The organism is Nonomuraea salmonea (assembly GCF_042428605.1).
In the GTDB taxonomy this organism is placed as follows: Bacteria; Actinomycetota; Actinomycetes; order Streptosporangiales; family Streptosporangiaceae; genus Nonomuraea; species Nonomuraea salmonea.
Window position 1 is genome coordinate 167161 of sequence record NZ_JBHMCF010000013.1, and the last position, 55284, is coordinate 222444.

The following is a 55284-nucleotide window of genomic DNA, read 5'->3' on the forward strand; positions in this document are numbered from 1 at the left end:
GCGGGGCCGTCGAACTCCCGCACATGAAGCCGCATACCGGGATGCTATCCACCGAAGTGGACCGAAATCGAACGTGAGTACGATGGGCTCATGTACCTGCCGCCGGAGTGGCCGCCCGAGGTCCGTCCGCCCAGCGTCCCCGACTGGGAGACCTCGGCGGTGGCCTGGCTGCTCGACGCGGTGCCGCCCGACTACCGGGCGTACGAGGTGCTCAGGCGGCACCCCGTGGCGCTGGCCGCGATGGCCCGCCACCACGTCAGGTCCGCCGTCGAGGCCGCCCGCGCCGGCTACCGCGCCGCCGCCCTCGATCTCAAGGGCCACCTGCCGCCCCACGCCATCGAGGCCGTGCTCGACACCTACCGCGAGGAGGGGCCCCGGCTGGTGCGGCTGCAGCGCTCGATCGAGGTGGTCGAGCGGGCGCTGCGCGGCGACATCTTCACCGCCACCATGCGCCGCTAGCGGGTGCGCCGGGCCAGGAACGTGATCACGCCGATGGCGAGCACGGCGGCGGCCAGCCAGATGAGGACGTCCGTGCCGGTCAGGCCACCGGAGCCGGCGGCCTGTGCGCTCTCCTCGTTCCCGGTCTCGGTCTCCGAGAGCGTGGGCGTCGGGGTCGGCGTGGGCGTGGGCTGGGCGGCCTCGGGGATCGGCACCCGATAGACCGGGCTGCGCGGCCCCTCGCTGCCGGTGAGCAGCGCCTTGCCGTCGGCCGTGTACGCGATCGACTCCGCCTGCTTGAGGTCCGGCATCGTCACCCTGGTCAGCACCTCGCCCGAGGGCTTGTAGACGGTGGCGGAGAAGTAGGTGCGGACGACGTACGAGGACCCGTTGGGCGCGTACGCGGCGTCCGTCGCCATGATGGGCGCGCCGGTGACCTTGCGCAGCACGTTGACCCGGTCGGTACGGAGCTTCTTGGGGGCCGCGTAGACCGACCCGGCGAACTCCTTGGACACGACGTACAGCCGCCCGGTCCTGGGGTTGACCATGATGCCCTCGGCGTTGCGCGCCCCGTCGGCGTACCGGAAGCGGTAGCGGACGGCGGGCAGGGTGGCGTCGGTGAGGTTGCGCGGCTCCATCACCTTGTAGACGGAGACGTTCGGCCAGGCGCCGTCGAGGTTGTCGCCGATGTCGGCGAACCAGAGCACGCCCCGCCCGGTCGCCGGGTCCTTGGAGGCGGCCATGGCCTCCCAGTCGCGCGCCTCGGCCCCGCGCAGCTGGAAGGTGGCGAGCGTGCGCCCGCCACCGTCCACCGCGTAGAAGACGGGCGCGGCGGCGCTGTCGTTGTGGGTGTAGTAGACGCCGTCGTGGGTGGGCGAGACGGCGAGGCCGCTCGACTCGGTGATGCGCTCGTCCTTGAAGGTGAACAGCTTCTCCATGCCGTCGTCGCCGGGCGCCGCGAGCGCCGGTGCGGCGGGCAGCAGGCACGCGGCCGCCACGACGGCGAGCAGTCTGATCACGAAGTCCCCCACGCCGCCATCATGCCCCACCGGCCGCTCAGGCGGTCGCGACCGCGCCGACGCGGGCGCTGTGCCGGTGGAAGCCCAGCCCCTGCAGCACCACCAGCAGCGCGTTGGCCGCCGTCATGGCCGCCCACAACCCGGTGATGCCCCAGGTCCGCGCCACGGGGACGACGGAGACGAGCAGCAGCCCGTACGCGAGCGCGAAATACCCGAGGCTGGACGACGACCGCTTCAGCGCCGTCAGCCCCATGCCGCGTACCGCCTGCGCCGCGTCGAACGCCGCGGAGACCAGCATCAGCGGCAGCAGCCCGAGCACCCGTTCCCGCACGGCCGGGTCGTCGGTGAACAGCCCGATGAACGGTTGCCCGGCCACCAGCAGCAGCACCGCGACCACGAGCGTCCCCGAGACGGCGAGCAGCGCCGCGACGCGCCCGGCCCGCCGCGCTCCGGCGGTGTCGGGGGCGCGGGCGATCTCGGGCACCGCGGCCTGCGCGATGGACAGCGACACCATCATGATCAGGCCAGTCAGCGTGGTGAGCACGGCGTGGGCGGCGGTGTCGCGGGTGTTGGTGGTGCCCGCCGCGAACGTCACCACGCCCAGCACCGCGAACTTCACCAGCACGGTCGCGGCCAGCGGGAGGCTGACCCTGGCCAGCTTGACGATCTCGCGCGGCCGCGGCCGGCTCTGCCCCACTGGGCGGCCGACGGCCCTGCGCACGTTGAAGACCGCCACTCCCGCCGACGTCACGCCGCCCACCAGCCAGGCGATGCCCACCCCCGTCAGCCCGAGCGACGGCACGAGCAGCGCGGTGAGCCCGCCCAGCGCGACGCCGAAGGTCAGGGTGGGCCAGAGCACGTTACGGTTGCGTCCGAGCGCGACCAGGATGGTGCTGGCGCCGCCGGTGGAGGCGAAGATGAGCACGTATCCGGCGAGGAACCAGGGCAGCAGCCCCATCTCGGCCACCACCTCGTCCGGCACGCCTGTGACGGTGGCGAGCAGCGGCACGCAGACCACCGCGACCGCCCCCAGCGCGCCCGCCGCCAGGCTGAGCCAGCGCGCGTCGCGGATCACCGGCACGGCCGCCGCCGGGTCGTCGCGGAAGGGCGCGACGAACGGCCCCAGCCCGCGCAGCGCCCCCTGCACGGCCGCGGAGGCCGGGTTGAGCACGGCCGTCACCACCGCGAACGCGGCCAGCGTCACCGTGTCGTGCTGCCCCAGCACCGAGGTCACCACCAGCGAGCCGACCATGCCGGCGATCATCGCCAGGCAGAGCGGCACCGCCGCGCGGAGCAGGGTGAGCACGAGCCGATGTCCGGGGGGCGACGCGGCGGAAATCACCCGTCGAGCGTATGGCCTGGAGTGCACTCCAGGTCTTTAGGGTTGGACGTCATGGAATACGTCACACTCGGACGCAGCGGTCTCCTCGTGAGCCCGCTCTGCCTCGGCACCATGAACTTCGGCCCGCGCACGACGGAGGAAGACTCCTTCGCCATCATGGACCGGGCTCACGAGCTGGGGCTGAACTTCTTCGACACGGCCAACGTGTACGGCGGCGTCAAGGGCGAGGGCATCACCGAGACCATCGTGGGCCGGTGGTTCGCTCAGGGCGGGGGCCGCAGGGAGCGTACGGTCATCGCGACCAAGGTCTACGGCGACATGGGCGACTGGCCCAACGAGCGCCGGCTGTCGGCGCTCAACATCCGCCGCGCCGCCGACGCCTCGCTCAAGCGGCTGCAGACCGACTACATCGACATCTACCAGGCCCACCACGTCGACAGGCTCACGCCGTTCGACGAGTTCTGGGAGGCCATGGAGGTCCTGCGCCAGCAGGGCAAGATCATTTACGTGGGTTCGTCCAACTTCGCCGGCTGGCACCTCGCCAAGGCCCAGGAGACCGCGGCCCGCCGCAACTTCATGGGCCTGGTCAGCGAGCAGACCCACTACAACCTCCTGACCCGCGCGCCGGAGCTGGAGGTGCTGCCCGCGGCCGAGGACTACGGGCTCGGCGTGATCCCGTGGAGCCCGCTGGCCGGCGGCCTGCTCGGCGGCGTGCTGCGCAAGATCGACAAGGGCCGCTCGGCCGCCGAGAACATGGTCAAGCAGCTCGACAGGCACCGCGACAAGATCGAGGCGTACGAGAAGTTCTGTGACGAGCTGAACGAGGACCCGGCGAACGTGGCGCTGGCCTGGCTGCTCAAGCAGCGCGCGGTCGCCGCCCCGATCATCGGCCCGCGGACGATGGAGCAGCTGGAGGGCAGCCTGCGGGCGCTGGAGATCGACCTGGACGAGGCCGCCCTGGCCCGCCTCGACGAGATCTTCCCCGGCCACCGCACCGCCCCGGAGGACTACGCCTGGTAGTCCCTGACCGCGTCGCCGGCTGTCACCTCGGCGGCCGGCGGCGAGCAGGGGCAGGCCAGGCCTTGTCAGGCGAGTGCGGCCCCGACGATGACGATCAGCAGGAGCAGGCCCAGCACGACGGGCAGCAACCAGGAGCGAGGACGGTCCACGACGTGGAGCCTAGCTCTGCTCGGCTGGTGCCAGCGCCCATTCGGCGAGTGACTCGTACCTCATCTGGGCCCCGGTGTGGCTGCGGACCAGCTGCACCCGCTCGGCCCGCCACGGCGACCCGCTGAACCCGGAAAGGGCCTCGACCAGCGGCCGGAGATCGGTCTCCGTCTTGGCGCGGGCCAGCGTGAGATGCGGATGGAACCGCTTCTCATCCGTCTGCACGGCCCCGGCCCGCCGCGCCCCCGCCTTGACGGAGTCGGCCAGCCTGACCATGGAGTCGCCGGTGAGGCCGGCCCAGAAGACCCGCGCGCGGCGTACGGAGGAGAAGGCCCCGAACCCGTCGAAGGCCAGCTCAGGGGCGGAATGCCGACGTACGGCGCGGGCCAGCCGCACCTCCAGCTCCGGCAGCACCCGCTCGGGCACCTCACCGAAGAACCCGAGCGTGATGTGCCAGAACGCCCGGTCGGGCCACCGCAGGCCGGGCACCTGCCCGACGAAGGGCTTGATGGCCTCGGCGACCTCATCCAGCACCGCATCGGGCGGCACCACCGCCGCGAACAACCTCATGCCCCTCATCCTGCCGAACGACGCCGAGGCAGGAGAAGCGGACCATGCCGCAGCCGGAGTTACCGGTCGAACTCGCCGAGCTTGACCCCGCCGAGGAAGGCCCGCCACTCATCCGGCGTGAAGACGAGCGCGGAACCGGCCGGATTCTTGCTGTCACGAACGGCGATCATGCCGGGAAGATTGGTGGCGACCTCAACGCAATCGCTCAACGACCTGCAGCTCATCGCGTCCGAACTGGTGGCCAACGCGGTGGAGCACGACGGCGGCCCCTGGGTGCGGATGAGCCTGCTCCCCGTACAGGAGGGGGAACGGAGCTACTGGCGGCTCGCCGTCATCGACCCCGGCAGGCCCGGAGCCGTCCCCCTGCCTCGCACACCGGGCCCGGACGAGCCACGCGGGCGCGGCCTGTGGCTCGTGGACGGCCTGACCGGCGGCTGCTGGGGCACCGACCTCACCCGCGTGGGCGAACGCGTCGTCTGGGCGCTGCTCACCCGCTGACCGCCGCGGCACCTCCGTGGTCGCTCACCCTATGGACGAGGGTTCCGGCCGGAGCGGGTCCTCTCACTTCAGGAGAGATCGAACTCCCCCTTCGACGCGCCGTCCAGGAAGGCCCGCCACTCGTCCCACCGGAACGTCAGGACAGGCCCCTTCCCGTGATCCTTGGTGTCGCGCACGAGGACGCTGTCGTCCGCCCGGCGCATCACCTCGACGCAACTCCCACCGTTTCCGCCCGACGCCTTGGCCTTCGTCCACACGCCAACGGCCAATCCGCCTGTTTCAGACATAGCCCGCCATCACCTCATGAATCGTTTCCCGGCTCCTGTCCAGCGGGTACGCCACGCTGGAAAGGATCTCCCACCGCACGATAAGCGCTTGTACGGTCTCGGCGCGATTGGTCACACGCCCTTCCTCCGCACTTTCCAAGTACGCGTGGTCCGCGCCGCCGTCGAGGAGCGTCGCCACTTCGAACGCGCCGAGACAGCCCGTCGTCAGCCCTGCTGAGAGCGGCACGATCCGCACCGTGACGTACGGGGGCCGCAGGACGTCGAGGATCTTGGCCAGCTGCGCCCGCATGACCTCCCGCCCGCCGACCGGGCGGCGCAGGACGCTCTCGTCGATGAGGGCCGAGTAGAGCGGCGGGCGGGGGCGGGCGAAGACGGTCTGCCGGTGCATACGGAACCGGACGGCCTGCCGCATGCCCGCCTCGGCGACCCCCGGCTCCCCCAGGAACACCTGAGTGGCGTAGTCCTCCGTCTGCAGCAGCCCGGGGATCAGCATCGGCTCCCACGTCCTGATCGTGTGCGCCGACATCTCGACGCGCGGCCACTCCCTGAACCACTTCGGGGCCATGGTGTGGCCCTGAATCACCGGCACCAGCTCCATGAGCTCACCGTCGAGACCGAGCGCCTTCTCCACCGCGCGGGTGTAGTCGCCGGTCGGCTTGCGCATGAGGCGCTCGACATGGCCGACGGCGCTCTCGCTGTAGGGCAGCAGGCTCGCCAGGCGCTCCTGGCTCAGGCCCCGGCCCCTGCGGAACCTGCGCTGCCGCCTGGCGAACTCCTTCCACGCCGCCCGGCCCGGATCGTCCCCCTCAGCTGCCATCTCGCGCTCCTCGGACACGCAGCGTGCTGGCTTACTAACTGTAAGGGAACTGTAGGTCCGCTCCCAGCCCTTGCCGGCCGGCGGAAAGCTCATGCTGGGGAGATTCCGCGTACGAGCCGGATCGGTGGTGTATCCCTGCGACGGGCCGAGGTGACCATGCAAAGAGCGCTAGCGTACACGAGCTTCAAGGTCTGGCTGATCGACGAGCTGGACGACCCGAGACGGCTGCCCGCGCTGGCGCGGCGCGAGGTGCACGCGTGGGTGCGGGACCAACCGGCGCTGGACGACCTGCAGCTCATCGCGTCCGAGCTGGTGGCCAACGCGGTGGAGCACGGCGGCGGCCGCTGGGTGCGGCTGAGCCTGCTCCCCGTCCAGGAGGGCGGAGGCTACTACTGGCGGCTCGCCGTCATCGACCCGGGCGGAAGCGGAGCCGTGCCGCTGCCACAGCGGCCGACTCCGGAGGACACGCGAGGCAGGGGCCTGTGGCTGGTGCACCGCCTCACGGGCGGTTGCTGGGGCACGGACGTCACCCGCGTGGGCGAGCGCGTCGTCTGGGCTCTGCTCCCCCGCACAGAACGAAGCGGGCGTCCGCGTACGGACGCCCGCTTCCCCCACGACGACGGCGGAAATGACTCATGCCATCGCTAGCGCCGACCTCTCCACCCGAGTGGTGATGAGGCGGGTCATCAGGACGGCCGCCCCGGTGCCGACGAGGACCAGGACGCCGGAGAGCAGCACGCCCGTCCGCGGCCCGCCGAGCTCGGACAGCCAGCCGATCAGCGGCGCGCCCACCGGCGCCCCGCCGGTGAAGACGAGCATGTAGATGCCCATCACGCGGCCCCGCATCTCGGGCGAGGTGGCGATCTGCACGCTGGCGTTCGCGGCCGTGTTGATGGTGATCAGCGCGATCCCGGTCGGCACCAGCAGCAGCAGGTAGATCGGGTAGAACGGCGCGACGGCCGTGGCGATCTGGAACAGCCCGAATCCGATCGCCCCCGCGAACAGCACCTTGCGCGACAGCCTGGCCCGCCGCGCGGCCAGCAGGGCGCCGGCGAGCGCGCCGACCGCGAACATGCTGGAGGCCAGCCCGAACGAGGACGCCCCGGCGCCGAACACTTCGCGGGCCATGAGCGCGATCGACATCGAGAACGACTGCGAGAACATCGACACGAACCCGATCAGCAGCACCGGCATGAGGATCTCCTCGTGCTGGAGCACGTAGCGCAGCCCCTCGCGCAGCTGCCCCTTGGCCCTGGGAACGGGCTCGGACAGGTTGAGCTCGGACTTGCGCATGAAGACGAGGCTGGAGATCACGCCGCCGAAGGTCAGCGCGTTGATCAGGAAGATCGGCCCGGTGCCGCCCAGCGCGTAGATCAGGATGCCGGCCAGGGCCGGCCCGACCACGCGCGCCAGGTTGAAGATGGAGCTGTTGAGCGCGATCGCGTTGGGCAGGTCGTTACGGCCGACCATCTCGACCACGAACGCCTGCCGGGTCGGCACCTCCACGCAGGAGATCATGCCGAGCAGGAACGCCATCACGTACACGTGCCACACCTGGGCGCTGCCGGTCATCGTCAGGATGCCGATGGTCAGCGCGAGCCCGGCCATGAGGGTCTGGGCTCCGATGAGGATGGGCCGCTTGGGGTAGCGGTCGGCGAGCACGCCGCCGAACATGCCGAACAGCAGCATCGGCAGGAACTGCAGGGCGGTGGCCGTGCCGAGCGCGGAGGCGCTGCCGTGGGTCAGGTCGAGGACCAGCCAGTCCTGGGCGGTGCGCTGCAGCCAGGTGCCCACGTTGGAGACGGCGCCCCCGGCTGCGAACATGCGGTAGTTGCGAACCTTGAGAGACCGGAACATCCCGGTCCTGGGTTCCTCAGGCTCTAGATCTGGCTGAGCTTCTCCAGAATCGGCGCCGCCTGCCTGAGGATCGACCTCTCCTCCGGCGACAGCTCCTTCAACCGCTGCGCCAGCCACGCCTCCTTGCGGCGGCGTTCCTCCTTCAGCAGCTTCTCGGCGGCCTCGGTCACCGAGACGGTCACCTGGCGCCGATCGGTCGGATGCGGGGTGCGCGAGACCAGCCCGCGTTCCTCGAGCGCGGCGATCACGCGCGTCATCGAGGGCGGCTGCACCTTCTCGAGCTCGGCCAATTCGCCGGGGGTTATCCCGGAATGCCGATGCACCGCGGCGAGGGTCGCGAACTGGGTGGCCGTCAGCGAGTGTGCTGCCGCCTGTCGTCGGAGTCTTCGGTTCAGCCTGGCGAGTGAAACGCGCAGGGCTGAAGCGAGACCTGCGTCGCTGCGCAGGTCCATCTTGGGCTTGGTGTTGGTTAGCATGAGTCATTACCTTTGCTAACTATACGGCATGGCAAGATATTTCCTGAAATCAAGGTCTTCTGTCCCCTTGATACCCGAGAGCCGCCCCGCGTGCGCGGAGCGGCTCCCGAGCCCTCTTTCTACAGGTCCGTACGGCCTCCTCGGGCCGTCAGATGCCGAGCAGCGCCCTGATCGGGCCGATCGCGAAGTAGAGCGCGAACAGCACGGCCACGATCCACAGCAGCGGGTGCAGCTCGCGGCCCTTGCCGCGAACCACCTTGATCAGCACGTACGTGATGAAGCCCGCGCCGATGCCGTTCGACACCGAGTACGTGAACGGCATGATGACGATCGTGAGGAACGCCGGGATGGCGAGCTCGAAGTCGTTCCAGTCGATGTCGCGGACGGCGGTCATCATCATGAAGCCCACCAGCACCAGCGCCGGGGCGGCGGCCTCGTACGGGACGACCGTGACGAGCGGCGCGAAGAAGATGGCGACGAGGAACAGCGCGCCGGTCACCACGCTGGCCAGCCCGGTGCGGGCGCCCTCGGCGACACCCGACGCCGACTCGATGTAGGTGGTGTTCGAGGAGACCGAGCCCGCGCCGCCGGCCGCGGCGCCGATCGAGTCGACGAGCAGGATCTGCTTGGTACGCGGCAGCGTGCCGTCCTCCTGCACCAGCCCCGCCTGGCGGCCGACGCCGACCATCGTGCCCATGGTGTCGAAGAAGTCCGTGATGAGCAGGGTGAACACGAACAGCCCCGCCAGCAGCACGTCGATGCGGACGAAGCCACCGAACGGGTCGAACTCGGTGAACAGCGTGAGCGGGTTGTGGAAGCCGAAGATCTGCTCGGGCACGGAGGGGCGGTTGAGCTGCCAGCCGCCGGGGTTCTCCGGCGAGAAGGCGCCGGCCTTGGCGATCGCCTCCACGATGATCGCGAGGACGGTGGTGCCGACGATGCCGATGAGGATCGCGCCCTTGACCTTGCGGGCCACCAGGGCGGCCGTGGCGAGCAGGCCGATGATGAAGACGAGGATCGGCCACGAGGTGAGGTTGCCGCCGATGCCCAGCTCCAGCGGCGTGCCGGCGGCCTTGCGCACGAACCCGGCGTCCACGAACCCGATCAGCGCGATGAACAGGCCGATGCCCACGCTGATCGCGGTCTTCAACGGGGCCGGGATGGCGTGGAAGATCGCCGTCCGCAGCCCGGTGAGCACCAGGATCGTGATGATGATGCCCTCGAGGAAGACCAGGCCCATGGCCTCCTCCCAGGTCATGACCGAGGCGATGGTGAACGTCACGAAGGCGTTCAGGCCCAGCCCGGCCGCCATGGCGAACGGCACCTTGCCGACGACGCCCATGAGGATGGTCAGCACGCCCGCCACGAACGCCGTGCCCGCGGCGACCAAGGCCACGTTGGGCGCGGAACCATCACCGATGTACTCACCGGTGACGTCCTTGCCGGTGCCGATGATGAGGGGATTCAGCACCACGATGTACGCCATGGTGAAGAACGTGGCCAGACCGCCCCGTACTTCACGGGAGATCGTCGAGCCTCGTTCAGAGATCTGGAAGAAACGGTCGATAGCCGTACGAGTGTCACTCACGACGCGAAGAGTGACAGCACGGATGAGCTGCGAAAAGAGCCAGTGATGAGATCGAGACCCTATTGGAAGCTAGGCTGGATACGTGGACAAGCAGTGGCATCCTGACCCGCCGCCCATCAAAACGAACGACACGGCCGCCGTCGGCGTCGGCACCGGCCTGTGGGCGCTCGCTCTCGTGGTGCTGCTGATCTTCCGACCCGCCCCGGAGAACGCGTGGTGGATCTGGACCTGCGTGACCGGCGTCGTGTTCGGGCTGTTCGGCATCTGGTTCGTCCGCCGTCCCGGCCGCGACTGACATTCGTCATCTCCGCCGGATCCTCGAAGTCATCCGGAAGTGGTGTTTTCACCCACTACATCGGCATATAGCTGTCGAACCATGCTGGACGGCATGAAGAAGCCGATCGTGACGCTCCTGCTCGGAGCGGCGTTCCTCACCGCCTGCGGCAGCGGCGGCTCCCCTGCGCCGCCCAGCGCGACCCCCGCCCCGAGCAGCAGCGACCAGGGCTCCATCGCGTGGGCCGCCTGCACCGACCTCGTGGGCGCCGACGGCAGGCCCGCCACGCCCGGCCCCGGCATCGAGTGCGCCAAGCTGCCGGTCCCCCTCGACTACGCCGAGCCGGACGGCGAGAAGATCGACCTCGCGCTCATCCGCGTCAAGGCCACCGGCGAGCGCCTCGGCTCGCTCGTGTTCAACTTCGGCGGCCCCGGCGCGTCCGGCGTGGACACCCTCGCCACCGCCTCCGCCGCCTTCGCCAAGCTCGGCACCCGCTACGACCTCGTCAGCTTCGACCCGCGCGGCGTGGACCGCAGCGCCGGCGTCCGCTGCGGCGACACCATGGGCAAGCTGCTCGCCGCCGGCCACGGTGCGGACCAGGACAAGCTGGCCACCGAGTTCGCCGCCGCCTGCGAGAAGGACTCCGGCAAGGTGCTGCCGCACGTCGGCACCGTGAACGCGGCCAAGGACCTCGACCAGATGCGCGTCGCGCTGGGCGACGACAAGCTCAACTACCTCGGCTTCTCCTACGGCACCCACCTCGGCGCCGTCTACGCCACCCACTTCCCCAAGAACGTCGGCCGCTTCGTCCTCGACAGCGCCTTCGACCCGACCGTGACGTTCGAGGAGCGGGCGGTCATCCAGGCGGGCGGGTTCGACGCCGCCTTCGAGGCGTTCGCCGCGGACTGCGTCGCCCAGAGCTGCGAGATCGGCGCGTCCCCCGCCAACGTCGAGAAGAACGTCCTGGACCTGCTCGAACAGCTCAAGACCAAGCCCATCAAGGTGAGTGAGCGTGAGCTGACGTACGGGCTGGCGCAGCACGCCGTCATCACCCCGCTGTACGCCAAGCAGAGCTGGCCGGTGCTGGAGCAGTCCGTCGCCGCGGCGCGCAAGGGCGACGGCACCATGCTGCTCGCCCTGGCCGACGCCTACACCGGGCGGCGGGCCGACGGGACGTACAACACGTCCATGAGCAGCCTGATGGCCATCAACTGCGCCGACAACAGCGAGCGGCCCACCGCGGCCGACGTCGAGCGGATGGACGCCAAGATCCGCAAGATCTTCCCGATCCTGTCGGTGGACGGCTCCTTCCCGGCGTGCGCCCACTGGCCGGTGCCGGGCGACGACGAGGCCAAGCGCATCGACGCCACCGGCTCGGCGCCCATCGTGGTCGTCGGCGGCAAGGGCGACCCCGCCACGCCGTACGAGTGGGCCACCGAGCTCACCGACCAGCTCAAGACCGGGATCCTGGTCACGTACGAGGGCGAGGGCCACGGCGCGTACCTGAGCGGCAGCCAGTGCGTGATGGGCCTGGTGGACGCGTACCTGCTGGACGCAGAGCTCCCCGGCACAGGCGCGACCTGCCCCGCCTGACCCGCCCGGGGCCCGCCCGAGCTCAGGTGGGGCGGGTGCGGGCGCGGAAGGCTGCCGCCTTGACGCGGCTCTGGCAGGAGCGGGAGCAGAACTGGCGGACGGCGTTGCGTGAGGAGTCGACGTACACGCGGTCGCAGGGGGCGGCACGGCACACCCCGAGCCGCCCGCCGAGGTCGCTGCCGATGGCCAGGGTGAGCGCGGAGGCGAAGCCCGCGCTCCAGCCCACGGCGAGCGTGTCGTCGGCCCCGTGGAAGTGCACCTGCCACGGCTCTCCAGGCGCCCGGTCGAGCTGCGGCCGGGCGCCGGTGCTGACGACGAGGGCGTTGACGACGGCGGCGGCGTCGTCCTCCCGCCCGGCCTCCATCGCCTCGAACACCCGGCGCACCTTGAGCGTGGTGCCGGCCAGGTAGAGCGCCTCGTCCACGGACACCGCCACCCCACCCGGCAGCACCTCCCCGATCGCGCCCGGCAACTCGTCCCCCTTGGGCGCGGCGTACGGCCTGCTGCCCTGATGACCGTCGGTCAGCGCGTTGACCATCGCGACCGCCGTGTCGAGCAGGATCGCCACGTGACTATCGAACAGCATTTGACCGGTCACCTCTGAAGCCGTAGCGTGCGTGACCGACGTTACCATTGTCGTCGGTCACACAGGGGGATCAAGATGCCGCGCACCGTGTGGTGGCTCCTGCTCGCACGGGCGATCAACCGGCTCGGAGCCTTCTCGCTGGGCTTCCTCACCGTCCTCATGACCACCGACTTCGGCGCCGACCCCGCGACGGCCGGCCTCATCACGGCCGCGTTCGGCGTCGCTACCATCCCGTCCCGGCTGGTCGGCGGCGTGCTCGCCGACCGCTTCGGCCGCCGCCGCACGATCGTCACCGGTCTCACCGCGTGCGCCGTGGCCCAGGCAGGCATCGCGTTCGCCGGGACGGTGGCGCTGGTGGCCGTCTTCGCGGTCCTGCTCGGGCTGGTCTTCGAGCTCTACGAGCCGCCGTCCCAGGCGATCATCGCCGACACCGTACGTCCGGCGCGCCAGGCTCAGGCGTACAGCCTGTTCAACACCGCCATGGCCGTCGGCGGCCTGGGCGCGGGCCTGATCGCGGCCGCCCTCGGCCGCTGGGACCTGCGCTGGCTCTTCATCGTGGACGCCGTCACCTGCCTGGCCTGCGCCACCCTGATCCGCACTGTCCTGCCCAAAGACCCACCCACCCCGCGCCGCCTCGACCCCACCACCACACCCGCGGCCCCTCCAAGCCCCGGCCCCGCTACTGCGCCCATAGCCCCTCCAACCCCCGGCCGTGACCCCGCCCCCGCGCCCGCGCCCGCGCCCGCCCCAGCGGTCTGGCGGGACCGTTCGCTGCTGGTGCTGCTGCTCTCCGGCACGCTGTTCGCCCTCATCGCCATGCAGGTGATCATCGCGATGCCCCTCGCCCTGGTGGCGCGCGGGCTGGCGGCGGCCGACGCCGGCCTGCTGACCGCCGTCTCCGCCGTCGTCATGGTGGCCTGCCAGCCGCTGCTGCCCAAGCTGGCGTCCCTGTCGCACCACACCGCGATGACCCTCGGCTACACGCTGCTCGCCACCGGCCTCGCCGGCTACGCCGTGACAGCCGACCTGCCGGGACACCTCGCCGCCACGGTGGTGCTGAGCGGGGGCGAACTGCTGATGTTCGGCCGCAGCTACGCCCTGGTCGTCGCGATCGCCCCCGAGCACGCCCGCGCCCGCTACCTGTCGGTCTTCGGCACGTCGTGGGGCTTCGCGACCGTGCTGGCCCCGCTCTGCGGCACCTGGCTCATCGAGCAGACGGGACCGGCAGGGCTGTGGGGCACGCTGGCCCTCACCGCCCTGCTCCTCGCCGTCGCGCAACCCGTCGTCGTCAGGCCGCTGCTGGACCGCCCCGCCCTGACGACGACGGGATGACCTTCAGGACAGATCGGCCTCGGCAAGCAGCAGCGGCACCGCCGCCGGATCACGCAGGAGCGCGGCCACCGCGAGCCGGTCGTTCCACTGCCCGGTGGCCCACGCCAGCCCTCTGGCCAGCCCATCGACCCCGGTGCAGTGCACCGACCCCTCGAAGAACCGCCACGCGCACTCGACGCCGTCCACCAGCAGCTTCTCGTGCTCGACATACGTCTCGGGCGCCGTCGGCAGCAACGAGCGCACCTCGGCGGGCACCGGCCGCGTCACCCCCTCGGAGGTGACCTCACCGGAGGTCAGCTCACCGGCCAGCGGTAGGTCGAGCAGCTCGGACAGCGCCTCGGCCAGATCGTACGGGGCCAGCACCAGAGGCCGATCGGCGACGAGCTGAAGCAGGTCAGGCGCCTCCACCACGACGGCGTCGTCGGCCGAGGCCACCACGATGGCCCCGCGCAGCACGGCACGCACCCGCGCGGGCGGCGCCACCCGTGAGGGATCGACGGCGGCGAGCGCCACCCACAGCGACCGCAGCTGCGCCCGATCGACCTCGATCGACTCGTCGGCCATCAGGTCGAGCAGCTCTTCAGGGCCGCCGTGGGAGGCCAGCAGGTCGGGCAGCGTCGTACGGACGCCGAGCATGGACAGCGCCGCCTCGTCGAGCCCCGTGGGCGCGTCGGCGTAGAGGCCCTGCAGCAGCGGGTCGGCGCCGGGCAGCCGCAGCTCCGAAGGCTTGCGCCCGCCGAGCACCGGATGGTTGGCCAGCCACCAGGCCGTGTAGGACGGCACCTCGACACCCTCGACCCGCAGCGGATGCAGCGCGGCCCGCAGCGGCGGCGTGGTCAGCAGCCGCAGCGCGGCCGGCCAGTCGGCCACCAGCTCAAGGTCGCGCACCGCCACGAACTCGGGCACCAGCGGCGGCACGTCGAGGTCGGGCAGCAGGTCGAGCACGTGGTCGAGCCAGTCGGCCTCGCCGTCGAGGTCGTGGTCGCAGTCGTCGGGGTCGAGCAGCACGTCGGCGTCGTGGACGACGGCGAACCCGTCGAGCACGCCCGCCGCCGCCAGCACCCGCGGCCCGTACGCCTCCTCCAGCTCCGACGCCGCCACCCCGAGATGCGTGTCGGGCTCAAGCAGCCCGGCCAGCGCCCCGTCGGCCAGCATCAGCTCGCCGGCCGGATAGAGGTCGCCGTCGCTGCCGCGCAGCGCCAGCTCGGCCAGCCACGGCGCCTCGCCGGGCGCCAGCCCCGACGCCTCGACCAGCGACAGCACGGCCTTCGCGACCGGCTCGGGGTCGGGGCTGTCGAGCGACTGGGAGACCGCGGCCTTGGTCAGCGGGTCGTCGAGCACCGTGCGGGGCGTCGCCTCGGCCGCGCCGAGCCGCAGCAGCGCCGGGTGGGCCGCCTCGGGGTGCACGATGCGCAGCCCGAGCGGCGTCAGGTCGAGCTCGGCGCCGCCGTCGGTCAGGATCAGAGTGCCTCGGGGGCCGCGTACGAGCCGCCCGTCGGTCAGCGGCACCGGCAGCGCGCCCAGCGACTCGGGGTCGTCGGCCGGCAGCACCTCATAGAGCGAACGCCACCACGACGGCTCGCGCCCCTCCACGGCCTCGCCCGACAGCAGGTCGACGACGTCTGCCAGCTCGACCCTGCGCACGCCGAGCGCCGCCATGGCGGGGTGGCGGGCGTTCCAGCCGGCGGGCAGCAGGCCGGGCACGAAACCGGCGATCGCCGCCAGGAACTCGGCGGACGCGCCGGGCACGACGGCGGCCTCGCGGCCGGCCACCACCCAGCCGTCGCCCTCGGGCTCGGGCGCGGGATGCTCGACCCGCCACTCGGCGTCGGGCTCGTAGACCCGCTCGTCAGCGAACGACGGGGTCTGCACGACGGGCGCGGGCGCCGACAGCGCGGGCAGCAGCGGCGTGGCGGGCAGCCGCTGCAGGATCGCCCGGCGGATGCGGGCGTCGAGCTCACCCTTGCCCATCAGCGACGGCACGAGATCGAGCAGCCTGGACGTGCGGGGCAGCTCGCGCAGCAGGCGTACGTAGGCGTCGGCGACCCGCTCGACCAGGAAGTCGGTCAGCGGCCCCTTGGCGACGTGGCGCCGGTCGGTGGCCATCGGGAACGACGCGATCAGCAGCGCGGGCAGGTCGATCGGCTCGTCGCTGGGGGTCGGCGCGTGCACCACGGGCGGCACGATGGCGGGCAGCGCGCCGGGCTCGCCCGTGCCGGTGACCGGGACGGCCCAGCGCAGCGACCAGAACGGGCGGGCCCGCTCCTCGGTGGGCCGGTCGGCGAACAGCCTCGCGACCTCTTCCTGGGTGAACTCGCCCGACTCCGAAACGACGTGCCAGCCCTCGGCCACCACCGTGCGCGTCTCGCCGTCGAGCTCGATCTCGATGCGCTCCAGCGCGGGCAGGCCGAGCAGCAGCGCGGGGCTGGTCTCGGCCAGCATCGTGCGGACCGCCTCGACGCTCGCGTGGTCGCGCAGCGGCAGGCGTACGAGGGTGTCGAAGCCCTCGGGGACGTCGACGAACGGCGGCTCGTCGAACGGCAGCCGCAGCAGCGGCACGTGACCGCCCCGGCCGGCCAGCTCGCCCGCCAGCGCCGGGATGTCGGCCACCAGCGCCGCGGTCTCCGTACGGGACCAGCGGACCGCGCCGTGACCGCGCGAGCCGATGGACGGCGCGTCGCACACCGACACCACCGCCGCGAACCCGACACCGAACCTGCCCGCCGCCCCTGCCTCGTCACGCTTGCCCGAGGCGCGCAGCGTGGACAGGCTCTCCACGCCGGTGGCGTCGAGCGGCGCGCCGGTGTTGGCGGCCGTCAGCACCTCGCCGCGCAACGTCAGCCGCAGCACGCCCGGCACGCCCGCCCGCAGCGCCGCGTCGGCCGCATTCTGGGCCAGCTCGACGATCAGCCGGTCGCGGTAACCGCCGAGCGCGAAGTCCTCCTCCGCGTTGGCGTCCTCGCGGAACCGGGCAGGCGAGGCCGTCCACGCGGACAGGACGGCCGCGCGCATCCGGTCAGTGCCGTAGGTGTCGCTCATCGATCACGATCCTGGTAGAGAGGGTTGGGGGCCACCGTAGGTTAGCGGCCCGCACCGACACTCACGATCAGGAATGGCCGAGCTCTTCGGAAGCCGACTCGTCGACCGAGCCGGCCTCCTCCTCCATGAGGTCGTAGCCCAGGTCGTCGAGGATCGGGATCGCCTGCTCGACCGGCGGCGGCGACACGGCGGCCTCCGAGTGGGCGCCGCAGCCGTGGTCGGCGGCGACGACCTTGCCGTCGTCGGGTGCGTATTCGTTAGTGCAGACTCCGAACATCTGCCGCAGCCCACCCGCGAGCAGCCAGTAGAAGCCGCAGGTGGAGCACTGCGCGGGAGCGGCGTGTGCGATCGGCGTGTGCGGCCCGTGCTCGCCCGAGTGCCAGCGTCTGGCAGCCCGGTCCTTGCCGATGGCCGAGAGCACACGTGCCCGGCCCAGGCCGTACTCGAAAACCGCCTGATGCTCGGCGTCGTCGTCGGTCTCGGTGAAACCCGGCGCCAGCCTGTCGTCGTCGTCGGCGGTCGGCAGCAGATCGCCCACCCCGAGGTCACCGGGGCGCAACCGCTCGCTCCACGGCAGCCACTCGGGCGCCAGCAGCGCGCCGGTGCCGGGGAGCAGGACCGCCTCGCTGACCGTCACCTTCTTCGCCCGCGACGCGCGCGTGACGGTGACGGCCCACCGCCAGCCGCGATAGGCGCGGTCCTGGCAGGCGAAGTAGTGGGTGACGATCCGGTCGCCTTCGCTCTCGTAGCCGAGGTGCTCACCGGGCTCGCCCGGCCGCGCCAGCTCCTCGGCCGCGGCGCGCGCCAGATCGACGGCGGCGACACAGGCCTGGTCGGGAGCGGAGACACGGGCCCTGGTGCGGCTCATCGGCCCGCCTCCGCCGAAAGGTGCTGTTCGCTCACACTTCATTCTCACCCATCGAGCGACCCGCGGGACCCACAACCGCGCATCCCGCCCTCAATTCCCCCACCCATCCCCACCCCTCGGCACTCCGGTGCTCGCCCTTCCGGCGGCCGTCCCGCAGGTCGTGGCCTTTACCCCGCGACGGCGGATTCGGCCTTCTCCCGGGCTGGTTTCCGGCGGTGGGAAAAGGCTGATGTCCAGGGGCGGACCCGCGCTGAGATCGCGGAGGGATTCGGGTAAGACTGGTAGGCGTGGAGGGTGGCTGGGAGCGAGCACGGGACATCTCGCGGCGGGTGGCGCGTGGCGCCGCCGACGCGGGACGTGCGACGGCGCGCGCGACCAGGGCCACCGCGACCGGCACCGCACGGGCGGGGAAGGCCACGGCGGCGGGTGCGAGGAAGGTCGGGCAGGCCACCCGGCGGCTCACCTACGCCAACGGCGCGGGCCGCACCGGGCTCGGCCGGCTGATCGAGCTGTCGGCGGGCAACAGCGCCAGTGACGCGCTCGTCACCGTCGCGCTGGCCAGCACGGTGTTCTTCGGGGTGCCCGTCGGCGAGGCCCGCGGCTCCGTCGCCCTCTACCTGGTCATCACGATGCTGCCGTTCGCGCTGCTGGCGCCGTTCGTGGGGCCGATACTCGACCGGTTCAGGTCGGGCCGGCGTTACGTCATGGCCGGGACACTGTTCGGCCGTGGCCTGCTCTGCTTCGCCATGGCCGCCGCCGTTGGGCCGGGCGACCTGCCCACCCTGTTCATCGGGGCGCTCGGCGTGCTGGTGCTGTCGAAGGCGTACAACGTGTCGCGGGCGGCGATCATGCCGTCCGTGCTGCCCGCCGACATCACGCTGGTGTCGGCGAACGCGCGGGTGGCGCTGTTCACACTGGTCTCGGCCGGGGTCGCGGTGCCGGTCGGCGCGGGGCTGACCGCGTGGCTGGGCAGCGCGGTGGTCCTGCGCGTCGCGATGGTGGCGTTCCTGCTGCTCGGGGTCGTCGCCGTACGCCTGCCGCGGCACGTCGACTCGCCCGACCTTGAGGAGGAGGGCGCCGCGCCGCGCTGGCGCACGCTGCTCAAGGTCGGGGCCACCGTCGCCGAGGCCGTCTGGGCGAACGTGGCCATCCGCGTCTTCTCCGGCTTCCTGCTGTTCTTCCTGCTCTTCCTCGTCCAGGACGCGGCCGTGCCGTGGCTGTCGGCCGGCGACCCGGCGGCGGGTGACCCGTTCTTCGACGTGACGAAGACGATCGCGCTGCTGGCGGGCGCCGCCGGGCTCGGCGGCCTGGTGGGCGCCGTCGTCGCCAACTGGACCCGTAATCACTCGCCGCAGCTCATCGTGCTCGTCACGCTCGCCGTCACGGCCGTCACCACCATCGCCGCCGCCGTCTTCTTCGGCATCTGGGCGGCTCTGGCGATCTCCCTCATCACCGCCTTCGCCCAGGAGCTGGGCAAGCTGGCGCTCGACGCGATCGTGCAGCGGGAGATCGGTGAGGAGGTGCGGTCGTCGACGTTCGGCGTGGTGGAGGCGATGCTGCAGCTGGCGTGGGTGTTCGGCGGCCTGGTGGGCCTGGTGCTGTCGCTGACCCAGAGCAGCACGGCCGGCCTGGTCACGCTCGCGGTCCTGCTCACGGCCGCCCTCGGCTGGCTCCTGGCGACCCGCCGCAGGCGCGTACGCGCGGTGCGGGACCGCCTCCACCACGAACACACCCGACCGGAAACGCCGTCACGCCCTGACCCGGTGGACCCGACAAAGCCCCTGACCAACCCGAACGCGTGACCTGTGAGAGGACGTGTGCGGTCCTCCCACAGGCACGGCGGGCGGGTCAGGCGTCGAGGTCGTCGGCCACGGCGCGGAGGACTTGGGCGATCTTCTTGGCGTGGGCCGCGTCCGGGTGCTTGCCACGCTGGTACGACGTCGAGACCCCGTCGAGCAGCTTGATCAGATCCTCGACGATGACCACCATCTCGTCCGGCTTCTTCCGCTTGCCCTTGGGCTTGACCTTGGCGAGCGTCGGCGGCTGCTCCAGAATCCTGACCGACAGCGCCTGCTGGCCCCGGCGCCCCTCGGCCACGCCGAACTCGACCTTCTGGCCCGGCTTGAGCGGCCCCGCGCCGGCGGGCAGTGCGGATGAATGCACGAAGACCTCACCGCCGTCGTCGCGGGTGAGGAAGCCGAATCCCTTGTCGGCGTCGTACCACTTGACCTTGCCACTCGGCACAGGAGGACCTCGTTCAAACAGTCGAAAAGAAGGACGGATGGAAGTAGGTTATGCCCCGGGAAGCGCCAGGGCGACCGGGTAAATCCCCGATAATTACGCGGGACCGCCATGATCGCGCCAGCCGGCGAACCAGGCGGTGAATTCGGTCAGGTCGCCCAGCGCCACATCAGCTCCGTGATCACGCAGCTCTCCCACCGTGTAAGGACCGGTCGCCACTGTCACGCTCACGGCGCCGCCCGCGCGTGCCGCCTCGATGTCCGCGACATGGTCACCAACATAAGCCGCCGCGCCGAAGCGCGCGAGTGCCGATCCCTTGGCCGCTCCGAAAAGCGAGCCGACCACTTCGTCCACGGCCAGGCCCAGCGCCTTGACGGTGCCGGCGGCGTCGCGGGTGTTCTTGCCGCTCACGACGATGACCCGGCCGCCGCCCCGGCGTACGGCGTCGATGGCCTCGTACGCGCCCGCCATGGCCGTGTGCACCGGAACTCCCAATTTCGGATATATCTCCCGATAGAGGTCGGCCGCCGCGGGCACCTCCTCGGGCGGCAACCAGTTGGCGAGCTCCACCTCCAGCGGCGGCCCCAGCCGTTCCACGATCGCCGCACTGTCAAATGGCACGCCCAATCGCACGGCCAGCTCGTCGTAAACGGCCGCGATGCCCTCCCGCGTGTCCGCCAATGTCATGTCAAGGTCGAATCCCACCGAAGTCGTCACACGTGAAGGATGCCAAACACTCCCCTACTGCCCGTAACGGGCCTTGTTCTGGGAGCATGGGAATGGGAAGAAAGGAATTACTTATCGGAGAGGAGCGGCCGTGACCGACACCCCCCACCCGCCGCACGCCGGAGACCGGCTCGTCGCGTCCCCCGTCAAGGGCGGTGCCGTCACGGAGAGCCGCCCGCGCGCCGGGAGCGGGCCCGCCGTGCCGCGCCCGCACCGCCCGGCCCGGCCCGGCGGGAGGACCCTGACGCCGTGGCGGCGCGTGGTGACCGCCCTGGCCGCCCTGGTACGCCTGGCCGCCCGCGTGGCCGCGCTGTCCGTCCTGCTGTACGCGATCTTCACCGTGCTCAAGGCCAACCCGGCCAACGTGTGGTACCAGTTCGTCGAAACGCTCGCCTCGTCGCTGTCCCTGGGCTTGACCAACCTCTTCCAGTTCGCCGACCCGCGCTGGACGACGCTCGTCAACTACGGCCTCGCGGCGCTCGTCTGGTTGATCATCGGCTCCGCGGTGGCGGGCCTCATCCGGCGTACCGCTGATTAGCGACTACGCTCCTTACGGAGGTATCAGCACAGACATGAGCAGATCGACCCGCGAGCGGATCGTCGACGAGGCCCTGCGGCTGTTCGCGGAACGGGGCTACTCCGCCACGTCCGTGGCCGAGATCGAGGCCGCCTCAGGGCTGTCCCCCGGCGCAGGAGGGCTCTACCGGCACTTCAAGTCCAAGTACGAGGTCCTCGCCGCGGCCATCAACGAGCACGCCAGCCGCACCAGGAGCCAGGTGGCCGAGAGCCTGGCGGAGCTGAGCGCCATGGAGGCATCGGTCGACCTGGAGGAGCGCCTGGCGCACGTGTGCCGCGCGGGCCTGGCGAAGGTGCGCGAGGAGTCGGAGCTGACGCGGGTCTTCTTCCGCGACCTGAGCCAGTTCCCCGAGCTGGTCGAGGTCGTCCGCGAGGGTCTGCTCCAGCCGATGTTCGACGCCATCGTGAGCTGGTTCCGCGCCCAGCCCGAATACCGCGACGCCGAGCTCGACTGGACGGGCATCGCGGCGGTGCTGGGCGGCTCGGTGGTGCACTACCGGCTGTTCCAGGAGACGATCGGGGAGCTGCCGGGGCACGCGGAGAAGGACCAGTTCGTCAGCGCGTGGGTACGCCTCGCGCTCGGCCTGCTGCCCAGCCCCGCCCCGGTGAGCTAACGCTCCTCCAGCGCGAGCAGCCGGTAGGAGAGCCAGACGACGCCGAGCCCCGTACCGATCATGAACATCGTGCCGCTGACGTCGAAGAACTGCTCGATGAACGGCTGCCACCCGGCCTCGACGCCGACCCGCAGGCCGCCGACGAGCACGCCGCCCACGGAGTAGCCGAGCATCGGGGCCCCGGTACCGAGCAGCCTGTCACGCAGGTTCCAGCTCTCGCTGAACAGCACCAGCGCCGCGCCGAGCGCCCACACCACGACCGGCACCGGGAAGATGGCCAGCGGCGCCAGGTGGAACGGCACCAGCAGCGCGGCCGCCACGAGGATCACGATGGCGGCCGCGTCGCGCGGATGCTCCTTGACGATCGTCCTGGCGTCCCTGCCGCCGGTGGCCATGGGGTTGGCCCGCGCCATCGCCACCCTGCGCAGCCCCGCGAACGGCAGCCCGTACCCCCGCTCCTGCGCCACGTGCTCCTCGGCGAGCCGCCGGTGGACCCGCACGCCGGGTGGCGCCTCCCGCTCGTCGACCACGGCCGGCAGCTGCCGCGTCGCGCCACCTGCCCGGGCGGCAGGAAGAGGCGCCGTGTCACCCGGCCGGCCTGACGCGGCCGGCGCGGGGGCCGACGTGGGCGCCGCCAAGGGGCCCGGACCGGCCTCGCGGGCCGCCGAGGTGGCGGCCGGCGCGGCGCCATGAGCGGCCGATGTGCGGCTCAGTGCCGTGTCGCGGGCGGTCGGGACGCCGGCCTCGGCGAGCCGGCGGGCCTCGCGTTCGACCAGGTTCACCGGGTCGCCGAACCTGGCCAGCACCCGCGCCACCTGCCGCGCGTCCTGGCTGCCGCCCCGCTCGGTCTCGATCCTGGCGCGCAGCCGGCGGGCGAAGTCGAGCCGCTGGTCGGCGCGCAGCACACCGTGAGCCGCGTCGGCGGCCTTGGAGACGTAGTTCAGCACGAGCTGGTCCGCGCGCTCTATCACGCCTAGCAATGCTGCCTCAATCAGGGGGGACATACCATGGCAACGATGGAGTTCACGGAGTGGATCAGGGGGCGCACCGACGAACAGCTACGGGCGCTCGTCTCCGCGCGTCCCGAGTTGATCACTCCGGTGCCCGCGCATCTGGAAGGTCTCGCGTCCCGCGCGGCGAGCCCGTCGGCCATAGCGAGGGTGCTCGACCGGCTCGACCGGTTCACGCTGGCGGTCGTGGAGACGCTCGCCGTACGCGAGGAGCCGCTGTCGAAGGACGCCCTGCGCGCCCTGATCACCGCCGCTCTGGCCGCCGGCGATCCGGACGACGCGCAAGCGGACGACGCCCAGACGAGCAGGAGCAGAGCCACCGGCGCGAGCAACGGCAAGGCCGGCGGCAAGCGGGCACGGAGCGCGGACCCCATGCCCGCGCTGACCGCCGCCCTCGACAGGCTCCGCGAGCTGGCCCTCGTCTACGGCCCCGACGACGCACTCCACCTCGGCCCCGGCGTCCGCAAGGTGCTCGACGACCCGGCCGGTCTCGGCCCGAGCGCGACGGACGCGTTCCGCCACCACGCACCCGAGCAACTGGCCGAGATGGCCGACGACGTCGCGCCGGGCACCACGGGCACGGGCAAGGAACGCCTGGCGGCGGCGCTGGCCGACCCCGCCGGGCTGATCGGCTCGGTCTCCCCCGAGGCCAGAGCGGCGCTCGACCAGCTCGCCTGGGGCCCGCCCACCGGCCGCGTGCCGAACGCCAGGCGCGAGGTCCGCATCGAGTCGGCCCGCTCCCCCATCGAGGAGCTGCTGGCCCGCGGCCTGCTGGCGGCGACCGGCGAGGAGAGCGTGACGCTGCCCCGCGAGGTCGCCCTCCACCTGCGCGGCGGCCGGGTGCACCGGGGCCTGCTCGCGGTGCCGCCGCCGCTGCAGGGGGCGGCGCGCGACCAGAAGCTGACCGACCGTACGGCGGCGGGGCAGGCGTTCTCGTTCGTCAGGTCGGTGGAGGAGCTGTGCGAGCGGTGGAGCGTCGAGCCGCCCGGCGTGCTGCGTACCGGCGGGCTCGGCGTACGCGATCTGAAGCGCGCCACGACCGAGCTGGACGTGCCGGAGTGGGTGGCGGCGCTGGTGGTCGAGGTCGCGCACGCGGCCGGTCTGATCGCGGCGGGCGGCGGCGTGGACGGCGAGTGGCTGCCGACCGCGGGCTACGACCTGTGGCGGGTCAGGTCCACCGCCGACCGGTGGGTGACGCTGGCGGCCACGTGGCTGCACATGGACCGGGTGCCCGGTCTGGTCGGCGACCGCGACGAGCGGGACAGGCCGTTCAACGCCCTGCACACCGACCTGCGCCGCTCGTCGGCGCCCGGGGTGCGGGCGGCCACGCTGGGCGTGCTGGCGGCGGCGCCGGGGCTCGCGCCCGACCGCGACGCGGTGCTCGAACGGCTGGCGTGGGAGCAGCCCCGCAGGAAGGGGCCGCTGCGCCAGCAGCTCACCGAGTTCACGCTGCGGGAGGCCGAGCAGGTGGGCGTGACGGGCCTGGGCGCGCTGTCGGCGCACGGCAGGCTGCTCGCCGAGGGCGGTGACGCGGCGGGCGCGCTGGCGCCGCTGCTGCCCGAGCCGGTCGATCACGTGCTGCTGCAGGCCGACCTCACCGCGGTCGCGCCCGGACCCCTCACCAGCGAGCTCAACCGCTGGATGACGCTCACCGCCGACGTCGAGTCGAAGGGCGGGGCCACCGTCTACCGGTTCAGCGAGCAGTCGATCAGGCGGGCGCTCGACGCCGGGCACGGGGGCGAGGAGCTGGTGTCGATGCTGGCCCGCCATTCGGCGACGCCGGTGCCGCAGGCGCTGTCGTACCTGGTGACCGATGTCGCGCGGCGGCACGGGCGGATCAGGGTGGGGACGGCGAGCGCGTACATCAGGTGCGACGACCCCGCGCTGCTCGACCAGATCACCGCCGACCGGCGCTCTGCCGCGCTGCGGCTGCGCCGGCTGGCGCCGACCGTGATCGCCTCGCGCTCGTCCAGGGCTGCGCTGGTCGACTCGCTGCGCGCCATGGGGTACGCGCCGGTCGCCGAGTCGCTCGACGGCGACGTGATCATTTCGCAGCTGGAGAGCCGGCGCACCGAGGCGTTCGCCCCCGCCCGCGCGACGGCGCCGCCCAACGGCCTCGACCCCGAGGTGGCGGCAGCGGCCGTACGCGCGCTGCGGGCCGGCGACGCGGCGCACCTGTCGCGGCGCGAGCCCGCGGACGCGCCGGGCGGCGGCGTCCCGCGCGGCCCCGCCACGGCCACCATCTCGGCCCTCCAGGAGGCCATCAAGCAGGGCGTGCGGGTGTGGATCGGCTATCTCGACTCGCAGGGGAACGCCACCTCGCGCATCCTGGAGCCGGCCAGGATGGAGGGCGGTTACCTGACGGCGTACGACGAGACCCGCGCCGCCGTCCACCGCTTCGCCCTGCACCGCATCACGGGCGTCGCCGGCCTCTGAGCAGTGACCGGGCGGCCACCGACGCGACGGGCCCGCCGGACGACGCCAGCCGGCGCAGGTGCCGAGCGCAGTCGTCCGGGTAGCGGACGGCGAGCCCGCCGCCCAGCGCCACCGCCGCCACCGTCGCGCGGGGGTCGCGGGGGTCGGCCGACCACTCCAGCACGATCCTGAGCGCCTCAGGGGCGAGGGTGTCGTCGCCGCACATGTACGACAGCACGTTCGCCGCCGCGACCTGCTCGGCCGCGCTCCCCAACGCCCACACCTCCAGGAACTCCTGCCGCACCTCCCTGCCCGAGTGCCGCGCGAGCAGCGCGAGACCGGCGGCCGCCCGCACCTGGACGGCCGCCCCCTGCCCGGGCAGCGACCTGACCCAGTCGCGCAGCGGCTGCCACAGCCAGAACCCGTAGCGTCCGACCAGCTCGGCCAGCACCTGCCCGCGCTGGTGCGGCGCGCGGAAGCCGACCAGCCCGTCCTCGACGCCGACGAGCGGCCCGGCGAGCGGCCGGCGCGCGGTGTCGCCGCAGAGGCGTTCGAGCCTGGCGAGCTGCGCGTCGAGGGCCCGCTCGGAGAGCCGGTGCGCGAACGCCAGCGCGGCCACCCCCAGCACCTCGCCCATGGCCGGCTTGGTGTCGAACCAGGCGGCCACCTCGTCGGCGGGCGGCTCGCCGCGGGCCAGGCGGGCGGCGAGCCGGACGACCTCGGCGGGCGTGGGCAGGTGCGGCGCCAGGTCCCTGCCGCGGGTCAGCTCGGCGGGGCTGAGCCCGGCCCGCAGGTCGAAGGCGCTGAGGCACAGGTCGTACAGCTCGCCGGGGTCGGGCGCGGCCCACGCCAGCTCGACCTCGACGGCGGCCGACGGCGCGCCGCTCCTGGTGACGACCAGGTACGAGCCCAGCTCGGCCAGCTTGCGGGCCAGCTCGACCAGCTCGGAGCGCTCGGCCCCGGCGATCCAGTCGTGCAGCAGGTAGGCCCGGCCCGGCTCGTACTCGATGCCGGTCAGCAGCTCGGACGCCGCGGCGGCGGGGGACAGCACGGTGATGGTGCTCTCGGCCAGCGACATGCGCGACAGCAGCGCGATGGCCCCGAGCCGGCGCCCGCTGTCCTCCTCGCCGACGAGGACGAGCAGGTGGCCCATGGCGAGCCGCCGCACCGCCTCGGGAAAGCAGCTCGGCTCCAGGTACGACCTGAGCTGTGCGTCGGCCGCCCGCCTGGTCAGGTCTGCGGTGGCGGGAGCGGCGGTGGCGCGCACGTGGTCGCTGACCGCTATGAGACTTCCTGTGAGCGTAATGTGGTCCAGGTCGATCTCGCCCGTTTCAGGCGTTTCCGTCACGAAGCACCTCGGAATAAGAGGGAAGGTTTTCTCCAGAAAGACGACCTGCGAGTCAAGGATTTTCTTCGTCTTCGGACAAGGGGCAGCCATCCCGCACCTGACCTGCGGAAATAAGTCACCTCTCACGACGGTCCCGGGCATGTGGATCATGCCCGGCATTGCCCGCACGGGGCCTCACGACCCGTAGATCTCCACAAATACACGATCTAGCGCTACATGCAAACTCGGAACACAATATAACGAGAATTATATCGATTTACGGACTACGCCACCCATGTCCACAATGACGAGTCAAGGTCACAGCTCTTGACTCCGCCTCCCCGCTCCCATCAGGTTGGGCATGTGACCGAGCACACGCTGGGCCGCCTGGCCGAGGAGTCATGGCAGCGTTTCGACGACCACGACGCGGTGTTCTACGACGGCGTCTGGCACCGCGGCCACGCGCTCGCCGAGCGGGCGCGCCGGATGTGCGGCGGCTTCATCGAGGCCGGCATCAGGCCCGGCGACCGGGTCGCGGTCATGATGGCCAACTCCCCCGAGGTGCCGATCGTCTACCAGGCGCTGTGGGCGGCGGGCGCGGTGGTGACGCCGGTGGTGTTCCTGGTGGGTCCCGACGAGCTGCGGCACGTGCTCACCGACAGCGGCGCGGCCGCCGTCGTCACCTCCCCCGAGCTGGCCGACACCGTACGCGCGGCCGGCGTGGACATCCCCGCGTACGTGGACACCACCGAGCTCGAACGCGCGGCCGAGCACGGCCCCGTCGCGAGGGACCCCGGCGACCTGGCCGCCCTCATGTACACCGGCGGCACCACCGGCACGGCCAAGGGCGTCATGCTCAGCCACCAGGGCCTCTGGCACGTCGCCAGGGACGCCTTCGCCCTCTCCCACCAGGAGGGCATGAACCGGGCGCTGGTGCCGGTGCCGCTGTCGCACGCGTACGGGCTGATCATCACCGTCGCCTCGCTGCACGCGAGCGAGCCCCAGCAGACCGTGCTGATGCGCTGGTTCGACGCGAAGACGTTCCTGGAGCTGGCCGCCGAGCAGCACGTCAGGTACGGCACCGTCGTCCCCTCGATGATCCACCAGTTGCTCGCCGAGCCGCTCGAATCCCGCCCGCTGCCCGACCTCGCCTACCTCACCTGCGGCGCGGCCCCGCTCGGCAGGGACGCCCTGCGCGAGTTCGAGCGCAGGATGCCGGGCGTGCAGATCCTGGAGGGCTACGGGCTGACCGAGACCAGCGCGGTCACCACGTTCAACCCGCCGGGCAGGCGCCGGGTGGGCAGCGTCGGCCTGCCGCTGGCCGGCTACTCCCTCACGATCAGGGACTCCGACGGCGAGGTCGCGGAGCCCGGCGACGTCGGCGAGGTGTGCGTGTCGGGGTCGTCGCTGATGCTCGGCTACTGGGGCGAGCACGAGCCCGACCCGGAGGGCACGGCGCTGGTGGACGGCGAGCTGCGTACGGGTGACATCGGGTGCGTGGACGACGACGGCTATCTCTACATCGTGGACAGGAAGAAGGACCTGATCATCAGGGGCGGCTTCAACGTGTTCCCGCGCGACGTCGAGGACGCGCTCGACCGGCATCCCGACGTGGTGCTGTCGGGCGTCGTCGGCCGGCCCGAGCCCGCCCTGGGCGAGGAGGTCGTGGCGTTCGTGCAGCTCAGGCCGGGCGCGACGGTGACGGCCGAGGAGCTCGTCACGTGGGCGCGCGAGCGGGTGGGCCGGGTGAAGTATCCCCGGGAGGTGCGGTTCGTGGACTCCGTGCCGCTGACGAGCGTGCTCAAGCTCGACCGCAAGGCGCTGCGCGCGCTGCTCGGCTGAGCGCTGCCCATCCTTCATACCGGTCTGCCACGGGGTGATTCCGTGATAATTGTTGACCAGTTCGGAGGTGAGGATGAGCCAGCAAGACCCGTCGGGGCAGCCGTACATCCCTTACGGCGCGCCTTACGGCGAGCAGCCGCCGCCTCACTACGGCTACGGTTACGGTCCCCCTCCGCCGCCTCCCAGCAGCGGCCCGACCGCCAACGCGATCGTCGCCCTCGTGCTCAACCTGCTCGCGGTCGTCTCCTGCTGCAACGTCTTCGGCATCCCCGGCGCGATCCTCGCCGGCCTCGCGCTCGGCAGGGCCACCACCAGGCCGCAGGTCGCCCGCACGATGCTGGTCTGGAGCTGGGTGCTGTTCGGGGCCGGCCTCGTGATCACCTTCGGCACGTTCATCCTGCTGGGCGTCAACGGCGCCTTCGACGACTGAGCCAGGGGGCCGCACATCGCCGTCCAGGACTAATCCTGGCGTGTCCGTTGTTGGAGACACGGAGCGGGGGAGCCGGGATCACGAGACGATGGTCCTGATGCGTCAGAGCCCCGTACGCGACCCCACGGAGACATGCCAGTGAGCGATGGACCGCTGATCGTCCAGTCCGACAAGACGCTGCTGCTCGAAGTCGACCACAAGCAGGCCGACGCCTGCCGTAAGGCGATCGCGCCGTTCGCCGAGCTCGAGCGCGCTCCCGAGCACGTGCACACCTACCGCGTCACGCCGCTCGCGCTGTGGAACGCCCGCGCCGCGGGCCACGACGCCGAGCAGGTCATCGACGCGCTCATCAGCTACAGCCGCTATCCGGTGCCCCACGCGCTGCTCGTGGACGTCGCCGAGACGATGGCCCGCTACGGCCGGCTGCGCCTGGAGAAGGACCCGGTCAACGGGCTGGTCCTGACCTCCACCGACCGGGCCGTGCTGGAGGAGGTGCTGCGCTCCAAGAAGATCCAGCCGATGCTGGGCGAGCGCATCGGCGCCGACTCGGTCGTCGTGCACCCGAGCGACCGCGGCAACGTCAAGCAGGCGCTGCTCAAGCTGGGCTGGCCGGCCGAAGACCTCGCGGGCTACGTCGACGGCGAGGCCCACCCCATCACGCTGCACGAGGACGGCTGGACGCTGCGGCCCTACCAGCGCGAGGCGGCCGACGCGTTCTGGAACGGCGGCTCAGGCGTGGTCGTGCTGCCCTGTGGCGCGGGCAAGACGATCGTCGGCGCGGCGGCCATGGCACACGCCCAGGCCACCACGCTCATCCTGGTCACCAACACGGTCTCGGCCCACCAGTGGAAGACCGAGCTGCTCAAGCGCACGTCGCTGACCGAGGACGAGATCGGCGAATACTCCGGCAACAAGAAGGAGATCCGCCCGGTCACCATCGCCACCTACCAGGTGATGACCACCAGGCGCAAAGGCGTCTACAGCCACCTTGAGCTGTTCGACGCCCGCGACTGGGGCCTGATCGTCTACGACGAGGTCCACCTGCTGCCCGCGCCCATCTTCCGGATGACCGCCGACCTCCAGGCCCGCAGGCGCGTCGGGCTGACCGCGACGCTGGTGCGCGAGGACGGCCGCGAGGGCGACGTGTTCTCGCTGATCGGCCCCAAGCGTTACGACGCGCCCTGGAAGGAGATGGAGAACCAGGGCTGGATCGCGCCGGCCGACTGCGTCGAGGTCCGGGTCACGCTGACCGACGACGAGCGGCTGGCGTACGCGATGGCCGAGGCGGAGGAGCGCTACCGCTTCTGCGCCACCACGCCGTCGAAGACCCACGTCACCGAGGCTCTGGTCCGCCGCCATCTGGGTGAGCAGGTGCTGGTCATCGGCCAGTACATCGACCAGCTCGACGAGCTGGGCGAGCACCTCAACGCGCCGGTGATCAAGGGCGACACCAGGATCAAGGAGCGCGAGCGCCTCTACCAGGCGTTCCGCGACAAGGAGATTCAGGTGCTGGTGGTGTCGAAGGTGGCCAACTTCTCCATCGACCTGCCTGAGGCGGCCGTCGCGATCCAGGTGTCGGGCACGTTCGGCTCGCGCCAGGAGGAGGCCCAGCGGCTCGGGCGGGTGCTGCGGCCCAAGGCCGACGGCGGGGGCGCCCGGTTCTACACGGTGGTCAGCAGGGACACCGTCGATCAGGAGTTCGCGGCGCACCGGCAGCGGTTCCTGGCCGAGCAGGGGTACGCCTATCAGATCATCGACGCCGACGACGTGCTCGGCGGGGTGTAGCGGTCGCGATGCCCGGCCGCTCGCCCGAGCGGCCAGGCATTCACCGTGGTGTCACGTCCACGAGACTCCGCGGGCCGACATTCGAACCACCCCCCTCACCTGCGTACTATCACGCCGCCTGCGACATACCCCCATGATCCGACAAACCCACCTGAAATGCCCGAATTTTTCGGTATTTCCAGGTTGGTAGCGGACGCCCGTTTCCGCCTGGCTCAGCGTGCCAGCAGGCCGCCGAGGAACAACACGCCCTCGGCCGCGATCCAGGCCACCACCCCGGCGCCCATCAAGCGGGCGAACGTCCGCGAGTCGGCCCTCGACCACGGGACCAGCCAGGCGGCCACCGTGCAGCACGCCGCCAGTGCGGCGAACAGCGCCGACACCGTGGAAACCGTATCAAGGCGCTGCGAACACGTCGACGGGCTCTCATCTCCCGCACAGAACGCCTGCAGCCCCCATCCGGCGAACACCGACAGACCCCACAACGCGGCGAGCAGGAAGCTCGCGATCGTGGGGACGATCGGCGAGACACGGAGCCGGAGCACCTCCTATGCGTACCCGGTCGGCCGCGAGTAAATGCTTTGGAAGCCCGCCGAAGTCGCCACTAGACTGGCGGATTCGCTGCCTTGACCACCTCCGTTCACCAGACCAGGGAGGCGCTTTCGCATGCCCGGGCACCAGATGGCCCCAGACATACGCCAAGAGACCAGCACCGACCCCGACGACCCGGTCGGCGTACTCGCGGCCGAGCAGGCCCACCTCGCCGAGTCCAGAGCCGCGCTCACAGCCATGCGCGCGCACGCCCAGTCCCTGTCGGCCGACGCGGCCGGCGACTGGGTCTCGCAGCAGATCCTGCAGTCGCTGCTCGACCAGCGGGTCGCCGCACTGGCCGACCACCCCGACACCCCGCTCTTCTTCGGCCGCCTCGACCGCGCCGGCGGCGACGACCTGCCGAGCACCATCTACGTCGGCCGCCGCCACGTCCACGACGCCGGCAGCAAGCCGCTGGTGATCGACTGGCGGGCGCCGGTGTCGCGCGCGTTCTACCAGGCCAGCCCGGCCGACCCGATGGGCGTCGAGCGCCGGCGGCGCTTCGGCTACCACGGCGGGGCGCTCACCGCGTACGAGGACGAGCCGCTGGCCGACGGCGGCGACATCGGCCCGTCGAAGATCCTCACCGAGGAGATCGAGCGGCCCCGCACCGGCCCCATGCGCGACATCGTCGCCACCATCCAGCCCGACCAGGACGAGATCGTCCGCTCCACGCTGGCCCAGACGGTGTGCGTGCAGGGCGCCCCCGGCACCGGGAAGACCGCCGTCGGCCTCCACCGCGCCGCCTACCTGCTGTTCACCCACCGCGAGCGGCTGGCCAGGTCGGGCGTCATGATCGTCGGGCCGAACCGGGCCTTCCTGTCCTACATCTCCTCCGTCCTGCCCGCGCTGGGCGAGGTCAAGGTCGACCAGACCACGGTGGCCGGGCTGCTGGGCGAGCACGCCGCCCCCGAGGACCCCGAGGTCGCCGCCATCAAGGGCGACGCCAGGATGGCCGCCGTCCTTGAGCGCGCGCTCTGGCTGCACATCGTCAAACCGGAGGAAGGCGTCGTCTTCACCAAGGGCGCCTACCGCCACCGGGTGGCCGACTACGAGGTGCGCGAGATCGTCGCCTCCCTGCGCGGCACCACCCGCTACAACCCCGGCCGCGCGGCGCTGGCCCAGCGGCTGGCCCACATGGTGCTCGTCCGCATGGAGCAGCGCGGCGAGTCGCCCGACGACCGGGTCCAGGACGCGGTGGCCAGGTCGAAGCCGGTCAAGCAGCTCGTGGACGCCGTCTGGCCCAAGCTGACGCCCGAGCAGGTGCTCCATCGCCTGCTGTCCGACCCCGAGTTCCGCGCCAAGGCCGCCAAGTCCGACCTGACGGCCGAGGAGCAGGAGCTGCTCGCCTGGCGCAAGCCGTACCGGAGCTGGAAGTCCGCGAAGTGGTCGGCGGCCGACGCGGCGCTCCTCGACGAGCTGCGCGACCTCATGGAACGCACGCCCTCACTGGGTCACCTGGTCGTGGACGAGGCGCAGGACCTGTCGGAGATGCAGCTCAGGGCGCTCGGACGGCGCTGCCGCAACGGCTCGGCCACCGTGCTCGGCGACCTCGCGCAGGGCACCACCCCGTGGTCCACCACCTCGTGGCAGGCGGTGCTCGAACACCTCGGCCAGCGCGAGGGCGAGGTGACGGAGCTGACACTCGGCTTCCGCGTGCCGCGCGAGGTGCTCGACTACGCGGCCCGGCTGCTGCCCTCCATCGCCCCCGGCCTGGCCGCGCCGCGCTCGCTGCGTCCCGGCGCGGGCTCGCTCACCGTGCTGCCCGGCGGCTCGGTCATCGAGGTGGCGCGGCAGGCGCTGGCCAAAGAGGGTTCCATCGGCGTCATCGTTCCCGACGCCCTGGTCGAGACCGTCTCGCAGGCGCTGGCCGAGCTGCCGCACGCCGTGCTCGACCCCGACTCCCCCGACGAGCAGCGCCTGCTCGTCGTGCCCGCCACGCTCGCCAAGGGCCTCGAGTACGACCACGTCATCGTGGTCGAGCCGGCCGACATCGTGGCCGCCGAGCCGAGGGGCCTGGCCCGGCTCTACGTCGTGCTGACCCGTGCGGTCACCTCGCTGACCGTGCTGCACGACAAGCCGCTGCCCGCCGAGCTGGCGGCGTGAGCCGCGCGGGCACGGCGCTTCTAGGATGGCTGGGCAAGCACCTAGCTCTCACCCAAGGAGGATGCCGTGCCCGCACCGCTTCCCCATGAATTCCTGCCGTCGGTCCCCGCGCTCGTGGTCGAGAGCGACGACATCCAGGACGGCGAGCGACTGCCCGACCTCCACGTCTTCAACGACTGGGGCATGACGGGCGGCAACCAGTCGCCGCACCTGCGCTGGTCCGGCGCCCCCGAGGGCACCAGGAGCTATGCCGTCACGTGCTTCGACCCCGACGCGCCGACCGGCAGCGGCTTCTGGCACTGGGTGCTGTTCGACCTGCCGGCCTCGGTGACCGAGCTGCCCACCGGCGCGGGCTCGGCGCCCGACTTCAAGGGCCTGCCCGAGGGCGCCGTGCACGCCCGCACCGACTACGGCACCAAGGCCTACGGCGGCGCCGCCCCGCCTCCCGGCGACCCGCACCGCTACGTCTTCACCGTGCACGCGCTGGGCGTCGACAAGCTGGGGGTCGACAGCGACACCAGCCCGGCCGTGGTCGGCTTCAACATCAACGCCAACCTGCTGGCCCGTGGCTTCGTCGTGGCCCACTTCGGCGTCTGACAAGCGTCAGAGCGCCCCGCCGGGAGCCCGGCGGGGCGCTCGTCATGTCGGGGTCAGCTCATGTCGGGGTCAGCGCACGAGGGGCGCCTGGGGGCAGCCGACGAGCCCCGGCAGCAGCGAGTCGACGACCGGAATGCCGGTGGTGGTCGCGCCCGGCAGGCAGAACGGATTGTTCAGCTGGCGCAGCAGGCTGAACGTGCTCGTCAGCTCGTCGTCGGCATGCGCGGGAGCCGCCGCGGCGGTGACGGCGGCCAGGGCGATGGCCGCGATACCGAAAATGCGCTTGCTGCGGGAGAACATCCGCCACTCCTTCGTTGAGGTGAGTTATGGCTGACCACCTTTCCTCACCATGAGTAGCGGATCAATGGTGAAACGTAATGGCAGCTCCACAAGAAAAAGAGCGGCCCGGAAAATTCCGGACCGCTCTTCGCCTGCGCGACGGATAAAGACCTAGAAGTCCATGTCGCCGCCGCCGGGCATGCCGCCGGCGGGAGCGGCCCCAGCCTTCTCGGGCTTCTCGGCGATGACGGCCTCGGTCGTCAGGAACAGCGCCGCGATGGAGGCGGCGTTCTGCAGCGCGGAGCGCGTCACCTTGGCCGGGTCGATGATGCCCGACTCGAACATGTTGACGTACTCGCCCGACGCGGCGTTGAGGCCCTCACCCGGGGTGAGGTTGCGCACGCGCTCGACCACGACGCCGCCCTCGAGGCCGGCGTTGACCGCGATCTGCTTGAGCGGCTCCTCCAGCGCCTTCTTGACGATGGCGGCACCGGTGGCCTCGTCGCCGTTGAGCTCGAGCTTGTCGAACGCCTTGGCGCCGGCCTGCAGCAGCGCCACGCCACCGCCGGGGACGATGCCCTCCTCGACGGCCGCCTTCGCGTTGCGGACGGCGTCCTCGATGCGGTGCTTGCGCTCCTTGAGCTCGACCTCGGTGGCGGCACCGGCCTTGATGACGGCGACGCCGCCGGCCAGCTTGGCCAGGCGCTCCTGGAGCTTCTCGCGGTCGTAGTCGGAGTCGGTGCGCTCGATCTCGGCGCGGATCTCGTTGACCCGGCCGGAGATCTGCTCGGCGTCACCGGCGCCGTCGACGATCGTCGTCTCGTCCTTGGTCACGACCACCTTGCGGGCGCGGCCCAGCAGGTCGAGGGTGGCGGTCTCGAGCTTGAGGCCGACCTCCTCGGCGATGACCTGACCGCCGGTCAGGATCGCGATGTCGTTGAGCATGGCCTTGCGGCGGTCGCCGAAGCCCGGAGCCTTGACGGCGACGGAACGGAACAGGCCGCGGATCTTGTTGACGACCAGGGTCGCCAGAGCCTCGCCCTCGACGTCCTCGGCGATGATCAGCAGCGGCTTGCCGGACTGGACGACCTTGTCGAGCAGCGGCAGCAGGTCCTTGTTGGCGGAGACCTTGCTGTTGACGATCAGGATGTAGGGGTCTTCGAGCACGGCCTCCATGCGGTCGGAGTCGGTCACGAAGTACATCGACGTCATGCCCTTGTCGAAGCGCATGCCCTCGGTGAGCTCGAGCTCGAGGCCGAAGGTGTTGCTCTCCTCGACGGTGATGACGCCTTCCTTGCCGACCTTGTCCATCGCCTCGGCGATGAGCGAGCCGATCTCGGGGTCGGCGGCGGAGATGGAGGCGGTGGAGGCGATCTGCTCCTTGGTCTCCACGTCCTTGGCCAGCTTGGAGAGCTCCTCGCTGACGCGCTCGACGGCGGACTCGATGCCCTTCTTCAGGGCCATCGGGTTGGCGCCGGCGGCGACGTTGCGCAGGCCCTCGCGCACCAGCGCCTGGGCGAGCACGGTGGCCGTGGTGGTGCCGTCACCAGCCACGTCGTCGGTCTTCTTCGCGACCTCCTTGACCAGCTCGGCGCCGATCTTCTCCCAGGGGTCCTCGAGCTCGATCTCCTTGGCGATGGACACACCGTCGTTGGTGATCGTGGGAGCGCCCCACTTCTTCTCCAGCACGACGTTGCGGCCCTTGGGACCCAAGGTCACCTTGACGGCGTCGGCGAGCTGGTTCATACCGCGCTCGAGACCGCGCCGGGCGTCCTCGTCAAACGCGATCATCTTGGCTGCCATAAGGCTAGACCTCCCAGATGCAGGGTGGCTTGTCGTGGACCGAGCCGACGCCCGCGACGGCATGGGTCAGCATCTCCTTCGGCAGACCCCATCGTCCCGATCCGGTGTTGGCACTCTGCTGCACAGAGTGCCAACGAACTGTTTAGCACTCTACCCTGTCGAGTGCAAGCGAACGCCCACCTGCCCCACGTTTCCGCCCAGGTCAGTCAGTACGCCGGTACGGCGAGCCGCCCTGGGCGGCCCACCGTACGCGAGTCGACGAGAGAGAGATGACGGCTCGCACGGACTGCGCTGCCGTGCGAACCCGCCCGGTGCATACCAGGATGTCGATCAGACCGTTCGGACGGACTCCGCCTGCGGTCCCTTCTGGCCCTGCGTGATCTCGAACTCGACGCGCTGTCCCTGCTCGAGAGATCGGTACCCGTCCATCATGATCGCTGAGTAATGGACGAATACATCCTTACCACCGTCTACCGCGATGAAGCCGTAGCCCTTGTCCGCGTTGAACCACTTGACGGTGCCCTGCGCCACTTCCGACTCCTCTTACTGGTCTCCCAGATCTCGCCCATTCCTCCGCGAGACCTGTAATCGCCCGACTTAACAGAAAATCAGCCGGACGATCGCCCTCGACCATACCTGTGGGGAGGGGTTTGGCAACAGAGTCAATCTGGGAACTGCCTATTTCTTCTTCCCGAACCTGGTTCAACATTGAATTAGGCCCGGAAAAGGAGAAGGCGCCCACAAGGGGCGCCTTCTGGATGCGAGCCGCGACACTCAGCCGCCGGCGACCGCCGGGATGATGGAGATCTGAGTCCCCTCAGGGGCGGGAGTGTCGAGGCCCTCGGCGAAACGGACGTCCTCTTCCCCCACGTAAACGTTGACGAAACGACGAATCTTGCCCGATTCATCCAGAATTCTCGCGCCGATGCCCGGGTAGTCGGCGTCGAGCTTGATGAGCACGTCACGAAGCGTCGCGCCCTCGCCACTGACCTCCGCGTTGCCCCCGGTGTAGGTGCGCAGAATGGTGGGAATCCGCACAGAAACGCTCATGGTTTAAGTCGCCTTTCCTGGTTGTCAGACAGTCGCGCGGAACGCGTCGAGAGAGGGCCGGATCACGGCCGTGGGTGCGGCGTCGTCGCTGATCGCGTCGAGCGTCTTGAGCCCGTCACCGGTGTTGAGCACCACGGTGAGGGCGTCGGGGTCGAGCACGCCGTTCTCGGTGAGCTTCTTCAGCACGCCGACGGTGACGCCGCCCGCGGTCTCGGCGAAGACGCCCTCCGTCGAGGCCAGCAGCTTGATGGCGGCCACGATCTCGGCGTCGGTGACGTCCTCGACGGCTCCGCCGGTGCGCCGGGCGATGTCCAGCACGTACGGCCCGTCGGCCGGGTTGCCGATGGCCAGGGACTTGGCGATGGTGTCGGGCTTGACCGGCCGTACGACCTCGTGCCCCGCCTTGTACGCGGTCGACACCGGCGAGCACCCGGCCGCCTGCGCCCCGAAGATCTTGTACGGGGTGTCCTCGACCAGCCCCAGCTTCACCAGCTCCTTGAAGCCCTTGTCGATCTTCGTGAGCTGGGACCCGGAGGCGATGGGGATGATGATCTGCTCGGGCAGCCGCCAGCCGAGCTGCTCGGCGATCTCGTACGCGAGCGTCTTGGAGCCCTCGGCGTAGTAGGGCCGCAGGTTGACGTTGACGAATCCCCACTTGTCGCCCAGCGGGTCGCCGATGAGTTCGGAGCAGAACCGGTTGACGTCGTCGTACGTGCCCTCGATGCCGATGAGCTTCCCGCCGAAGACCCGCGCCATGGCGATCTTCGCCTGCTCCAGATTGGCCGGGATGAACACGCACGCGTCGAGCCCTGCCCGCGCGGCGGCGGCGGTGACGGCGCCGGCGAGATTGCCGGTGGAGGAGCAGGAAAGCGTGTGGAAGCCGAAGTTCCTGGCCGCTTCGACGGCCATGGCGACGACCCGGTCCTTGAAGGAGTGGGTGGGATTGCCGGAGTCGTCCTTCACGTAAAGGGACTTGATGCCGAGCGTTCGGCCGAGGTTTCCGGCCTTGACCAATTTCGTCCAGCCGGGGTTCATATTCGGCTTTTCGGTCACGTTCGCCGGAACCGGAAGGAGCGCCCGGTAACGCCAGATGTTGGCCGGACCCGATGCGATCTGCTCGCGGGTCACCCGGCCGAAGTCGTAGGCCGCCTCGAGCGGCCCGAAACACTCCTGACACGCGAAGCTGGGACCCAGCGGGTAACGCGCGCCGCACTCGCGGCAGGACAGAGCGGTGGCAGGACCAAAGTCAAGCGACATGAAGCGAGGCCTTCCCTCATCTTCGCCCGCGGCCACCTTGACCGCGAACCGGAATTGGCACCTTGTCCCGGTCGGCCTCGCCTGGTCGCGAGTCGAAAGCCGGGAGGGTTGCCGGGGCTTCGCAGGGCCGGTCCCTCCACCCCTCTGGATGAGCAATATGAAGTTGTTGAAACGGACTCTACCCGCTTAAGTGGCCGCAATTACCACCCGTCTCACCATGTGAGACGGGTGGTCTCAGCGATAGTCTTCGCCCAGCACACCCTGCACGTACTTGCGTGCCTGATGGATGCGGGATTTCGCGGTGCCCAGCGGGATGCCGAGCTGCTCGGCCACCTCGTTGTAGTCGAGCTGGACGATGTCACGCAGCACCAGCGCCTGCGCCAGGTCGGGCTTGTCGGCCTCCAGGGCCTCCATCGCGTCGAGCAGGTCGAGCCGCGAGCCCGCGATCACGCTGACCCGCCGCACGTCGGGCTTCTGCATCGGCAGCTCGTCCGAGCTCTGCTCGGCCGCCCGCCGCTTCAGCGACCGGTACGTCGTGCGCGCGCAGTTGGCCGTCACGATGTGCAGCCACGTACTGAACCTGGCGCGCCCCTCGAACCGCCCGATATTACGCGCGACAGCCAGCAACGTATCTTGCGAGGCCTCCTCCGCGTCCTGGTGATAAGGCAGGATTCGGGCGCAATGCCGCATCACATCGGGCTCTATCCGCGCCAGGAGCTCGCCGAGTGCGCGATGATCTCCGGCAGCGGCTGAGCGGGCGAGTTCCTCGGTTAGCTCATCAAGCGCCATAGCTGGGATCCTATGATCGAAAGGAGCCTAGATGAACAGCGTGCTGTTGGCCTCCAACAGAGGGCCGGTCTCCTTCACCGTCTCCGACGACGGCGAACTCACCATGAAGCGCGGCGGCGGCGGTCTCGTGTCGGGCCTGTCGGGCGTGGCCAAGGGCGACGGCGTGCTGTGGGTCTGCGCGGCGTTGTCCGACGGCGACCGCAGCGCCGTGCGGCAGGCCGGCGGCGGCCGGGTCGACCACGCGGGCTACGACACGGGCCCGATGCGCATGCTCGACATCCCGCCCGCCACCTTCCATCGCGCCTACAACGCGGTGGCCAACTCGACCCTGTGGTTCGTCAACCATCTGCTCTACGACATCCCCAACTCGCCCAACTTCGGCACCAGGTTCGAGCGCGAGTGGGAGTCATACCGCGACTACAACGGCGCTTTCGCGCTGGCGCTGGCCGAGGAGGCCGGCCACGGCGCGCGCGTGATGGTGCAGGACTACCACCTTACGCTGACCCCCGCCATGCTCAGGGCCGAACGGCCCGACCTGCGCATCGCGCACTTCAGCCACACCCCGTGGGCGCCGCCCGAATACTTCTCGCTGCTGCCCGACGACGTCGCCAAGGAGGTGCTCGAAGGCATCCTGGGCGCCGACCACGCCGGCTTCCTCACCGACCGGTGGGCGCAGGCGTTCATGGACTGCTGCGAGCGGCTGCTGGGCGCCGAGGCCGACCGCGTCGGGCGCAGCGTCACCCACGCCGGCAGGACCACCCGCATCGGAGTCCACAGCCTGGGGGTGGACGGCGCCGCGCTGTGGGAGCGGGCCTGCGAGCCCGACGTCGAGTCGCACATGACGGCGCTCAGGGAGCAGGTCGGCGGGCGCAGGCTGATCGTCCGCATCGACCGCACCGAGCTGTCGAAGAACATCGTGCGCGGGCTCAACGCCTACCGCGAGTTCCTCGCCGCCCACCCCGAATGGCACGGCCGCGTGGTGCACCTCGCCTTCGCCTATCCCAGCCGGCACGACCTGCCCGAATACCGCGAGTACACCGCGTCGGTGCAGCGCTGCGCGCAGGAGATCGAGGACGAGTACGCCACCGAGGACTGGGACCCGCTCATCCTCAACGTGAACGACGACTATCCGCGCTCGCTGGCCGCCTACCGGATGGCCGACGTGCTGCTGGTCAACCCCATCCGCGACGGCATGAACCTGGTGGCCAAGGAGGGCCCCGTGCTGTCGCCGCACTGCGCGCTCGTGCTGTCGCGGGAGGCGGGCGCCGCGGCCGAGCTGGGCCAGCACGCGCTGCTCGTCAACCCGTACGACATCAGCGGCACCGCGGCCGCGCTGCACGAGGCGCTGGTCATGCCGGAGGACGAGCGGCGCAGCCGCCGCGACAAGCTGCGCGCCGCCGCGACCGCGCTGCCACCGCAACAGTGGCTCGCCGCCCAGCTCGAGGCCCTGGCCTGACGCGTCACGAGCGGGTGATCGCCGAGACCAGCTCCTCCAGCAGCCGCACCACGCCGTCGGGGCCGTCCACCACCAGGTCGGCGCGCTCCGCGAGCGCGGTGACCTCGGTCGAGCCGCTGCACACGGTCACGCCGGGGAGGCCGGACGCGCGTACGGCGTCGAACGCCGCCAGGTCACCGAGGTCGTCGCCGACGAACATGACCGAGCGCGCCTCCCGCTCCGTGAGGAACAGGCCGAGCGCGTGGCCCTTGTCCATGCCCGGCGGCCGCAGCTCCAGCACCATGCGGCCGGGCTCGATGACCAGCCCGTGCTTGTCGGCCAGCTTGGCGAGCGGCTCGCGCAGCGCGGCGAGCGCGCCCTCCGGGTCGGGGCTGCGCCTGGTGTGGACGGCCACGGCCCGCCCCTTGTCCTCGATGCGCACGCCCTGCACGCCCAGCGATTCGAGCAGCAGCGGCAGCTCGGCCTCCGCGTTGGGGACGCCGGGCGGCGGCGGGGGCGCGGAGACGCGGCCGTCCTCCCAGCGTTCGAAGCCGTAGTGGCCGAGCACCACCAGGCCGGGCACGTCGGCCAGGCCGGGTCCGAGCGCCAGGGCGGTGGCCGGGGGCCTGCCGGTCACGATGGCCACCGCTCCGACGCGGGCGCCCAGCTCGGCGAGTACGCCGGGCGCCTTCGGATGGATCACGGCCTGGGCGGGGTCGGGCACGATCGGCGACAGGGTGCCGTCGAAGTCGAGCCCGATCACGGCGCCCGCCGGATCGTGCACGATCGCTTCCATTCCAGGGATGTTCTTCACTCGGCTGCCGTACCCAGACGGTCAGGGACGCATGCCGAGCCTTCTGGCCGCACGGTCGCGCCGGCGCGTGGATCGTAATCTGCGCAGCCGCTTGACCAGCATCGGGTCCTGCTCCAGCGCCTCCGGCCGGTCGATCAGCTCACCGAGGAGCTGGTAGTAGCGCGTGGCGGAGAAGCCGAACGTCTCCTTGATGGCGTGCTCCTTCGCGCCCGCGTAGCGCCACCATTGGCGTTCGAAGGCGAGGAGATCGAGATCGCGTTGTGAGAGTGGTTGTCGGGACGGTTCCTGGGCAGCATTGTCATCGCTGAGCGGTGCTCCCATGGTGTCCTCCTCGAAAGGGGCGGGCGACGATCTCGCCGCCCGCACGCGGCCCGTTCGCCATCGTAATGTGCGGAGTGCGGCTGTTCACGACGGATTGGGAGACGTACAGTCACCAGATGTGACCTCTGTCATCACGCTCCTCACCGACTACGGGTTAGAGGATGGATATGTGGCGGCCTGTCATGGAGTGATCGCCGGGATAGCCCCTGAGGCCCGGGTGATCGACGTCTGTCACCTCATCCCGGCCGGCGATGTGCGGCGCGGCGCGGCGGTTCTGGCGCAGACCATCCCGTACCTCCCCGAGGGTATCCACATCGGTGCGGTCGATCCCGGGGCGGGTGGCGCGCGGCGGGCGGTGGCCGTCGAGGCGGGCGGCCGGGTGTTCATCGGGCCCGACAACGGGTTGCTGTCGTGGGCGGTGCACGCCAGCGGCGGCGCGCGGGCGGCGTACGAGATCACCAACGACGCCTACTTCCTGCGGCCTGCCTCGCCGACGTTCCCCGGGCGTGATGTGTTCGCTCCCGTGGCCGGGCGGCTCTACGGCGGGCTGCCCGCGGCCGAGCTGGGGCCGCGGCTGCCGGTGTCGCGGCTGGTCACGCTGCCCGAGCCGACCACGCTGCTGCGCGACGGCTCGGTGGAGGGCGAGGTGGTCTCGGTCGACCGCTACGGCAACACGCAGCTGTCGATCGGGGCCGGCGACCTGCGGTCGCTGGGCGTGCGGGTGGGCGACACGCTCGGGGTGTGGCTGGGGCGGCGGCAGCTCGCGCTGCCGTACCGGGAGACGTACGCGGCGGTGCCGCCGGGCGAGCTGGTGGCGTTCGCGGACTCGGCGGGGCTGATCGCGATCGCGGTCAACTGCGGTGACGCGGCCCAGCGGCTGGGCCTGCCACCCGGTGCACATGTCCGACTTTCCCCCTCTCCATAGGACAAACCGGAACTACTCCGCGTATCGGTCTGTTTACTGAAGCGTCCGTCCGTCGGCGTATCCGCGTGTCAGAATGCGAGCTGATCGGAGGCCCCTCCCCTCCCGCTCGAGGTCGACGTGTTCCAGTTGTCCGTTGTGCTGTCCTTCCTGCTGTCCGTGACCTGGCCCGCTCCCGTCCCGCCCGTGTCCGAGCGCTGGCGCGCCTGGCCGGTGACGCGCATCTTCCCCGCCACGGTGCCGGGGCACAGCCCCTCCGGGGCGCGGGTCACGTACGTGCTGGCCGGGGTCGCCCCCGAGGCCGCCTGCCCGGCCGCCTTCCATGCCGCGGCCGTGCTGCCCTACCGGCCCTACTGCCGCGTCGCCTTACGCGCCACCTACTCCGACAGCACCCAGACCTTCGTCGTCACCGCCGGCATCGCCGTGCTCGACCGGCCGGGATTCTCCCTCCACGGCTCGGGGCGGCCCGCGACCGTGCGGCCCGCGGCGTTCCCCGGCGGGCCCGCCGCCCGCTTCGGCGACCGCCAGTACGTCACCGGCGTCGTGCTCGGCTCCCCCGGGCGCTACCTGGTGGCGACGGCGGCCGGGTACGCCGACGGGCGGGCCTACCGTCCCGGCGACCCCGTGCCCTCCCGCCTGTGCGCCGCCGCCCGCCAGGTCGCCACGTCGCTGCACCGGGCGCTGACGCGATGAGGCGGATCGCCGTACCGGTCCTGCTGACCGTGCTGCTGTCGGGCCCCGTACCGGCCCTGGCGGGGGACGGCAGCGACGAGATGGCCGCCGCCGCGAGGGCCGGGCAGTGGCAGCTCCGCGCGCTGCGCCTGCCCGACGCCTGGCGCACCAGCAAGGGCGAGGGCGTCACGGTCGCGGTGCTCGACACCGGCGTCAACCCCGGGCACCCCGACCTGCGGGGCGCCGTCATCGAGGGTCCCGACCTCACCGACCCCGGCGGGGACGGGCGCGGGTGGGGCCCCCACGGCACCGCGATGGCCGGGCTGATCGCCGGGCGCGGGCACGGCGAAGGCGGCAAGGGCGGCGTGCTCGGCGTGGCGCCGGCCGCCACGGTGCTGTCGATCAGAGTCACTCTGGAGAACGGCGACCCGCGCCGCGCCCACCGGCAGCCCGGCTGGCGCGACGCGCTGGCCAGGGGCATCAGGTACGCCGCCGACCACGGCGCGGGCGTGATCAGCATGTCGCTGGGCGGCGGCAGCGGCGCGTGGGAGGGCTCGGCCGCCGAGGAGGAGGCCGTCCAGTACGCCATCGGCAAGGGCGCGGTGCTCGTGGCGTCGTCGGGCAACGACGGGGCCGCGGCGAACAGGAAGAACTTCCCCGCCGCCTACCCCGGCGTGATCGCCGTGGGCGCGGTGGACCGCCGGGGCAGGGTGGCCCGTTTCTCCAACCGGCAGGACTACGTGTCGGTGGTCGCGCCGGGCACGGACATCGTGACGGCCGACGGCGGCGACTCGTACGTGGTGGGCGACGGCACCAGCTCGGCCGCCGCCATGGTGGCGGGCATCGCGGCGCTGATCAGGTCGGCGCATCCGCACCTGTCGCCGTACCACGTGCGGCTGGCGATCGAGGAGGGCACCAGGCGCCGGCCCTGTGACGGCTACAGCCCGGCCTACGGGCACGGGGTGGCGGACGCGGCGCTGGCGCTGCGCGAGGCCGCCCGGCTGGCCGCGCCCGCCGTCATACCGCCGCTGCCGGGGCCCTACTTCGGCGACGGGCCCTATCCGGCGTCCAGGACGGCGGTGGTGGCGGGGATGGTGCTGCTGGTGGTCGTGATGTCGGGGTGGGTGGTGCTGCGCTCGCGGGAGCGGCGGAGGGATTCAACCTAGCAAGCGCTTGTGTGATACTCCGAGCTATGACGTACGCGATCGACGGCTGGTTCGCGGTCGAGCCCGGCGGTGTCCGCCTGCTCGGCACCCGGTGCGCGGGCTGCGGCACCGTCTGCTTCCCGCCCCGCCGGGACTCCTGCCCCAACCCGCGCTGCGAGGTCACCGACATGGAGGAGACCCTGCTGCCCAGGCGCGGGCGGGTCTGGTCGTACACCAACGCCTGCTACCCGCCGCCCGCGCCGTACGTGGCGGCGCAGCCGTACGAGCCGGTCACGCTCGCCGCGGTCGAGCTGGACGAGGTCGGCATCGTCGTGCTCGGCCAGGTCAAGGGCCTGACGGTGGAGCAGCTCGCGGTGGGCATGGAGCTGGAGCTGACCTCGGGCGAGCTGGCCGACGGGCCGCTGATGTGGATGTGGGGGCGGGCCTCATGAACGTGGCCGTGCTGGGCACCGGGATGCACCCGTGGGGCAAGTGGGGCCGGCCCTTCCTGGAGTACGGCCTGGCCGCCGCCCGCGCCGCCCTCGACGACGCCGGGCTGGCCTGGACCGACGTGCAGTTCGTCGTCGGGGCCGACACGATCAGGAACGGCTATCCCGGCTTCGTCTCCGGCGCCTCCTACGCCAGGGCGCTCGGCTGGTCGGGCGCCAGGGTCGCCTCCTGCTACGCGGCCTGCGCGTCGGGGGCGCAGGCGCTGGACATCGCGCGTACCAGGATCCTCGCCGGGCTCTGCGACGTCGCGCTGGTGATCGGCGCGGACGCGGCGCCGAAGGGCTTCTTCACCCCCGTCGGCGGCGAGCGGCCCGACGACCCCGACTGGCTGCGTTTCCGGCTGCTCGGCGCGACCAACCCGGCGTACTTCGCGCTCTACGCCCGCCGCCGCATGGCCCTGCACGGCTCGACCCCTGCCGACTTCGCCGCCGTCAAGGTCAAGAACGCGCTGGCCGGCTCGCTCAACCCGATGGCCCGCTACCGCAAGCCGGTGACCGCCGAGCAGGTGCTGGCCTCCCCCATGGTGGCCGATCCGCTGCGGCTCATGGACGTCTGCGCCACCTCCGACGGGGGCGCGGCGGTGGTGCTGGCGTCGGAGTCGTACGCGCGCCGCCACGGCGTCGCCGCCCCCGTCCGCCTGGCGGCCGTCTCCACGGTCACCCCCGTCTTCCCCAACACGGTGCTGGAGCTGCCCGACTTCGCGACCGACTCGTGCGCCGCCGTGCCGCCGCCCGAGCGTCCGTTCCGCGCCTCGATCGCGTACGCCGCCTACGAGGAGGCCGGCATCGGCCCTGAGGACGTGTCGCTGGCCGAGGTCTACGACCTGTCCACGGCGCTGGAGCTGGACTGGATGGAGGACGTCGGGCTCTGCCCGCCCGGCGAGGCCGACAAGCTGCTCAGGGACGGGCAGACCGCCCTGGGCGGCCGGATCCCGGTGAACCCGTCCGGCGGCCTGGCCTCCTTCGGCGAGGCCGTGCCCGCCCAGGCCATCGCCCAGCTCTGCGAGCTGACCACGCAGCTGCGCGGCCGGGCCGGCGCCCGCCAGATGCCCGGCGCCCGCGTCGGCCTCGCGGCCAACCAAGGGCTGTTCGGCCACGGCTCCGCGCTGATCGTCACCGCCTGAGCATGCGAAACGCCCCAGGGAGCAGGTCCCCGGGGCGTTTCAGGTGGTTCTAACCAGATCTAACCTACGTGCACCACGTCGTGCGTCTCGGCGAAGTGGCAGGCGCTGGCATGGCCCGTACCGGGCCTGATCTGCAGCAGCGGCTCCTCCTCCGCGCAGATCTCCTGCGCCTTCCAGCACCGCGTACGGAACCGGCAGCCGCTCGGCGGGTTGGCCGGCGAGGGCGGGTCGCCCTGGAGAATGATCCGCTCCCGCTGCTCGCGCCCGTCAGGGTCGGGCACCGGCACCGCCGACAGCAACGCCTGCGTGTAGGGGTGCGCGGGACGGTCGTAGATCTCGGCGTCCTTGCCCAGCTCCACGAACTTGCCCAGGTACATCACGCCCACCCGGTCGGAGATGTGGCGCACCACCGACAGGTCGTGGGCGATGAAGATGTACGCGAGACCGAACTCGCTCTGCAGCCGCTCCAGGAGGTTGATCACCTGCGCCTGGATCGACACGTCGAGCGCGGAGACCGGCTCGTCACAGACGATGATCTCCGGCTGCAGCGCCAGGCCGCGGGCGATGCCGATGCGCTGCCGCTGGCCGCCGGAGAACTGGTGCGGGTAGCGGTTGATGTGCTCGGGGTTGAGCCCGACCACCTCCAGCAGCTCCTGCACCTTCTTGCGCCGGTCACCCTTGGGTGCGACCTCGGTGTGGATCTCGTACGGCTCGCCGATGATGTCGCCGACGGTCATCCGGGGGTTCAGCGAGGTGTACGGGTCCTGCATCACCATCTGGATGTTGCGGCGCATGCGCTTGAGCTCGCCGCCCCTGGCCTTGGCGATGTCCCGGCCGTTGATCTTCACCGAGCCCGACGTCGGCCGCTCCAGCGCCATCAGCACCTTGGCCAGCGTGGACTTGCCGCAGCCCGACTCGCCCACGATGCCCAGCGTCTCGCCCTTGTTCAGGTCGAACGAGACGCCGTCCACGGCCTTGATCGCGCCGACCTGCTTCTTGAGGACGATCCCCTGCGTCAGCGGGAAGTGCTTGACCAGGTCACGCACCTCGAGGATGGTCTCACTGCCGCTCGCCATCGAGGACCTCCCTCCAGTAGTGGCAGGCGCTGCCGCGAGTGCCGCTGATCTCGTAGAGCGGGGGGGCGTCGGTCAGGCAGTTGTCCTGACGGAACGGGCACCGGGGGTGGAACGAGCACCCCTTCGGCAGGTTCAGCAGGTTGGGGGGCAGGCCCTTGATCGCGTACAGGTCCTGGCCCTTGAGGTCGACCCTGGGGATCGAGTCGAGCAGGCCCTTGGTGTACGGGTGGGCGGGGGTCTTGTAGATGTCGAACACGGGGGCGTGCTCGACGATGCGGCCGGCGTACATGACCGCGATCTTGTCGGCCACGTCGGCCACGACGCCGAGGTCGTGGGTGATGAGGATCAGGCCCATCTGGCTCTCGCGCTGCAGCTCGGCCAGCAGCTCCATGATCTGCGCCTGCACGGTCACGTCGAGCGCCGTGGTCGGCTCGTCGGCGATCAGCACCTCGGGGTCGAGGGCGATCGACATCGCGATCATGATGCGCTGCCGCATGCCGCCCGAGAACTGGTGCGGGTAGTCGTTCACCCGCTGCCGCGCGGCCGGGATGCGGACCCGGTCCATCAGCTCCACGGCCTTCTTCATGGAGTCGGCCTTGGACATGCCCCGGTGCACCCGGAACATCTCGCTGATCTGCCAGCCCACGGTGAACACCGGGTTGAGCGCGGACAGCGCGTCCTGGAAGATCATCGCGATCCGCTGGCCGCGGACCTGCGTACGGGCCTCCTCCGACAGCTTGAGCAGGTCGGTGCCCCTGAAGCGGATCTCCCCCTTGGGGATGACCGCCGGAGGCATGTCGAGGATGCCCATGATGGCCTGCGCCGTCACGGACTTGCCCGAACCCGACTCGCCCAGCACCGCGAGCGTCTCGCCTGGGTTGACCGTGTAGCTCACGCCGTTGACGGCTCGTACGATGCCGGCCCGCGTGTGGAACTCCACGTGCAGGTCCTCCACCGCGAGCAGCGGTCCGTCGCCCGGCCCTCCCTCGGCGGGCAACACATCCGAAGACGTCTTCTTCACTTGATCCCCCCTTCTACCTGAGCTTCGGGTCGAGCGCGTCGCGCACCGCGTCGCCCAGCATGATGAACGCGAGCACGGTGATGCTCAGGAACACGGCGGGGAACACCAGCGGCAGCGGCGCCTCCAGGAACCTGTTGCGCGCGTCGGCGATCATCAGGCCCCATGAGATGTCCGGTGACTGCACGCCCACGCCCAGGAACGACAGCGCCGCCTCGGCGGCGATGAAGCTGCCCAGGTTGATCGTGGCGACCACGATGACCGGCGCCAGCGAGTTCGGCAGCAGGTGACGGAACATGATCCGGCTCGACCCCGCGCCCAGTGCTCTGGCGGCGACCACGAAGTCCTGGCTCTTCGCGGTGATCACCGCCGCTCGCATGATCCGGAACACCATCGGCCAGCCGAGCACCGTCAGCGCCACGATCACCAGCAGGATGCTGTTGGCCTTGCCGCGGAAGGTGGCCGCGATCAGCAGCGCGCCGAGGATCGACGGGATGGCGAAGAAGATCTCCGTCAGCCGCGAGGCGATCGTGTCGGTAACGCCGCCGCGGAAGCCGGCGATGATGCCGAGCAGACCGCCGATGATCGTCGTCATGAGCGTGGTGAACACGCCGATGACGATCGAGTTGCGGGCGCCGTAGATGGTCCGCGCGTAGACGTCGCAGCCCAGGTTGTCGCGGCCGAACAGGTGGCCGGGCCCGGGGCCCTGCCGCGCCGTCGACAGGTCACAGGTCCTGGCGTTGTACGGGTCGATCGCGCTGAACAGCGACGGCCAGAACGACATGACGAGCAGCACCAGGATGATGATCACCGAGATGATGAACATCGGCCGGCGCCGCAGGTCGTGCCAGGCGTCGGTCCACAGGCTGGCGGGCTTGCCGCCCTTGCCCTCGGCGCCCTCGGTGTCGGGCGCCGCGGGGGCGACCGTGTCGGGTACGAGCGTCTGCGTCTCCGGGAGTCCAGGCCCGCCCGGCGGGGTTGGGTTACTCATAGCGGATCCTCGGGTCGAGCACGGCGTACAACAAGTCGACGATCAGGTTGGCCAGGATGTAGATCAGCACCAGGATGGTGACGATCCCGACGACAACCGGCTGCTCACGCAAGTAAACCGAGGTGAAGAGCTGGTTGCCGATCCCTTGGAGGTTGAAGATCGTCTCCGTGATCACCGCGCCGCCCATCAGGTTGCCGAGGTCGGCGCCCAGATAGGTGACCAGCGGGATCAGGGCGTTGCGCAGGCCGTGCCTGCCGATGACGCGCCGCCTGGGCAGACCCTTGGCGATCGCCGTGCGGATGTAGTCCGCTCTCAGGGTCTCCACCAGGCTCGTCCTGGTGAGCCTGGTGAGGTACGCGACGGACACGCCGGCCAGCACGAAGCCGGGCAGGAGATAGCTGCGCAGCCCTGCGAACGTACCCGCGACGGGGAAGATGTCCAGCCCGGTCCACTGCTTGAGCTGCACACCCAGGACGAGCTGCAGCACGAAGCCGGTCACCAGCGTGGGCACCGAGATCAGCAGCAGCGTGGAGGCGAGGATGGCGGTGTCGGTGGCCCTGCCGCGGCGCAGCGCCGCCCACAGGCCCAGACCCACACCGAGGAGCGCCTCGATGATCAGGGCGGTCAGCGCCAGGTTCAGCGTGACCTGGAACTTGCCTGCCAGCATTTCCGAGACGGGCACGTCGGCGAAGTTGACGCCGAAGTCGCCCCTGAAGAGCACGCCGCTGATGTAGTGCCAGTACTGCAGGAGCAGCGGATCGTTGAGGTGATACTGCTCGCGCAGCACCTCGGCCACGGCCGGATCCGGCCGCTTGTCCCCGAACAGTGCCGCGATGGGGTCGCCGGGCAGCGCGAAGACGATGCAGAAGATGAGTAGCGTGGCGCCGAGCAGGACGGGTATCGCCTGAATCAAGCGCCTGATGACATATCGGCCCATTAAGCCCTCCGGTACACACTTGGAGGCAGCCCTCGGAGTCCGTGATTTACCCGGTCCGAGTGACTGCCTCCAAGCTCAGCCCTCCGACGGGCGGGTGGCAAGAGCCACCCGCCAGGCGAACGACGTCAGGCCTTCTCGATGTCGGCCCATTCAACCTGGTTCAGCAGGTTGAGCTTGACGTTCTTGACCTTCGTGGAGTGGCCGAAGTTGCTCCGGTAGAAGTAAACCGGGATGTAGGGCAGGTCCTTCAGCAGGATGTCGTCGGCCTGCTGGTAGAACTTCAGACCCTCGGCGGCGTCGGCGGCCTGGTCGCCCTTGGCCACCAGGTCGTCGAAGTCCTTGTTGGAGTAACCACCGTAGTTCGACCCGGTGTCGATGGCGCCGGTGCCGAAGATCGGGGTCAGGTAGTTCTCGGCCGAGGGGTAGTCGATGGCCCAGCCCATACGGAACAGGCCCTTGTACTCCTTGGCGTCCAGGGCGTCCAGGATGCCCTGGAACTTCTCGAACGGCTTCGGCGTGACCTCGATGCCCAGGTTCGCCCGCAGGTTGTTGGCGACGGCCTCGATCCACTCCTTGTGGCCACCGTCGGCGTTGTAGCCGAGCTCGATGGTCTTCGGGCCGTTCGCGGACTCGTACAGCTTCTTGGCCTCGGCCGGGTTGTACGTGCACGCCTCGCAGGCGCCCTGGCGGTAGCCGGGGATGGCCGGGTTGATGAAGTCGTCCGCGGGGGCGCGAGTGCCGGAGAAGACCGTGTCGGCGATGGTCTTCCTGTCGATGGCCATCGAGATGGCCTTGCGGATGTCGACGTTCTCGAAGTCCTTGTTGTACTTCAGCGGGACGCCGATGTAGCCGATGGCCGCGTCGGGCTCGTCGAAGTAGCGGTCGCCGAGCACGGACTTGGCCGTGGCGATGGCGGTCGCGGGCAGGGAGTCGTGGATGTCGAGGTTCTCGGCCTGAAGGTCGTTCCACGCGGTCTCGGAGCTGGTGTAGACCTTGAACTGGAGCTTCGTCCAGCCCGTGGGCTTCTTGCCCGGGTACTTGTCGTAGACCGACAGCTCGACCGTCGGGTCGGTGCCCTTCTTGTACGGCTTGTCCATCTTGAACAGGCCCTGGCCGATCGGCTTCTCGCCGTACTCCTGGGTGATCTTGCCGTCGGAGCCGATCGCCGATTCCGGCATCGGGTAGAAGGCGGTGTAGCCCAGCATGGTCTTGAACTGAGAGAACGGCGCGGTCAGGGTGACTTCGAGCGTGAGGTCGTCGACGACCTTCAGGCCCTTCATCTCCTTGGCCGTCGGCGTCTTGCCCTCACCCGGGTGCACGTCCTCGTAGCCGTCGATCCGGCCGAAGAAGTAGGACGAGCCCATGGCGTTGTCCTGCAGAGCGGCGTAGTTCCACGCACGGGCGTAGTCGGCGGCCTTGACGGGGGTGCCGTCGTGCCAGGTGTAACCCGACTTCAGCTTGATCGTCCAGACCTTGCTGTCTTCCGTGGTGACCGACTCGGCGGCCTCCTCGACCGGCTGCTTGCTCTCGTCGTAGCTGACGAGCGGCGAGAAGATCGCGGCGAGAACCTCGGAGCCCTCGGTCTCGGTCGTGTTCTGCGGGTTCAGGAGCTCCTGAGGCTCACCGATTTCCATGCGGACCGGCGTTTCTGCGCCGCCCGCGGCAGTGCCACCGTTGTCCGAGGCACCGCCGCCACACGCGGCAACCGCGAGGGCGAGCAGCGCGGTACCGGCGACGATCTGTGCGCCCTTAGTAACACGCATGGTGAAAGAATTCCTCCCTCTACAGGTGGGCGCCAAGCGCTGAGCTGCGGTGATCGTGAGCAGCCTGACGGGGAGTTCCTGGTATCCCCCCGGATTTGGCTGACATGGTCAAACCAGCCGACGCCCTGCCAGTCGATCGCGACTATCCCTTACTACTTGCCACCAGGGAGTCTCTGGCGCGTTGCAGTTCGGTCACACGTGTGCCTATCCAGCGTCACAGACAATCGGCCTGATGCCTCGCAAATGGTACAGAACACCGCAGACCGGCCGGGCCTGGACGTGAACAGTCGATGAAAATTACCCCCTACATGACCGTGGTCGTGCCTCCGCCCACGCGGCCCGGCTCCCTGAGCTACGGTTGACCAGGTCTTGGTGACGCCTTGGAACCCGGCGCCACCGAAGACCGTCCAACAGTCTGTCGTCGACCCGTACGACAGGCACCCCACCACCCGGGATCCAATAGAGTCCTTGCCATGAGCCAGCCGGAATCCGCTGTCGCGGACGCCCAGGCGGGCGGCCGAAGCGGGCAGGAGCCGCTGGCCAAGCTCGCCAAGAGATACGGGCTTCGCCGTGCCATCGCGCGGCCGAGGTTCCCGGTATATCTGCGCCAGCTGTGGGAGCGGCGACACTTCATCCTGACGTACGCGACCTCGCGCAACGTCTCGAAATACTCCAGCTCCACGCTCGGTCAGCTGTGGCAGGTGCTGACCCCGCTGCTCAACGCCGCCATCTACTTCGTGATGTTCGGTCTCATCCTGGGCGGCGGCAAAGGCATCGAGGACTACCCGGCGTTCCTGCTGACCGGGATGTTCATCTTCACCTTCACCCAGCGCACGGTCACCGCCGGGGCCAAGTCGATCTCCGGCAACCTGTCGCTCATCAGGGCGCTGCACTTCCCGCGGGCCTCGCTGCCGCTGGCGTACACGATCCAGGAGCTGCAGCAGCTCGCCATCTCCATGGGCGTGCTCCTCGTCCTGTTGGTCATCATGGGACAGATGCCCACGTGGTTCTGGCTCATGATCCCCGTGGTGCTCGCGCTGCAGACGCTGTTCAACATCGGGGCCGGCCTCATCGTCGCCCGCCTCGGCGCCACGATGCGCGACCTCAACCAGCTGCTGCCGTTCATCACCCGCACCTGGCTCTACGCCTCCGGCGTCTTCTTCTCCATCCAGGACAAGGTGGTCGGCTCGGCGGAGCTGCCCCAGTGGGTGGCCAACGTGATGTATCTCAACCCGGCGGCGTCGTTCATCGAGTGGATGCGCGAGATCCTCATCCACAGCTACAGGCCGGAGTTCGGCCACCACCCGCCACCGATGGTGTGGATGTCTTGCGTATTCTGGGCGGTGTTCGCACTCGGCTTCGGCTTCTGGTACTTCTGGCGGTCCGAGGAGAGGTACGGGCGTGGCTGAACTGACCAAGGAGCTGTCACAGGTGAAGGGCGACAAGCCCGCCGTCCCCGGCAAGGACGCCAAGAAGCGTCCCACCCCGGAGCCTTCGAGCAAGCGGCCCCTCGACGTGCCCACGGGCACGCCCACGGTCATCGTCGACGACCTCCACATCGTCTACCGCGTCTACGGCGCCGCCTCCGACGCCGAGAAGGGCAACGCGGTCAACGCCCTCACGCGCATACTCAGGCGCCAGGGCCGCCCGCAGATGAAAGAGGTCCACGCGGTCAAGGGCGTGACGTTCGTCGCCTACCACGGCGACGCCATCGGCATCGTCGGCCGCAACGGCTCCGGCAAGTCCACGCTGCTGCGCGCCATCGCCGGCCTGCTGCCCCCGCACAAAGGAGCCGTCTACACCGACGGCCAGCCCTCGCTGCTCGGCGTCAACGCCGCTCTGATGCGCGAGCTGACCGGTGAGCGCAACATCGTCCTCGGCTGTTACGCCATGGGCATGACGCCCGCCGAGGTCAGGGAGAAATACCAGGAGATCGTCGACTTCTCCGGCATCGACGAGTTCGTCCAGCTGCCGATGTCCACCTACTCCTCCGGCATGGGCGCCCGCCTGCGCTTCGCCATCTCCTCCGCCAAGACCCACGACGTCCTCCTCATCGACGAGGCGCTGGCCACCGGCGACCGCGAGTTCCGCAAGAAGAGCGAGGCCCGCATCCGCCAGATCCGCGAGTCGGCCGGCACCGTCTTCCTCGTGGCCCACGACCTCAGGGTCATCGAGGAGACCTGCAACCGGGTCATCTGGCTGCACAAGGGCAAGATCAGGATGGACGGCGACCCGAAGGAAGTCATCGCCGCCTACAACAAGGGCTGACCTTCTCGCTTCCCGCCCCCTGCACGACGATCGTGCAGGGGGTTCGTTCTTGTGTACGAAACGTGTGCGACGCGAGGGGCAAAAGACTGACAGCGCGGCGGGGGTTCCGCTAAGATTCGAACGTCAATTCGATCCGAGGAACGGTGATGGAGTGGGGGCTCGCGATGGGAGAGCTTTCGGCCGCGATTGACCACCTGGCCACCGAGGATGTGTCCGAGATCCCGCGGATCCAACTGGCCGAGCAGCTGCTGGAGCTGCACTGGCAGATGGCCCGCCTACAAGCCCAGATAGCCCGCCGCACCGGCGTCCGCCTCCCCTGACCACCCACCCGGGCCGCCGCAGCACCCCGTTCGAGGGGCCGTACGCGCTCTGGACGCCCGAGCGGCCGGAGAGCCTCGGGAGATGAGGCACCACAGCCGCCAAGGCCCCAGCACCCACCACAGCGCCGCCCACCCCACCACCCCCACGCTCTCCACCCACCCCCGAGGACGAGGAAGGCGAGGCTCGGCACGGCATGCGAAAGCCGCCGACCCCCCTGAGGGTCGGCGGCGGGGCGGGGCACGGCATGCGAAAGCCGCCGACCCCTGAGGGTCGGCGGCGGGGCGGGGCTCGCGTGGCGCCGCTGCCCTGCAGTGGCGGCGCCGTACGCGAGCACGCCCGGGGCGAGGGCGCGTCCGCCCTGGCCCGTCAGTCGGACCGCCCGCGTGCCGCGGAGGTCCTCGTCATCTCTGCGCGTCAGTGCCTCAGGCGCCCGGCACCTGGGAGCATCCTGAACGGCCTGCCGCACCCGGCCACGACGCCCGCAACCTCCACCAAGGGAGGCACCGCGCCGACCGGAGAAGCACCCGCCCTGACGACCGGCCCCAGGAGGGGCACCGCGCCGGGCGGTCGAGCAGCCGCCGTGGCGGTCGGACCCTCCGGAGAGGGCACCGCGCCCGGCGGTCAAGAGTCCGCCGTGGCGGCCGGTCTTCCACCAGGGAACACCGGGACCTGCCGCGGTGGTGGCGTCCCGCCGAGGGAGCGCCGGAGCCGCCGGAGGGGGAATCCGCCACGGCAGCCGGCGATCGCGCCGGGGAACACCGGATTCAGCTGGAGGGGAGCCC

At 70.7% G+C, this 55284-nt stretch carries 56 protein-coding genes and 1 riboswitch (1 of these 57 only partly in view); of the genes, 25 read left to right on the top strand and 31 right to left on the bottom strand.

The annotated features are described in order from the left end of the window. A protein-coding gene (locus ACFFR3_RS18720; RefSeq protein WP_379483529.1) for an alpha/beta fold hydrolase crosses the window boundary here: on the bottom strand, nucleotides 1-35 show its 5' end (the start). It extends 751 nt beyond the left edge of the window; only the first 35 of its 786 coding nucleotides appear in the window; its start codon is at nucleotides 33-35; its stop codon lies off the left edge, out of view. A gap of 55 nt (nucleotides 36-90) precedes the next feature. Here ACFFR3_RS18720 and ACFFR3_RS18725 point away from each other — a divergent pair, with 55 nt between their 5' ends. Continuing rightward, complete coding sequence (locus ACFFR3_RS18725) at nucleotides 91-459, top strand: hypothetical protein (RefSeq protein WP_345391130.1); 369 nt, start codon at nucleotides 91-93, stop codon at nucleotides 457-459. Here ACFFR3_RS18725 and ACFFR3_RS18730 read toward each other — a convergent pair. Next, the gene (locus ACFFR3_RS18730; protein ID WP_379483530.1) at nucleotides 456-1469 is read right to left on the bottom strand and encodes a YjiK family protein; all 1014 of its coding nucleotides are present in this window, start codon (nucleotides 1467-1469) and stop codon (nucleotides 456-458) included. The genes ACFFR3_RS18725 and ACFFR3_RS18730 overlap by 4 nt on opposite strands. Nucleotides 1470-1494: 25 nt before the next feature. Continuing rightward, nucleotides 1495-2799, bottom strand: a complete 1305-nt coding sequence (locus tag ACFFR3_RS18735) for an MATE family efflux transporter (RefSeq protein ID WP_379483531.1) — start codon at nucleotides 2797-2799, stop codon at nucleotides 1495-1497. A gap of 51 nt (nucleotides 2800-2850) precedes the next feature. On the opposite strand from ACFFR3_RS18735, the gene ACFFR3_RS18740 reads away from it, so the two are divergent. Next, nucleotides 2851-3819 carry an aldo/keto reductase gene (locus ACFFR3_RS18740; RefSeq protein ID WP_379483532.1) on the top strand — a complete coding sequence of 323 codons (969 nt, stop codon included), beginning with the start codon at nucleotides 2851-2853 and terminating at the stop codon, nucleotides 3817-3819. 159 nt (nucleotides 3820-3978) lie between these two features. Here the strand turns inward: ACFFR3_RS18740 and thpR are convergent, their stop codons facing one another. Together thpR and ACFFR3_RS18750 are read right to left on the bottom strand one after the other, a co-directional pair. After that, complete coding sequence (thpR, locus tag ACFFR3_RS18745) at nucleotides 3979-4536, bottom strand: RNA 2',3'-cyclic phosphodiesterase (RefSeq protein WP_345391148.1); 558 nt, start codon at nucleotides 4534-4536, stop codon at nucleotides 3979-3981. A gap of 59 nt (nucleotides 4537-4595) precedes the next feature. Next, nucleotides 4596-4706, bottom strand: a complete 111-nt coding sequence (locus ACFFR3_RS18750) for a DUF397 domain-containing protein (protein ID WP_364377445.1) — start codon at nucleotides 4704-4706, stop codon at nucleotides 4596-4598. 13 nt (nucleotides 4707-4719) lie between these two features. Between ACFFR3_RS18750 and ACFFR3_RS18755 the strand changes: the two genes are divergently transcribed. Further along, on the top strand, nucleotides 4720-5034 hold the full coding sequence (locus ACFFR3_RS18755; protein ID WP_364377447.1) for an ATP-binding protein: 315 nt from the start codon (nucleotides 4720-4722) through the stop codon (nucleotides 5032-5034). A 68-nt stretch (nucleotides 5035-5102) separates the two neighbouring features. Here ACFFR3_RS18755 and ACFFR3_RS18760 read toward each other — a convergent pair whose 3' ends face one another. Further along, nucleotides 5103-5321, bottom strand: coding sequence for a DUF397 domain-containing protein (locus ACFFR3_RS18760; protein WP_364377449.1), 219 nt, complete (start codon nucleotides 5319-5321; stop codon nucleotides 5103-5105). Continuing rightward, nucleotides 5314-6138 carry a helix-turn-helix domain-containing protein gene (locus ACFFR3_RS18765; RefSeq protein WP_364377451.1) on the bottom strand — a complete coding sequence of 275 codons (825 nt, stop codon included), beginning with the start codon at nucleotides 6136-6138 and terminating at the stop codon, nucleotides 5314-5316. Before ACFFR3_RS18765 ends, ACFFR3_RS18760 begins: the two co-directional genes overlap by 8 nt. Before the next feature lie 156 nt (nucleotides 6139-6294). Here ACFFR3_RS18765 and ACFFR3_RS18770 point away from each other — a divergent pair, with 156 nt between their 5' ends. Further along, nucleotides 6295-6786 (top strand): ATP-binding protein, encoded by a 492-nt coding sequence (locus ACFFR3_RS18770; protein ID WP_364377453.1) that lies wholly within the window; start codon nucleotides 6295-6297, stop codon nucleotides 6784-6786. Here ACFFR3_RS18770 and ACFFR3_RS18775 read toward each other — a convergent pair. The 3 genes from ACFFR3_RS18775 to ACFFR3_RS18785 form a co-directional block, all read right to left on the bottom strand. Next, nucleotides 6772-7995, bottom strand: coding sequence for an MFS transporter (locus ACFFR3_RS18775; RefSeq protein ID WP_364377455.1), 1224 nt, complete (start codon nucleotides 7993-7995; stop codon nucleotides 6772-6774). The two genes, ACFFR3_RS18770 and ACFFR3_RS18775, sit on opposite strands and share 15 nt — an antisense overlap. 23 nt (nucleotides 7996-8018) lie before the next feature. Further along, the gene (locus ACFFR3_RS18780) at nucleotides 8019-8471 is read right to left on the bottom strand and encodes a MarR family winged helix-turn-helix transcriptional regulator (RefSeq protein WP_345391160.1); all 453 of its coding nucleotides are present in this window, start codon (nucleotides 8469-8471) and stop codon (nucleotides 8019-8021) included. Nucleotides 8472-8619: 148 nt separating this feature from the next. Continuing rightward, the gene (locus ACFFR3_RS18785) at nucleotides 8620-10059 is read right to left on the bottom strand and encodes an NCS2 family permease (RefSeq protein WP_345391163.1); all 1440 of its coding nucleotides are present in this window, start codon (nucleotides 10057-10059) and stop codon (nucleotides 8620-8622) included. Between the two features lie 82 nt (nucleotides 10060-10141). On the opposite strand from ACFFR3_RS18785, the gene ACFFR3_RS18790 reads away from it, so the two are divergent. After that, complete coding sequence (locus ACFFR3_RS18790) at nucleotides 10142-10354, top strand: DUF2530 domain-containing protein (RefSeq protein WP_345391166.1); 213 nt, start codon at nucleotides 10142-10144, stop codon at nucleotides 10352-10354. A gap of 93 nt (nucleotides 10355-10447) precedes the next feature. After that, on the top strand, nucleotides 10448-11926 hold the full coding sequence (locus ACFFR3_RS18795; protein ID WP_345391169.1) for an alpha/beta hydrolase: 1479 nt from the start codon (nucleotides 10448-10450) through the stop codon (nucleotides 11924-11926). Between the two features lie 22 nt (nucleotides 11927-11948). Here the strand turns inward: ACFFR3_RS18795 and ACFFR3_RS18800 are convergent, their stop codons facing one another. Beyond that, complete coding sequence (locus ACFFR3_RS18800) at nucleotides 11949-12512, bottom strand: CGNR zinc finger domain-containing protein (protein ID WP_364377460.1); 564 nt, start codon at nucleotides 12510-12512, stop codon at nucleotides 11949-11951. A gap of 75 nt (nucleotides 12513-12587) precedes the next feature. Between ACFFR3_RS18800 and ACFFR3_RS18805 the strand changes: the two genes are divergently transcribed. Next, nucleotides 12588-13844 (top strand): MFS transporter, encoded by a 1257-nt coding sequence (locus ACFFR3_RS18805; protein ID WP_379483533.1) that lies wholly within the window; start codon nucleotides 12588-12590, stop codon nucleotides 13842-13844. Nucleotides 13845-13847: 3 nt separating this feature from the next. Here ACFFR3_RS18805 and ACFFR3_RS18810 read toward each other — a convergent pair whose 3' ends face one another. Together ACFFR3_RS18810 and ACFFR3_RS18815 are read right to left on the bottom strand one after the other, a co-directional pair. Next, on the bottom strand, nucleotides 13848-16883 hold the full coding sequence (locus ACFFR3_RS18810) for a sacsin N-terminal ATP-binding-like domain-containing protein (protein ID WP_364377464.1): 3036 nt from the start codon (nucleotides 16881-16883) through the stop codon (nucleotides 13848-13850). A 67-nt stretch (nucleotides 16884-16950) separates the two neighbouring features. Next, nucleotides 16951-17751, bottom strand: a complete 801-nt coding sequence (locus ACFFR3_RS18815) for a DUF3027 domain-containing protein (protein WP_364377466.1) — start codon at nucleotides 17749-17751, stop codon at nucleotides 16951-16953. Nucleotides 17752-18038: 287 nt separating this feature from the next. On the opposite strand from ACFFR3_RS18815, the gene ACFFR3_RS18820 reads away from it, so the two are divergent. Continuing rightward, entirely contained in the window at nucleotides 18039-19553 is a 1515-nt protein-coding gene (locus ACFFR3_RS18820; RefSeq protein WP_345391201.1) for an MFS transporter, read from the top strand. A 46-nt stretch (nucleotides 19554-19599) separates the two neighbouring features. Here the strand turns inward: ACFFR3_RS18820 and ACFFR3_RS18825 are convergent, their stop codons facing one another. Together ACFFR3_RS18825 and ACFFR3_RS18830 are read right to left on the bottom strand one after the other, a co-directional pair. Beyond that, complete coding sequence (locus ACFFR3_RS18825; RefSeq protein WP_345391204.1) at nucleotides 19600-19995, bottom strand: cold-shock protein; 396 nt, start codon at nucleotides 19993-19995, stop codon at nucleotides 19600-19602. Nucleotides 19996-20088: 93 nt separating this feature from the next. Next, a complete protein-coding gene (locus tag ACFFR3_RS18830; protein ID WP_345391207.1) occupies nucleotides 20089-20709 on the bottom strand; it encodes an HAD family hydrolase in 621 nt (206 codons plus the stop codon). 100 nt (nucleotides 20710-20809) lie between these two features. On the opposite strand from ACFFR3_RS18830, the gene ACFFR3_RS18835 reads away from it, so the two are divergent. Continuing rightward, nucleotides 20810-21256 (top strand): hypothetical protein, encoded by a 447-nt coding sequence (locus ACFFR3_RS18835; RefSeq protein WP_364377469.1) that lies wholly within the window; start codon nucleotides 20810-20812, stop codon nucleotides 21254-21256. A 34-nt stretch (nucleotides 21257-21290) separates the two neighbouring features. Beyond that, on the top strand, nucleotides 21291-21908 hold the full coding sequence (locus tag ACFFR3_RS18840) for a TetR/AcrR family transcriptional regulator (RefSeq protein WP_345391214.1): 618 nt from the start codon (nucleotides 21291-21293) through the stop codon (nucleotides 21906-21908). Here ACFFR3_RS18840 and ACFFR3_RS18845 read toward each other — a convergent pair. After that, nucleotides 21905-22879 (bottom strand): hypothetical protein, encoded by a 975-nt coding sequence (locus ACFFR3_RS18845; RefSeq protein ID WP_364377472.1) that lies wholly within the window; start codon nucleotides 22877-22879, stop codon nucleotides 21905-21907. The two genes, ACFFR3_RS18840 and ACFFR3_RS18845, sit on opposite strands and share 4 nt — an antisense overlap. A gap of 45 nt (nucleotides 22880-22924) precedes the next feature. On the opposite strand from ACFFR3_RS18845, the gene ACFFR3_RS18850 reads away from it, so the two are divergent. Further along, the gene (locus tag ACFFR3_RS18850; protein WP_379483534.1) at nucleotides 22925-25354 is read left to right on the top strand and encodes a helicase-associated domain-containing protein; all 2430 of its coding nucleotides are present in this window, start codon (nucleotides 22925-22927) and stop codon (nucleotides 25352-25354) included. Here the strand turns inward: ACFFR3_RS18850 and ACFFR3_RS18855 are convergent. Continuing rightward, complete coding sequence (locus ACFFR3_RS18855; protein WP_379483535.1) at nucleotides 25332-26681, bottom strand: hypothetical protein; 1350 nt, start codon at nucleotides 26679-26681, stop codon at nucleotides 25332-25334. The genes ACFFR3_RS18850 and ACFFR3_RS18855 overlap by 23 nt on opposite strands. Before the next feature lie 342 nt (nucleotides 26682-27023). Here ACFFR3_RS18855 and ACFFR3_RS18860 point away from each other — a divergent pair, with 342 nt between their 5' ends. The 3 genes from ACFFR3_RS18860 to ACFFR3_RS18870 all read left to right on the top strand — a co-directional run bounded on the left by ACFFR3_RS18860 (nucleotide 27024) and on the right by ACFFR3_RS18870 (nucleotide 30717). Continuing rightward, entirely contained in the window at nucleotides 27024-28502 is a 1479-nt protein-coding gene (locus tag ACFFR3_RS18860) for an AMP-binding protein (RefSeq protein WP_379483536.1), read from the top strand. Between the two features lie 73 nt (nucleotides 28503-28575). Further along, nucleotides 28576-28932, top strand: coding sequence for a hypothetical protein (locus ACFFR3_RS18865; RefSeq protein ID WP_345391234.1), 357 nt, complete (start codon nucleotides 28576-28578; stop codon nucleotides 28930-28932). A gap of 132 nt (nucleotides 28933-29064) precedes the next feature. Beyond that, entirely contained in the window at nucleotides 29065-30717 is a 1653-nt protein-coding gene (locus tag ACFFR3_RS18870) for a DNA repair helicase XPB (RefSeq protein ID WP_379483537.1), read from the top strand. 212 nt (nucleotides 30718-30929) lie between these two features. Here the strand turns inward: ACFFR3_RS18870 and ACFFR3_RS18875 are convergent, their stop codons facing one another. Next, nucleotides 30930-31259: a hypothetical protein gene (locus tag ACFFR3_RS18875; protein ID WP_364377482.1), complete on the bottom strand. Its 330-nt coding sequence runs from the start codon at nucleotides 31257-31259 to the stop codon at nucleotides 30930-30932. 121 nt (nucleotides 31260-31380) lie between these two features. Here ACFFR3_RS18875 and ACFFR3_RS18880 point away from each other — a divergent pair, with 121 nt between their 5' ends. After that, nucleotides 31381-33411 (top strand): HelD family protein, encoded by a 2031-nt coding sequence (locus tag ACFFR3_RS18880; protein ID WP_379483538.1) that lies wholly within the window; start codon nucleotides 31381-31383, stop codon nucleotides 33409-33411. Nucleotides 33412-33477: 66 nt separating this feature from the next. Then, nucleotides 33478-34008, top strand: a complete 531-nt coding sequence (locus tag ACFFR3_RS18885) for a YbhB/YbcL family Raf kinase inhibitor-like protein (protein ID WP_364377486.1) — start codon at nucleotides 33478-33480, stop codon at nucleotides 34006-34008. 69 nt (nucleotides 34009-34077) lie between these two features. On the opposite strand, the gene ACFFR3_RS18890 is transcribed toward ACFFR3_RS18885, so the two are convergent. The 6 genes from ACFFR3_RS18890 to ACFFR3_RS18915 all read right to left on the bottom strand — a co-directional run bounded on the left by ACFFR3_RS18890 (nucleotide 34078) and on the right by ACFFR3_RS18915 (nucleotide 39186). After that, nucleotides 34078-34308 (bottom strand): hypothetical protein, encoded by a 231-nt coding sequence (locus ACFFR3_RS18890; protein WP_364377488.1) that lies wholly within the window; start codon nucleotides 34306-34308, stop codon nucleotides 34078-34080. Between the two features lie 150 nt (nucleotides 34309-34458). Next, nucleotides 34459-36090, bottom strand: coding sequence for a chaperonin GroEL (groL, locus tag ACFFR3_RS18895; protein ID WP_345391243.1), 1632 nt, complete (start codon nucleotides 36088-36090; stop codon nucleotides 34459-34461). 330 nt (nucleotides 36091-36420) lie between these two features. Beyond that, on the bottom strand, nucleotides 36421-36621 hold the full coding sequence (locus ACFFR3_RS18900) for a cold-shock protein (protein WP_106250594.1): 201 nt from the start codon (nucleotides 36619-36621) through the stop codon (nucleotides 36421-36423). Nucleotides 36622-36864: 243 nt separating this feature from the next. Beyond that, nucleotides 36865-37140: a MoaD/ThiS family protein gene (locus ACFFR3_RS18905; RefSeq protein ID WP_364377490.1), complete on the bottom strand. Its 276-nt coding sequence runs from the start codon at nucleotides 37138-37140 to the stop codon at nucleotides 36865-36867. A gap of 24 nt (nucleotides 37141-37164) precedes the next feature. Continuing rightward, entirely contained in the window at nucleotides 37165-38397 is a 1233-nt protein-coding gene (gene thrC, locus ACFFR3_RS18910) for a threonine synthase (RefSeq protein ID WP_345391246.1), read from the bottom strand. Between the two features lie 13 nt (nucleotides 38398-38410). Then, nucleotides 38411-38552: riboswitch (SAM riboswitch) on the bottom strand. A 79-nt stretch (nucleotides 38553-38631) separates the two neighbouring features. After that, entirely contained in the window at nucleotides 38632-39186 is a 555-nt protein-coding gene (locus ACFFR3_RS18915; protein WP_237106268.1) for an RNA polymerase sigma factor, read from the bottom strand. 31 nt (nucleotides 39187-39217) lie between these two features. On the opposite strand from ACFFR3_RS18915, the gene ACFFR3_RS18920 reads away from it, so the two are divergent. Then, nucleotides 39218-40642: an alpha,alpha-trehalose-phosphate synthase (UDP-forming) gene (locus tag ACFFR3_RS18920; protein WP_364377493.1), complete on the top strand. Its 1425-nt coding sequence runs from the start codon at nucleotides 39218-39220 to the stop codon at nucleotides 40640-40642. A gap of 4 nt (nucleotides 40643-40646) precedes the next feature. Here the strand turns inward: ACFFR3_RS18920 and otsB are convergent, their stop codons facing one another. Continuing rightward, nucleotides 40647-41417, bottom strand: coding sequence for a trehalose-phosphatase (gene otsB, locus ACFFR3_RS18925; RefSeq protein WP_345391254.1), 771 nt, complete (start codon nucleotides 41415-41417; stop codon nucleotides 40647-40649). 39 nt (nucleotides 41418-41456) lie between these two features. Then, the gene (locus ACFFR3_RS18930; protein WP_345391257.1) at nucleotides 41457-41756 is read right to left on the bottom strand and encodes a DUF3263 domain-containing protein; all 300 of its coding nucleotides are present in this window, start codon (nucleotides 41754-41756) and stop codon (nucleotides 41457-41459) included. Nucleotides 41757-41874: 118 nt separating this feature from the next. On the opposite strand from ACFFR3_RS18930, the gene ACFFR3_RS18935 reads away from it, so the two are divergent. From ACFFR3_RS18935 to ACFFR3_RS18955, 5 genes are all read left to right on the top strand, one after another. Continuing rightward, entirely contained in the window at nucleotides 41875-42681 is an 807-nt protein-coding gene (locus ACFFR3_RS18935) for an SAM hydrolase/SAM-dependent halogenase family protein (RefSeq protein WP_345391260.1), read from the top strand. A 126-nt stretch (nucleotides 42682-42807) separates the two neighbouring features. Then, on the top strand, nucleotides 42808-43371 hold the full coding sequence (locus ACFFR3_RS18940; RefSeq protein ID WP_364377498.1) for a hypothetical protein: 564 nt from the start codon (nucleotides 42808-42810) through the stop codon (nucleotides 43369-43371). Continuing rightward, nucleotides 43368-44516: a S8 family serine peptidase gene (locus tag ACFFR3_RS18945; protein ID WP_364377500.1), complete on the top strand. Its 1149-nt coding sequence runs from the start codon at nucleotides 43368-43370 to the stop codon at nucleotides 44514-44516. The genes ACFFR3_RS18940 and ACFFR3_RS18945 overlap by 4 nt, the downstream gene beginning before the upstream one ends. Before the next feature lie 26 nt (nucleotides 44517-44542). Then, nucleotides 44543-44947: a Zn-ribbon domain-containing OB-fold protein gene (locus ACFFR3_RS18950; RefSeq protein WP_364377502.1), complete on the top strand. Its 405-nt coding sequence runs from the start codon at nucleotides 44543-44545 to the stop codon at nucleotides 44945-44947. Continuing rightward, nucleotides 44944-46128, top strand: coding sequence for a lipid-transfer protein (locus ACFFR3_RS18955; RefSeq protein ID WP_379483539.1), 1185 nt, complete (start codon nucleotides 44944-44946; stop codon nucleotides 46126-46128). Before ACFFR3_RS18950 ends, ACFFR3_RS18955 begins: the two co-directional genes overlap by 4 nt. A 59-nt stretch (nucleotides 46129-46187) precedes the next feature. Here ACFFR3_RS18955 and ACFFR3_RS18960 read toward each other — a convergent pair whose 3' ends face one another. The 5 genes from ACFFR3_RS18960 to ACFFR3_RS18980 all read right to left on the bottom strand — a co-directional run bounded on the left by ACFFR3_RS18960 (nucleotide 46188) and on the right by ACFFR3_RS18980 (nucleotide 51784). Then, a complete protein-coding gene (locus ACFFR3_RS18960; RefSeq protein ID WP_364377506.1) occupies nucleotides 46188-47204 on the bottom strand; it encodes an ABC transporter ATP-binding protein in 1017 nt (338 codons plus the stop codon). Then, the gene (locus ACFFR3_RS18965; protein ID WP_364377508.1) at nucleotides 47188-48225 is read right to left on the bottom strand and encodes an ABC transporter ATP-binding protein; all 1038 of its coding nucleotides are present in this window, start codon (nucleotides 48223-48225) and stop codon (nucleotides 47188-47190) included. The genes ACFFR3_RS18960 and ACFFR3_RS18965 overlap by 17 nt, the downstream gene beginning before the upstream one ends. 13 nt (nucleotides 48226-48238) lie before the next feature. Further along, a complete protein-coding gene (locus tag ACFFR3_RS18970; RefSeq protein ID WP_345391266.1) occupies nucleotides 48239-49213 on the bottom strand; it encodes an ABC transporter permease in 975 nt (324 codons plus the stop codon). After that, nucleotides 49206-50150, bottom strand: a complete 945-nt coding sequence (locus ACFFR3_RS18975; RefSeq protein ID WP_345391269.1) for an ABC transporter permease — start codon at nucleotides 50148-50150, stop codon at nucleotides 49206-49208. Before ACFFR3_RS18975 ends, ACFFR3_RS18970 begins: the two co-directional genes overlap by 8 nt. 125 nt (nucleotides 50151-50275) lie before the next feature. Continuing rightward, complete coding sequence (locus tag ACFFR3_RS18980; RefSeq protein ID WP_364377511.1) at nucleotides 50276-51784, bottom strand: peptide ABC transporter substrate-binding protein; 1509 nt, start codon at nucleotides 51782-51784, stop codon at nucleotides 50276-50278. Between the two features lie 602 nt (nucleotides 51785-52386). Here ACFFR3_RS18980 and ACFFR3_RS18985 point away from each other — a divergent pair. The 3 genes from ACFFR3_RS18985 (at nucleotide 52387) to ACFFR3_RS18995 (ending at nucleotide 54501) form a co-directional block, all read left to right on the top strand. After that, entirely contained in the window at nucleotides 52387-53322 is a 936-nt protein-coding gene (locus ACFFR3_RS18985; protein ID WP_345391272.1) for an ABC transporter permease, read from the top strand. Next, nucleotides 53315-54181, top strand: coding sequence for an ABC transporter ATP-binding protein (locus tag ACFFR3_RS18990; protein WP_364377513.1), 867 nt, complete (start codon nucleotides 53315-53317; stop codon nucleotides 54179-54181). The genes ACFFR3_RS18985 and ACFFR3_RS18990 overlap by 8 nt, the downstream gene beginning before the upstream one ends. A 164-nt stretch (nucleotides 54182-54345) precedes the next feature. Beyond that, a complete protein-coding gene (locus ACFFR3_RS18995) occupies nucleotides 54346-54501 on the top strand; it encodes a hypothetical protein (RefSeq protein WP_345391275.1) in 156 nt (51 codons plus the stop codon). The last annotated feature ends 783 nt before the right edge of the window (nucleotides 54502-55284 follow it).

What these genes read in the sequence shown, in the direction of transcription:
- ACFFR3_RS18930 (WP_345391257.1), bottom strand. Translation starts at nt 41,756, where the DNA reads ATGGGAGCACCGCTCAGCGATGACAATGCTGCCCAGGAACCGTCCCGA.
- ACFFR3_RS18915 (WP_237106268.1), bottom strand. Translation starts at nt 39,186, where the DNA reads ATGGCGCTTGATGAGCTAACCGAGGAACTCGCCCGCTCAGCCGCTGCC.
- thrC (WP_345391246.1), bottom strand. Translation starts at nt 38,397, where the DNA reads ATGTCGCTTGACTTTGGTCCTGCCACCGCTCTGTCCTGCCGCGAGTGC.
- ACFFR3_RS18840 (WP_345391214.1), top strand. Translation starts at nt 21,291, where the DNA reads ATGAGCAGATCGACCCGCGAGCGGATCGTCGACGAGGCCCTGCGGCTG.
- ACFFR3_RS18815 (WP_364377466.1), bottom strand. Translation starts at nt 17,751, where the DNA reads ATGAGCCGCACCAGGGCCCGTGTCTCCGCTCCCGACCAGGCCTGTGTC.
- ACFFR3_RS18765 (WP_364377451.1), bottom strand. Translation starts at nt 6,138, where the DNA reads ATGGCAGCTGAGGGGGACGATCCGGGCCGGGCGGCGTGGAAGGAGTTC.
- ACFFR3_RS18995 (WP_345391275.1), top strand. Translation starts at nt 54,346, where the DNA reads ATGGGAGAGCTTTCGGCCGCGATTGACCACCTGGCCACCGAGGATGTG.
- ACFFR3_RS18985 (WP_345391272.1), top strand. Translation starts at nt 52,387, where the DNA reads ATGAGCCAGCCGGAATCCGCTGTCGCGGACGCCCAGGCGGGCGGCCGA.
- ACFFR3_RS18905 (WP_364377490.1), bottom strand. Translation starts at nt 37,140, where the DNA reads ATGAGCGTTTCTGTGCGGATTCCCACCATTCTGCGCACCTACACCGGG.
- ACFFR3_RS18970 (WP_345391266.1), bottom strand. Translation starts at nt 49,213, where the DNA reads ATGAGTAACCCAACCCCGCCGGGCGGGCCTGGACTCCCGGAGACGCAG.
- otsB (WP_345391254.1), bottom strand. Translation starts at nt 41,417, where the DNA reads ATGGAAGCGATCGTGCACGATCCGGCGGGCGCCGTGATCGGGCTCGAC.
- ACFFR3_RS18740 (WP_379483532.1), top strand. Translation starts at nt 2,851, where the DNA reads ATGGAATACGTCACACTCGGACGCAGCGGTCTCCTCGTGAGCCCGCTC.
- ACFFR3_RS18945 (WP_364377500.1), top strand. Translation starts at nt 43,368, where the DNA reads ATGAGGCGGATCGCCGTACCGGTCCTGCTGACCGTGCTGCTGTCGGGC.
- ACFFR3_RS18870 (WP_379483537.1), top strand. Translation starts at nt 29,065, where the DNA reads ATGCCAGTGAGCGATGGACCGCTGATCGTCCAGTCCGACAAGACGCTG.
- thpR (WP_345391148.1), bottom strand. Translation starts at nt 4,536, where the DNA reads ATGAGGTTGTTCGCGGCGGTGGTGCCGCCCGATGCGGTGCTGGATGAG.
- ACFFR3_RS18960 (WP_364377506.1), bottom strand. Translation starts at nt 47,204, where the DNA reads ATGGCGAGCGGCAGTGAGACCATCCTCGAGGTGCGTGACCTGGTCAAG.
- ACFFR3_RS18850 (WP_379483534.1), top strand. Translation starts at nt 22,925, where the DNA reads ATGGAGTTCACGGAGTGGATCAGGGGGCGCACCGACGAACAGCTACGG.
- ACFFR3_RS18780 (WP_345391160.1), bottom strand. Translation starts at nt 8,471, where the DNA reads ATGCTAACCAACACCAAGCCCAAGATGGACCTGCGCAGCGACGCAGGT.
- ACFFR3_RS18880 (WP_379483538.1), top strand. Translation starts at nt 31,381, where the DNA reads ATGCCCGGGCACCAGATGGCCCCAGACATACGCCAAGAGACCAGCACC.
- ACFFR3_RS18865 (WP_345391234.1), top strand. Translation starts at nt 28,576, where the DNA reads ATGAGCCAGCAAGACCCGTCGGGGCAGCCGTACATCCCTTACGGCGCG.
- ACFFR3_RS18770 (WP_364377453.1), top strand. Translation starts at nt 6,295, where the DNA reads ATGCAAAGAGCGCTAGCGTACACGAGCTTCAAGGTCTGGCTGATCGAC.
- ACFFR3_RS18805 (WP_379483533.1), top strand. Translation starts at nt 12,588, where the DNA reads ATGCCGCGCACCGTGTGGTGGCTCCTGCTCGCACGGGCGATCAACCGG.
- ACFFR3_RS18890 (WP_364377488.1), bottom strand. Translation starts at nt 34,308, where the DNA reads ATGTTCTCCCGCAGCAAGCGCATTTTCGGTATCGCGGCCATCGCCCTG.
- groL (WP_345391243.1), bottom strand. Translation starts at nt 36,090, where the DNA reads ATGGCAGCCAAGATGATCGCGTTTGACGAGGACGCCCGGCGCGGTCTC.
- ACFFR3_RS18980 (WP_364377511.1), bottom strand. Translation starts at nt 51,784, where the DNA reads ATGGAAATCGGTGAGCCTCAGGAGCTCCTGAACCCGCAGAACACGACC.
- ACFFR3_RS18975 (WP_345391269.1), bottom strand. Translation starts at nt 50,150, where the DNA reads ATGGGCCGATATGTCATCAGGCGCTTGATTCAGGCGATACCCGTCCTG.
- ACFFR3_RS18810 (WP_364377464.1), bottom strand. Translation starts at nt 16,883, where the DNA reads ATGAGCGACACCTACGGCACTGACCGGATGCGCGCGGCCGTCCTGTCC.
- ACFFR3_RS18760 (WP_364377449.1), bottom strand. Translation starts at nt 5,321, where the DNA reads ATGTCTGAAACAGGCGGATTGGCCGTTGGCGTGTGGACGAAGGCCAAG.
- ACFFR3_RS18950 (WP_364377502.1), top strand. Translation starts at nt 44,543, where the DNA reads ATGACGTACGCGATCGACGGCTGGTTCGCGGTCGAGCCCGGCGGTGTC.
- ACFFR3_RS18795 (WP_345391169.1), top strand. Translation starts at nt 10,448, where the DNA reads ATGAAGAAGCCGATCGTGACGCTCCTGCTCGGAGCGGCGTTCCTCACC.
- ACFFR3_RS18750 (WP_364377445.1), bottom strand. Translation starts at nt 4,706, where the DNA reads ATGATCGCCGTTCGTGACAGCAAGAATCCGGCCGGTTCCGCGCTCGTC.
- ACFFR3_RS18775 (WP_364377455.1), bottom strand. Translation starts at nt 7,995, where the DNA reads ATGTTCCGGTCTCTCAAGGTTCGCAACTACCGCATGTTCGCAGCCGGG.
- ACFFR3_RS18800 (WP_364377460.1), bottom strand. Translation starts at nt 12,512, where the DNA reads ATGCTGTTCGATAGTCACGTGGCGATCCTGCTCGACACGGCGGTCGCG.
- ACFFR3_RS18955 (WP_379483539.1), top strand. Translation starts at nt 44,944, where the DNA reads ATGAACGTGGCCGTGCTGGGCACCGGGATGCACCCGTGGGGCAAGTGG.
- ACFFR3_RS18920 (WP_364377493.1), top strand. Translation starts at nt 39,218, where the DNA reads ATGAACAGCGTGCTGTTGGCCTCCAACAGAGGGCCGGTCTCCTTCACC.
- ACFFR3_RS18725 (WP_345391130.1), top strand. Translation starts at nt 91, where the DNA reads ATGTACCTGCCGCCGGAGTGGCCGCCCGAGGTCCGTCCGCCCAGCGTC.